A 57,671-nucleotide genomic window follows, 5' to 3' on the forward strand; every position below is an offset into this window, starting at 1 on the left:
ATAATGAAGGCTTTTTAAAGTTATTTTAAACAAATACTAGTTTACAGCATTTGCTAAATCAGATCCAGCTTTAAACTTAACAACGTTTTTAGCTTTGATTTTGATAGTCTTTCCTGTCTGTGGGTTTCTTCCGTCTCTTGCAGCTCTTTTAGATACTGACCAAGAACCAAATCCTACTAAAGAAACTCTATCACCTTTTTGTAAAGCTCCTTCAATTTCGATTAACGCACACTCTAAAGCTTTCTTTGAAGCTGCTTTAGTAATTCCTGCGTGTTCTGCCATAGCATCGATTAAATCTGTTTTGTTCATAATTTTAATTTTAATTATTAATAAATAAGTTGATTAACAGTTTTTGTTAAATCCTTTACAAATTTATACGGATTATGCTACTACGCAAGTAATAGCAAGGAAAACCCCTTGTTTTGTTGATAACTTATAGCATTTGTTAATAAAGAATGGTGTTTTTCACTAAATTATACCAATATCAGTCATACTAAGGGTTTAGCGAAGTTTTGCTTCACTATTAAAATTATAGCCATTTAAAAGCGATTTTGCATCCATAGTTCGTTTTCCTGGAAGCTTTAGTTCTAGTATTTTTATAAAACCCTCTTTTACAGCAACTTTAATTGAAGATTTATCACTAATAATTAAACCTATGTCAAAATCATGTATGTGATTTTCCTTCTCTGCTTTGTAAATTTTAATATCTAGTACCTCATTATTGTTGTGTAATTCGCACCAAGCTGCTGGATAAGGACTCAGTCCTCTTATTTTGTTATATATATTATCAATAGTATCTGTAAAATCTATTTTACAATTGTCTTTATTTAGTTTGTATGCAGTTTTTGAAATAGCATCCTCTGGTTGTGGTGTAGTTTTAACGTTCCCTTTTTCAATCAGTCTTATGGTGTCTATTACTAAGTGACTTCCAATATCCATAAGTTTATCGTGTAAACTTCCAGCATTTTCACTTGGATCTATGTCAATGTCTTGTTGTAGTATCATTGCTCCTGTATCAATTTTTTCATCAATAAAGAAAGTAGAGACACCTGTTTTAGTTTCACCATTTATAATTGCCCAATTAATTGGTGCAGCTCCACGATAATTGGGTAATAGTGAGGCGTGCAAATTAAAAGTTCCGTACTTAGGCATGTCCCAAACTACTTTTGGTAACATTCTAAAAGCTACTATTATTTGAAGATTAGCACGTAAAGCTTTTAATTCCTTTAAAAAATCTTCATTTTTTAAATTAGTGGGTTGTAGTATATTTAAACCTTTTTCTTTAGCAAAACCTTTTACAGCAGATTCGTGCAGCTTACGTCCACGTCCTGCAGGCTTATCTGGTGCTGTAATGACTCCAACAACATTATAATTATGTTCTAAAATAGTTTTTAAGGTCGCTACAGCAAAATCTGGAGTTCCCATAAATACAATTCTTAAGTCTTCATTCATATATGTTTTAATTTATAACGATTTGTTTTAGTTACCTCTATATTATCGTCTTCTAACAACATTTTTAGAGTGCTGTTTATTATGTCTTCATTATAAGGTAACAATTTATATAATTCTTTAGATGATTTTTCACCAAACTCTAAAGCTTCAATAATACTATTTTTTACTGCTTTAGTATTGATTTTTGATTTCGCTTTCGCTGAAATACATACTGAACAGATTCCACAGTCTTTAATATCTTGCTCACCAAAGTATGTTAGTAATTGTACACTTTTACATACGTCATTTTTATTTACGTAATCTAATACTGCTTGTATTTGACTTTGTTTTAGAGCATTTTGTTGTTCTATAGTTGCTGCAACTCTGTTTATGGTTTTATCGTCTTCACGAGGTTGAATAAAAGTAACCTGAGCATCAGTTTTATTGATTTTTAATGATATAACATTATCTTTTTCTAATTGTTCTAGCACATTAATTAGTTGTTCTTCCTGTACTCCGGTTTTATCAGAAATTAAACTACTATTAATTTTCGTACTATGCTCAAAAATTCCGCCATAGGTTCTTAATATAGATTTAATAACTATTTCAAAGCTTTTATGCGATTCTAAATATTTAAAAAGTTGACCACTTGACACTAAAAACTGGACTTCTATACGTTTATTAAACTGTTTACTTAAAGTAATAATACTAGTTTTGTCTAAAATCTGTAGTGCGTTAAAAGTAGTTACGGTATTGAATTTATAAGTCTTACAAAAATCGTTAAAATTAAAGTCAAAAGTTTGGTATACACCTTCACCATACGAGATTTGAAAATAATTTGATAGTTTTCTATATACAGTTTTTACAAAGTCTACGGTAGGTAAAACGTTTAAAAACTGATTGTTTAAAACGGTATCATCATTTTTACTTTTTAAAATTACAGCATAGGCTTTAGCTTGATTACGTCCTGCACGTCCAGCTTCTTGAAAATAGCTTTCGATACTATCTGGTAAATTAATATGTATTACTGTTTTTACATCAGACTTATCAATTCCCATTCCAAATGCATTGGTCGCTACAATCACTTGTTTTTTATTGTGCATCCAATCTTGTAAATGTTTATCTTTAACAGTGTTATTTAATCCACCATGGTAATAAGTGCTACTAATGTTTTTTTGTTCTAAATATTGACTAATTTCAAGGGTTAGTCTTCGGTTTCTTACATAAATAATGGAAGATTGAGGGTTTTTATTAAGTATGGCTTCCAACCTAAAGTATTTATCCTCTTCCTCAAAAACCATATAAGCTATATTGGGTCTGTAAAAGGATTGTTTAAAAACTTTAGGAGCTATAAAATCTAGCTCAGACATAATATCCTCTGTAACCTGTGGTGTTGCACTTGCAGTTAATGCTATAACGTTTACTGTTGGATGTAATTGACGTAATATAGAAATGTTTTTATAAGACGGTCTAAAATCATTTCCCCATTGACTGATGCAATGGGCTTCATCCACAGCAATAAGGTTAACATTCATCTGTTTAATTCTATCCTGAACCAACTCTTGTTGCAAGCGCTCTGGAGATAAATATAAAAACTTATAATTACCATAAATGCAATTATCTAGCAACGTATCTATTTCATTATTTGAAATTCCGCTAGTCAATGCAATTGCTTTAATACCTTTATTTTGCAACGCATTAACTTGATCTTTCATTAAAGCAACTAATGGCGAAATAACTATACAAATACCTTCTTTAGCCAACGCTGGGATTTGAAAACAAACACTTTTTCCGCCTCCAGTGGGTAATAAAGCAAAGGTGTCTTCACCTGCAATAGCAGCATTAATAATATCTTCTTGTAATGGTCTAAAAGAGGTAAACGTCCAATAACGCTCTAATATGTTAATTGGATGCGCCATTATAGGGCTTTTACGACGTCTAAAATGTGTTGTGCTCTAGTTTCGATACTACCAAATGGTACATCTTGTAGGTTATAATCGTATTTTTGATACGTGTCTAATAGGTGCTGATGAATTATTTTTGCTTGTTCAAAGCTTTCATAACGGACAACATCACTTTTATATATTTCTTGCCAAGGCGCTAAAATAAAAACGTAATCGTAAGTATTTATTCTACACGATTCTGTAAAATTTTCTGGATACTCTTCATTAACATAATCCATGTATGCCACAACGTCAGGTATACCTCTGTCTAAAAACACAAATTCGCTATCACTCTTTTTGGCATCTAGATATTGATTTTCTCTACCTTCAAGTAATAGTTTGCTAAATAGTAAAGGATCGGTTAAAAATAATTGTTCAATACCTTTTTCCCTGGCTTCAAGGGTTACTTGTCTAGATATTTCCTCGTAGCATGTGTAACCTCGTTTAGTTAATTCGTTTATAATTGCAGATTTACCAGTACTTGGACCTCCTGTAATAACTATTTTTTTTGCTTTCAAATGACATAATTTAACTGTAAAAATCCGAAATTAATTCATTAAAAAAAAATCTAAACAAATTGGTATATTTGTTGCTTATAATTTTAGTATGAAAAATACACCTAATCCAGAAGAGTTTTACTCAAAATTAAAAATACAATTACAGGACACAGCTTTGTGGCCTAATGAGTATTTATATAAATTTATTGTGCTTTCTAGTCAGACTAAAATTACACAAGTAGAAACTATTTTTGATAATATGGGAGCAGTTATAAAAACAAAAGAATCTAGTAACGGTAAGTATACTAGTGTTTCTGTAAATGTTAGAATGAAAAATCCTGATCATGTTATTGAAAAGTATTTAGAAGTTACAGAAAAAGTAGAAGGAGTCATTAGCCTTTAGTTTTTTTTTGTATTTTGCACAAGCATTATTAACTACGGTGCAACACATATAAATTCTACACTTTTTTTATTTTGATAGACGACATAGAGTACAACACAGAGCGTGAACATTTGATTATTCCAGAGTATGGACGCCATATTCAAAAAATGATTAACTACGCAAAAACACAAGAGCCAAAAGAAGAACGCAATAAATTAGCTAAGTCTATAATTGCAGTTATGGGAAATATGCAACCGCATTTACGTGATGTGCCAGATTTTCAGCATAAACTTTGGGATCAATTATTTATCATGTCTAATTTTGAATTAGATGCAGATTCGCCATTTGGAGTACCTTCTAAAGAAGAGTTATCTGAAAAGCCAGAACCTTTAAAATATCCACAAAACTTTCCTAAGTATCGTTTTTATGGTAACAATATTAAAACCATGATTGACGTTGCTAATACATGGGAAGAAGGAGAAATGAAAGAAGCTTTGGTTTACACCATTGCTAATCACATGAAAAAGTGCTTTTTAAATTGGAATAAAGACACGGTTGAAGACGATGTGATTTTTGACCATTTGTATGAGTTGTCTGGCGGAAAAATTAATTTAAAGAATTCTGAAGAAGACCTTACAGATGCTTCACGATTAATGAAAGCGTCAAGCGGAAAAAAATATTCTAGCAACAAAAAAGGGTCAAATAAAAAAAACAACCAAAACCGAAACCGAAAAAGATATTAAACGTATTTATGGGAACATTTAAAATTGAAGGTGGACACCAATTAAAAGGAAATATCCAACCTCAAGGCGCAAAAAACGAAGCATTACAAATACTATGTGCAGTTTTACTAACTCCAGAAAAAGTAACCATAAATAATATACCTGATATTATTGATATCAATAAGTTAATAGCTTTATTAGGTAATTTAGGTGTTAAGGTCAACAAATTATCTGAAGGTACTTACACGTTTCAAGCAGATGCTATAGATTTAGATTATATGCAAACTGCCGATTTTAAAAAAGAAGGAAGCGGTTTAAGAGGCTCTATTATGATGGTTGGACCTTTATTAGCGCGTTTTGGTAAAGGCTATATTCCAAAACCAGGAGGAGACAAAATTGGACGTCGTCGTTTAGATACACATTTTGAAGGATTTATAAACCTTGGTGCTAAGTTTAGATACAATCGAGAAGAGTATTTTTATGGTGTAGAAGCCGATAAACTTACAGGTACAGATATGTTGTTAGATGAAGCTTCTGTAACTGGTACTGCTAATATTGTGATGGCTGCAGTCCTTGCAGAAGGTACAACTACCATCTATAATGCAGCTTGCGAGCCTTATTTACAGCAATTGTGTAAAATGCTTAATAGAATGGGAGCTAAAATCTCTGGTGTAGGCTCAAATCTTTTAACCATTGAAGGTGTTGATAGCTTAGGTGGAACAGAGCATACCATGCTACCAGATATGATTGAAATTGGGAGTTGGATTGGTTTGGCTGCGATGACAAAGTCTGAGTTGACTATTAAAAATGTGAGTTGGGACGACTTAGGACAAATCCCTAACGTTTTCAGAAAACTAGGAATTACTGTCGAAAAGCAAGGAGACGATATACACATTCCTGCACATACTAATGGATACGAGATACAAAACTATATTGATGGTTCAATACTAACAATTGCAGATGCACCTTGGCCAGGATTTACGCCAGATTTGTTAAGTATTGTTTTAGTCGTTGCTACACAAGCTAGAGGAGAAGTACTAGTGCACCAAAAGATGTTTGAGAGTCGTTTGTTTTTTGTCGATAAATTAATTGATATGGGAGCAAAAATAATTCTTTGCGATCCACACAGAGCTACCGTTATGGGTCACGATTTTAAATCGCAACTAAAAGCCACGACTATGGTATCTCCAGATATTAGAGCAGGAATTAGTTTATTAATTGCAGCTTTATCTGCAAAAGGAACAAGTACCATACATAACATCGAGCAAATAGATAGAGGTTACCAAAAAATAGTTGAGCGTTTACAAGCTATTGGTGCTAAGATTGAACGTCTTGAAGGGAATTAAAAAACTTTAAATACAACATATAAAAAAAAGCTTCAATAATTTATTGAAGCTTTTTTATATTCAGCTAACAGCTAACAGCTAACAGCTAACAGCTAACAGCTAATTTATTCCATATTATAAAAATACTGCTCGCTAGCTATTTTACCATCTTTAACTTCGTACACACAAACTTCTTCCATTTGTTGTCTTCCTCTGTCTTTAAATGTACAATCAAAACTCATTTTTGCAGTAAAAAAATTATCAGCTACAAGAGGTTCACTAACTTCACCACTATGGTATTCTGCAACATTATCTAACCATTCTTTACTTTTATTCCAAACGTTTTGTTTGCCAGTAATAACTTCTCCTGGTACTCCTGGCATTTCTCTGGATACTACGTTATCTGCATATAATTCATTTATGCACTCTAGGTTTTTACCTTCTCTGCACATGCTTGCCCATTGTTGAGCGACTTCTTTTGTGTTCATAATGTATTGTTTTAGTTGTATTTACAAGATAATAAAAAATTAGGAGCTAATGTGTTTGTGTTGGTTAGTTGTGTGTTTATGCAACGACCCATGCAATTAATTATACATGTTGTTGGCATTTCGTTGTTTTTTTTCAGGTAACTTATTATTCAACTTTTTTCCTTTTTCCGATTATCCAGCGTTTGAGTGAATTCGGTCAGTGTTTTATTCCGCAAACTTTTTCAATTCCGATTGAGTGAGCAATTCCGCAACTTGCTATATTCCGCATTCAGTTCGGGTTTTGTATTTAATTTAGTTTATTTTTTATTCAATATTTCGTTATATTTCTTTGATTCAGGTTCATAAGTTATCAATTCTCCATTTTTTCCATCCACAAATAATTTTCCGCAATTAGTACATTCCCATAACGTTTTAAAAACATCTTGTTTTCTTAATTGCATACTAGCATTTTCTTTGTCTTTTTCTGTTTTTCCAGATTTTTCAATTGCAAAGTCTATAGAATCCCAAAAATCAAACCATTGAGTATCTGAAATTACATATCCTTTGTTTTTAAGATAATCAGTTTGGTCGACTATTATGTTCTGGCAAGTGCATTTAATTTTCATTGTTGAATTGAGTCATTTTTTATATAAGCTGTAATCAAAATCAATTTCTATTATTAGCTTCAGAGTGCGTTCACCCAATGAATGCCAACGGTCTCGGCTATGAGTAGTTGCGTGGGCTAGCACTTAACTTTGCAAGTACACACCAAACTGAAAATCCTCGCGGATTTTTAGAAGTAGGCGAGAACAAGCAATTACTTATAGCCATTGTTGTGCAACGTATTTTTTTATTCGTAATATTCAATTTGTCTTTCCCAAACCATTCCTAATTCTCCGTTAGAGCTTCTCCTTTTAGAAATCCAATTTCCATTTTCGTCATATACATATTCGAAAGAAGTTTGGTGTGTTTGTTCGTCTTGTTCGTTAAACCAATTTTGAACAATCAAATTATCCATATCATCATATTCGGATACGAATTTCATAAAACTTCCATCAGGATTGAATTTGAACTGTAAATTTTCATTTCCGTCTTTATCGTATGAGTATGTGCGTCTGTCTTTTAAACTTCCATCAGGTTTATATCTGAATTGTTCAATTTTTTTGTTGTCAAAATTGTATTTGTAAACATATTTACAACCATTTTCACTTTCTGGACTTTTGAGCAACATCCCGATATTATTGCCTTTTTCGTCATAGCTATTCGATTGAATATTTGTCAGATTATTATCCGAATCATAAGTTTTAACAGCAATCATATTGTCGTTAGAATCGTACTCATAAGTCCAATAGCTTTTCAATTCATCTGATGAATTTTTCTTCATAGCTTTTTGAGCAACTCCATCTTCATTTCTTTCGTAAATAGTTTTCTCATACAGTGAACCGTCATTTTCATATTGTCCGTTTTCTATTACTTTCTCATTTTTATCAAAAATCATATATGAGCTTATGTTTGAGTCAAATAGATTTTCTCGACTTTTTAACTCACCATTTTCTGGTTTATAAATGACTTCTTTAACCATTTTCATTTTTGGTTTGAGAGTGTCTGAAGTCGATTGAGCGATTAAATTAGATACAGGAAATGAAATCAGAATTCCGAGTAATAATATGTATTTCATAGCTTTGTTCATATGTTGCACAACGTATTTGTGTATGGCTAGTTGCGTGGTTAAGCGAGTAATTTAGCAAAAAAATCACAGATAGAATATTCCGCAGGAATGTTCGTAAGTCGGCAGTGAACCAAGCAATTAATTATACATGGTGTTGTGGCACGTTTTTATTTATCCGCTTTTTCTTGTTTTCAATTAATTCAGCTGGTAAACAATTAAATTTCGTTTTGCATTTGACATTACAAACAAGAATCAATTATTGTTTTCGTTCCGCTCATATTTAAGGTTTCATCCTGTTTAGGTTTTACATATACTGCTGTTATTTGCAATTAACAGATAGTTTTAATGTGTCTCCAACTTCAAATATATCGGAAGTATTTATAAATAATTTTCCTTTTCCTTTAGTTGGTTTTAGTCTATAAGTATAATTATACGCATTATATTTATGCTTCTTGTATACTACGAATTCATTTGAGTTATGACCAAGTTCCGAACAGGAACAAAAGCATATAACTAAAGCTACGAGGAAATATTGAACTAAGTTTTTCATGTATTTTTTTGTTTTCCCAACCTTTATTCCGCCACTTTTATATCTGTATTTTCAGTTCTATATAACCAAACTGAATTCAGGATTTCGTTGCTCAATTCGGCAATCTATTTTTAAAGGATTTCTGTATTATTTTAATCAAGTCTCAATGTTTTTTCAAATGTGCCACAACAAAGTTGTTATATCCCGATAATATCACTGGATAAAACAACTTTTACTGTGCTTTATCTACAGTAATTCTTGCATCACGATTGGCTAATTCCCAAGCGGTATAAAACACTAATCTTGCTCTGTTTTCTAATAAATCGTATTCTATTTTATCTGGTGTATCACTTGGTCTGTGGTAATCGTCATGCGTCCCATTAAAATAAAAAATAACTGGTATGTTGTTTTTTGCAAAGTTGTAATGGTCTGATCTGTAGTAAAAACGGTTTGGGTCATTCTCGTCATTATACGTATAATCCAGCTCTACATTAGCGTATTTGGTATTAACCATTTCTGAGATGTTATGTAACTCTGTACTTAATTTATCACTTCCAATAAGGTAAATGTAGTTACGGTCTCCTGTTTTACGTTTTGGGTCTGTACGACCAATCATGTCTATATTTAAATTAGCAACGGTATTGGCTAACGGGAAAATAGGATCGTTATCTGTGTAGTGTCTGCTTCCTAATAGTCCTTTTTCTTCTCCAGTTACATTTAAAAATACTACAGAGCGTTTTGGACCATGACCAGCTTGTTTAGCTTTTGCAAATGCTTCTGCTATTTCTAAAACAGCTACTGTACCAGAACCATCATCATCCGCACCATTATACACCTCTCCGTTTTTTACACCTTCGTGATCTAAATGTGCAGAAATTACAATATACTCATCTGGTTTTTCTGTACCTCTAACGATTGCTGCAACATTTTCTGAGGATAATGCTTTGGAGTTGTTTTTAAAATCTAAATTAAAGTTAGCAGCTACTACTTCGTTTTTAGTAGTTAATTCTTTGCTAACTATTGCATTGTAAGCACCATCGTTAATTAAAAAGTAGTACATGTTTTTATCGTTGCCTACTAAACTCATTCTACCACTTGACGTACCATAGCGTAGTGCTGCCATAGCAAATACGTCTGGGTGATAAAACAGTACTGCTTTGGCACCTTTGTCTTTTGCTATATCACGTTTTAAAGCAAATTGTTGTCTAAAATTAGACCATTTAGACGTTTCTTCTGTTCCAGATATTACGTAAGTACCATCATTATTTTTAGGTTCTCCGTGTTTAAATAATACTACCTTACCTGTAACATCTACACCATCATAGCTTGAGTAGTTATCATCTTCTATACCATATCCTAGATTAACAATTTCGGTTGCTTGTAGTTTGCTAGTTTCCATAGGGTTAATGGATACAAAATCTTCTAGGTTTTTTAATGACTTACCGTTAATAGTTAGTGTTACATCTGGTTTGGATTGTAACTCTAATGGCACATCTTGAAAGTAGTTACCGTCTGCTTTAGCTGCAGGAACGCCAAACTTCATATAATGTTCTTTTAAAAAGTTGACTGCTTTTTTTTGTCCTTCGGCACCAGTTTCTCGTCCTTCAAACTCGTCTGAAGCATATTGGTATAACGCTGTTTTTAAGTCGTCTTGGGTAATAGTTTGTGCATACACTGTTGGGTCTGCAACTTTATTACTGGTTTTGCTACCTTTTTGAGAGCTTCCACAAGCAATAAATAATAAGCTTAATGTGGTAATTGAAAGTATAGATTTCATTAAAAAAAGAGTTTAAATTGTTATACGTTCAAAAATACAAGAAAAAATAAGTTAAAACCACAATTTAATGCGATTTTAAAGACAGATAGTTGTGGATTAGATGTCTTCGTTTCTAATAAGTTGGTGATCCATATTAGCTATATACCAAGCTGTAGAAAAAATAAGTTGGGCACGCTTTTCTAGCAAAGGATAATTAATCTTATCTGCTGTGTCTGTAGGTTTGTGGTAATCTGGATGTTCTCCGTTAAAATAGAAAATAACAGGAATATCATGCTGCGCAAAGTTATAATGGTCTGATCTAGAATAGTAATGATTCGGGTCGTCTTCTGCATTGTATTTATAATCCAACTCTAAATTGGTATTGACACTATTTACTTTTTCCGAAATAAAATGTAACTCTTTACTAATACGATCTGCACCAATAATGTAAATATAATTTGGGTTGTTTTTATGTCTGTCATCCACACGACCAATCATATCAATATTTAAATTTGCAACTGTTTTATCTAAAGCAAATAATGGGTTTTTGGTATAATAGTAAGAGCCTTGCAAGCCTATTTCTTCTGCAGTTAAATGTAGAAATAGAATGTTGCGTTTGGGTGATACACCATTACGTTCTGCAGTTTTAAAGGCTTGTGCAATTTCCATAATTGCAACAGTACCAGAGCCATTATCGTCTGCTCCAAAGTAAAGTTCGGCATTTTCTACACCTAAGTGGTCAAAATGTCCAGAGATAATTAACGTCTCGTCTGGATAATCTGTCCCTTTGATATACGCTACAATATTTTCTGATGCCTCATATTGTTCTGGAAGAAAGTCCTTAGGAATTTTTTGCATGAATGTAGAATCACCTGCAGCAGGAAGTAAGCCTTCAGCTTTATAAAAATCGACTAAAAACTGTGATGCTTTTTTTTGCCCTTCAGTACCTACTTCGCGTCCTTTAAACTCGTTAGAAGCAAACTGATACAGATGTGCTTTTAAAGTTTCCGCTTGTATCGTTTCAGCGTAAGCTGTCATGGTTTTTGGCGTTTGGACAACAACACTAGCTTCTAAATTTTTAATTTTAGTACTATACTTGGTAGTTGCGCAAGAACCGACTAAAATTAATGCAGAAAGAACACAATAAAACTTCATTTAACTCAAAAAATTGAGCGTAAATATATAGAAAATCAGCATTTTGACCTAATCTTCTTACTTAATCTGTAATGATTAAATCCTCTAATTCTTCTTTTGCTTCTTCTTTGCGTTTTTGTTCTGTTTGCTCAAGTTCCTTGGTGTCACCAACTTCAGATACACTAAAAATAGCCTTGTAAGTTGCTAATGCTAAACTTATGATGGTTAATAAAAATATAACCTGAATTAAGTGTGTGGATTGTGTTTCTTTTTTTGCTTTTAAAAACGCAATTAGTCCAAAAACAAAAGCCAATGCAGCAGGAATAAAAGATAGTTTATACAAAGGTAAAACAGCCAAAATTACAGCTATAATTGCAAAAATTAATCCTAAAATAATACTTGCTTTTCTCATAATTGCCTAGTTTTTTAATCCAGTTGCCGATTTTAATTTTAACTCGCCACTACCTACAGCTATTTTAAACTTAGCATATACAGGTACTTTGTTTTCGTCTGCTGTTAACCATAACACATTGGCGTTATTACCTTTAAGTACATTGCTGCCAGCAACGCTAATAGATAGCTTGTAACATTCTTTTTTACCTAAAGCGGTATTTATAGTTTCTTTAGCTAAAAGTTTAAAGCTGAACTTAGTTTCTTTATTGTCAAATAGTACTGTAAACGTATCAGATGCTCCAATAGGTGCTTTTTTGATATCTAAGGTTCTAATTTTATAAATGGTCGCAACAATATCTCTTGTTCCGTAATTGATTTTTACATTTTTATTTTGATCCCAAAAACCAGAAGCGTTGTTTTTTGTTTTCTTTCTAATTAAGCTTTCTACCAAATTGGTTTTATGGTTGTATTTATACTTTACGTATTTATAATAACCACCTTCATTAATCTCTCTGTTGTATAAATAAGGTGTAATGGTTCTTGGGTTGACGTAGCTTTCATACAAATCTCTAATTTTAAAAAAGCTGTCAAAGTTAGTGTAAGTTGTCGCTGTACATTTTAAGTGCAGTAGAGTAGAAGAGCTTGTTTTTAATTCGCTAGTTTCCATTTTAACTTCCGCTAAATCTGTTAATATTCCAGACATATTATATGATGCGGTAAACGTTAATTTCTCACCAGCATTAAATGCTTTATTGTCTTGCCCAAAACTAAAAGTTAGGGCAACAAATGCTATTAATAGGGTTAGTTTATGTTTCATAAGTCTATTATTTAGTTGTCAAAGATATAACTAAACATTAATTGTGCCGAAATATTGTTTAAAATATTGAAACCTGTTAATGATTTGATAATTAGCCCTAAAAATGATAACATTTTTGTAATTTTGCAATGTGATAACATCTATTTTACATAAAGGTTTTGCGTCAATACTGGCACTTTTAGTGTTATTTTCAACGTTTTCTTTTACAGTTGAAAAACATTACTGTGGAGACCATTTGGTTGATACTGCAATTTTTACTAAAGTTAAAAATTGTGGAATGGAAGAATCAACAACTACCGAAGCTACTGTAACAAAAAAATCATGTTGTAAAGATGTAGTTGAAATCATTAAAGGTCAAGATGAGTTGAAACTTAATTTTGACGATTTAGATACCAATGCACAATTTGTCTTTACCGCTTTTGTGTATAGCTATGCTCAGTTATACCAGAGTTTACCAAAGCAAATTGTACCACATCAATATTATTCGCCTCCCAACTTGGTCATAGATTACCAAGTCCTTCATGATGTATTTATAATTTGATACTTTGTTTTTGTTTCCGCTTAAGCGGAATACCTTAAAACAATTCAATAATCAAATTACACATTACAATGACACATACATATACAGTTACAGGAATGACCTGTAATAATTGTAAAGCATCTGTAGAAAAAACTTTAGAAGCACTAGAAGATATTACTTCAGTAACGGTTGATTTAGAACAATCTGAAGCAACTATTAGCATGTCCAAACATCTTACTACGCAACAATTACAAGAGGCTTTACCAAACAAATACCAAATAACTGAAAAACCCAAAACACAAAATGTGTTTGCCTCTTCTAATGAAATAGAAGAGGAACCATCAGATTTAAAACGGTTATTTCCACTGTTTTTAATCTTTGGATATATTACGGTTGCAGCAATACTATTAAATTACAATCCATGGAATGGTTCTAGTTTTATGCTAGATTTTATGGGTTTATTTTATATTGTTTTCAGCTTTTTTAAGTTACTGGATTTAAAAGGGTTTCCAGAAAGTTTTAAAATGTACGATCCACTAGCAAAAGTAATTCCTGCCTATGGATGGATCTATCCTTTTTTAGAATTAGGTTTAGGTATTTTATTTTTAATGCGAATTCAAATTCCATTAGCACTAATAATTACAGTTATTATTCTAGGAATTACCACTGTTGGAGTTACTAAAACGTTACTAGATAAAAAAGCTATACAATGTGCTTGTTTGGGAACAGCTTTAAAATTACCTATGACTAAGGCGACGTTTATAGAAAACACCATTATGTTGATTATGGCTGTTTGGATGCTAATTAAAATCTATAGTTAATTATGAAAAAATTATTGATTTTACTTGGCTTTATGCCTTTAGTAATGACTGCACAAGAGACCTTAACAGGAACTATTTATGATGCCAGTCAGACAGATTCAGAACAACCTTTATTTGGAGCTAACTTAATTTGGTTAGACACAAGTGTGGGTACGTCTACAGATATTGATGGTAAATTTTCTTTACCATATAATGAAGAATATAGAAAACTAGTAATTAGCTATGTTGGTTATAAAACAGATACGTTAATTATCACATCTATTACACCAATTAAACATGCATTGAAACCTACAAACGATTTGGATGAAGTTGTGGTTGAAGCCAGAAAACAAGCGACTGCTAAATCTTATTTAAAAGCACAAAATACGCTATTGGTAAGTAGTGATGAGTTATTAAAAGCGGCTTGTTGTAATCTATCTGAAAGTTTTGAAACCAATCCGTCTATTGACGTTAATTTTAGCGATGCTGTTACTGGAACAAAGCAAATAAAAATGCTAGGATTATCAAGTCCTTATATCTTAATAGCTACAGAAAATATTCCCTCTATCAGAGGTGCTTCTCAAGCTTATGGATTAAGTTTTATTCCAGGGACTTGGGTAGAAAGTATTCAAATTACTAAAGGTGCTGGAAGCGTAGTGAATGGTTTTGAAAGTATAGCAGGACAAATTAATGCTGAGCTTGTGAAACCAACGACAGATAATAAACTATTTGTTAATGCTTATGCATCTGTAAATGGTAGATTGGAATTAAATACACATGTTAACACAAAAGTATCCGATAAATGGGATACTGGATTGTATATACATGGAAATTTAAGAGATCAGAAATTTGATAAAAACAACGATTCGTTTTTAGATGTACCTTTAAAAAAACAAATAAATGTGATGAATCGTTGGCAATACACCAATCCAGAAAAGGGTATTGTAAGTTTTATCAACTTTAGATATTTAACAGATAATAATCAATCTGGACAAATCAACTTTAATCCTGAAACAGATAAATTAACAACTAATGCTTGGGGAAGTGAAATTGATACTGAACGTTATGAGGTATCAGCAAAGTTGGGTTATGTTAATCCAGAAATCCCTTGGCAGAGTTTAGGTGTTCAATTTGCGTTTAGTAATCATGTTCAAGACTCTTATTTTGGATTAAATCAATATAATATTGATCATACAAGTATATATTCTAATGTGATATATAATTCTATAATAGACGATTCTAGACACAAAATAAAAACAGGTGTTAATTTTACCTATGATGCTTATGACGAGTTTGCAATTGCTCAACAATTTGGAAGAACAGAGCGATCGTTTGGTGGATTTTTTGAATATTCTTTTGATAATCTTGAAGCCTTAACACTAACTGCAGGATTACGTGTAGATACACATAATTTATTAGGCGAATTTATTACACCACGACTACACGTACGTTATTCACCTTGGGGAAAATCTGCTTTAAGAGCCTCTATAGGACGCGGAAAACGAAGTGCTAATATTTTTGCAGAAAACCAGAATTTATTTGCGTCTTCTCGCGACTTCTCCATTTTAAACTCCAATGGTAGTATTTATGGTTTAGACCCAGAAATCGCATGGAACTATGGTGTATCTTATTTACAAGGCTTTAATCTGTTTGGACGAGGTGCAGATATTACTTTAGATTTTTATCGTACCGATTTTCAAAATCAAGTGGTTGTAGATTTAGAAAACGCACAAGAAGTCAATTTTTATAATTTAGAAGGAGATAGCTATGCCAATAGTCTTCAGGTAGAATTTAATTATAATCCCTTTAATAATTTTGATATACGTACCGCTTACAAATATTACGACGTTAAAACACAATATAAATCTGGTAAATTAATTAAACCATTAACGCCTAGGCATCGTGTATTTGCAAATGCCTCCTATGAAACCGAAATAAAAAATAATAGTAATTGGAAATTTGATGTGACTTATAATTGGTTAAGTGAGCAACGTTTTGCGTCTACTTTAAATAATCCTATTCAATATAGATTAAATGACTATTCGCAATCTGTAGGGACGCTTAACGCACAGGTTACTAGAGTATTTTCTCCAAAATTTGAAGTATATTTGGGAGGAGAGAATGTTACCGATGTTAGACAAAATAATCCAATAGTTAGTGCAGACAATCCGTTTGGCTCAAGTTTTGATACTAACTTTGTATATGGTCCAATATTTGGAAGTATGTATTATGCAGGATTACGATATAAATTAAATTAAAACCTTATAACAATGAAAAATATAGTATTAGTATTATTAATGATGGTAACTACAGTAACCTTTGCTCAAGACAAAAATAAAAGAGCTAGCTTAGAAGTAGATGGTGTTTGTATGATGTGTAAATCTAGAATTGAAAAAGCATGTTTTAAAACCAAAGGTGTTAAAAGTGCTGTTTGGAATGTAGAAACGCATGAGCTAAAATTAATCTTTGACGAAAATAAAACGGACTTAAAAGCCATTGAAGCAAATATTGCAGCTGTTGGACATGACACTAAAGACATAAAAGCTTCTGATGAAGCCTATGACAGTGTTCATGCTTGCTGTAAATACAGAGATGAAGAGGTTAAAGATGACCACAAAAAAGAATAATACTCAAAAATTTTTACTTAAAAAGCCTGCTATTGCAGGCTTTTTTTATTTGTATTAAATGGTTTTGTTATTGATTGATCAATGCTAGTAATTCATGTTCAATAGTAAGGTCAAACATATTAGCTTTAGGATTGACAATTCTAGCATGTTTATCCAGTATAAAGACTTTATTTACTGGTTTTAATGATAAAAGTTCTATAGCTTCTTCTGCATTTTCAAAATGATACTCGTTGTTAAGATTTAGATGATTACGTTGTAAAACGTCTGCTTGTTCTCTACTACTAATAGAATTGATGCTTATAGCCAAAATATCAAATTCTGGATACTTCTTTTGTAGCTCTTTTGCACGATCATGCGACACCTTTAAATGGTATCTATCTTTAACATCCCAAAAATAAATAATAGTAGGTTTATTAATTAGTTGTCTTAGTTGGTATGTTTTTTCATTTTTATCTATCACCTTTAAATCTGGAATAACTTGTCCAGGTTTTAATCGTTTATAAGAATTAACTAATGTACTGGCTTTACTTTTATGTTCGGTATTAGTACTTTTTTCATTAAATGAAGTTAAAAGCGAATCGTAATCATCAACACTTTTTGAGGCATTTATAAACTTAATCATATTATAATATAACAGCCTGTTTTTAATAAACGTATCTGAAACTTTTTGATGTATTAGTGTTAATTTATCTAAGTTATAATCTAGCGATTGGTTATCGTAAGTACTGTCTTTAGAATGCTTAAAATGTTCTTGTAAAGCAATATTATTGAAATGAAATCTTAAAAAAGACACATACGGTCTGTAATCTTTTAAGGTTTCGTTATTGTAATCAATATCTTTTCTAAAATCAAAAAAGTCGTCTGGTAACCCATTAAAAATATCGTGTTCACTTTTACTGTAGTTTATAAATGGATAAGCTTCTTTACTATAATAGTAATTATAATCTATATTGGCTTTAGCAAACGTAGTAAACAGTTCTGAAGCATTATATTTAGAGGTAAACTGCTTTAGTTTTTCTAACTTTTGTTGCCTGATATTGGATAATTGTTCTTCAAATGCTTCAGGTTCTAATTGACTAATTTTTAAAACCTCCTGTTCTTGTCTTTCGGTTTCTAGAAAAAGATCAATAAGATAGGTGTTTTCCTTTTCTCCAATTCCGTTAAAGGTTAATGACTCATCAAACTCTACTGTGTTAACACGTATCATGATGCTATCATTGGGATGAATTAAAAACGATTGCGATTCTTTCCCATCGTAAAAATGATATAAACCAGAGTCAAAATTTGTAAATGTATACTTAAAACGGTTGTTAGCATCTAAATATACAGTGTCAATAATATCAGACGATTTGTAGATAATAATATAATTACTACTTGGATTGATAATTTCTCCACCAAAAAAAGCAGTCATCTCTTTAGAAGTACTGGTGTCTTTTTTGCAAGACAATAGTGTACTAAAACAAATTATAATATAAAATAAGGGTCTTAAAGACATAAATTAGTGTATAAGGGCAAATAGCATTATAAACAAAAATATGTTTTGCTTAATAGTTCTGGTGTTAAGGCGTTGTTAAAACTTATTAAAGACCAATGTATAGTTTCTGTTTCGTCTTTATTTTCTACTTTTGCACAAAATTAAAATATAAGATATGTTATCAGTATCAAATTTATCAGTTCAATTCGGTAAGCGTGTACTTTTTGATGAGGTAAGTACTACATTTAATAATGGTAATTGCTACGGAATTATTGGAGCCAATGGAGCTGGGAAATCAACATTTTTAAAAATAATTTCTGGTCAAATCGAACCTACGTCTGGACATGTGCATTTAGAACCAGGTAAACGTATGTCTGTTTTAACACAGGACCACAACAAGCATGATGAAGATACCGTTTTAGAAACTGTTTTAAAAGGCAATAAACCGTTATACGATATTAAGTCAGAAATCGATGCTTTGTATGCGGATTATACCGATGAAAATGCTGAGAAAATTGGAGAGCTACAAGTGCAGTTTGAAGAAATGAATGGTTGGAATGCAGATAGTGATGCTGCAGCAATGTTATCTAATTTAGGTATTAAAGAAGATTTACATTACACCTTAATGGGTGATTTAGATGGTAAACAAAAAGTCCGTGTGTTATTAGCACAAGCGCTTTTTGGAAATCCTGATGTACTTATCATGGATGAGCCTACCAACGACTTAGATTACGAAACTATTGCTTGGTTAGAAAACTTTTTAGCAAATTATGATAATTGTGTTATTGTCGTTTCCCATGATAGACACTTTTTAGATGCTGTTTGTACGCATATTAGCGATATTGACTTTGGAAAAATCAACCACTATTCTGGTAATTATACGTTTTGGTATGAGTCGTCTCAATTAGCAGCAAGACAACATGCGCAACAAAACAAAAAAGCAGAAGAGAAGAAGAAAGAATTGGAAGAGTTTATCCGTCGTTTTTCTGCTAACGTTGCAAAAAGTAAGCAGGCTACCAGTAGAAAAAAGATGATTGATAAGCTTAATATCGAAGATATTAGACGTACTAGTCGTCGTTATCCTGCAATTATTTTTGAACGCGATAGAGAAGCTGGTGACCAGATTTTAAATGTTGAAGGACTATCCGCTTCCTTAGATGGAGAGGTGTTGTTTAAAAATATAGATTTAAACCTTCAAAAAGGTGATAAAGTCGTTTTGTTTTCTAGAGACTCTAGAGCTACAACAGCGTTTTATGAAATTTTAAATAACAATCTAAAGGCAGATGCTGGAACTTTTTCTTGGGGAGTAACAACAACACAATCTTACTTACCGTTAGATAATAGTAAGTTTTTTGAAAGTAATGATATGACTCTTGTAGATTGGTTACGTCAATGGGCTCAAACAGAAGAAGAAAGAGAAGAAGTACATATTAGAGGGTTTTTAGGAAAAATGATTTTTAGTGGCGAAGAGGCACTAAAAAAATGTAATGTGCTATCTGGAGGAGAAAAAGTGCGATGTATGCTATCTAGAATGATGATGACTAGAGCAAATGTTTTGCAGCTAGACGAACCTACTAACCACTTAGACTTAGAGAGTATCACAGCATTTAATAATTCGCTTAAAAACTTTAAAGGCACTGTGTTGTTTACAACGCACGATCATGAGTTTGCGCAAACAGTTGCTAACAGAGTAGTAGAGTTAACACCAAACGGTGTTATAGATAGATACACTACATTTGACGAGTATATGCAAGATTCAAAGATTAAAGAATTAAGAGATAAAATGTATAGAGTAACTGCTTAGATATTACTAAAGAGTTACAGTTTGAAATATAGAAAAAAGGCTCTGAAAATTAATTTTTTCAGAACCTTTTTTTATTTATCTACACAAATGTATTTTTTAACTAGATATGCAAACAAATCATGATGCTTCAGTTTCTGCACGAACTTGATTAACAATTTGCATGGCTTTTTCAACCTCAGTTTCATGAACATAAACTTGAGGTACTCTTGGAATATCATGTACAAATCCACCCAAGCGTCCAGATTCGTTTTCATCTTTAATTACTGGATTAATACCTATATCTTCTAATCGTGTTTTTACTAGTTGAACAATAATAAAATTGCCTTCAAAAATTTTGATATAATTTGATTCCATAATATGCCTTTTTTTGGGTTTACTTAAAGATACAAAATAGTTTTCAAATTTTTTTATAAATGTTAAATACGTTAAATTTTACTTTTTGAAACGTCCGTAGCAATGATTTAAACGTTTATTAAGTAATTAATCTTTAAATATTTAAAACAATGAAAACTAAAAAAATGCCTAAAAACCTAATGTTACTAATCGTTTTATTTTTTGCTTCATTGTCGTTTTCACAATCTAAATTAAAAATGGAAAAGCCAACAGTTGTAGATGTTGTTAATACAGACATTTTTACTTATTTAACTAGTTCTGAAGATCACACTACATTAGTTACAGCATTACATGCAGCTGATTTAACTGAAACGCTCTCTGGATCTGGACCATTTACCCTTTTTGCTCCAACCAATTCCGCTTTTAAAGCCTTGCCAGAAGGTGTTTTAGAGAGTCTTTTAAAACCTGAAAACAAAGACAAGTTAAAAGCTATTTTAACTTATCATGTGTTGCCAGGTAATTTTGACGCTAGAACAATTGTTAATGCTATTAGCGCTAATGACGGAGAGGCTGATTTTAAAACTGTAAACGGAGCTTCAATTTCTGGCTATGTGGAAGGAGGAACAGTTATTTTGACTAATGCTACTGGTAATGATATTAAAATTACTAAAGCAGATATTTCACAAAGTAATGGAACTATTCATATTATTGATAGTGTAATATTACCTGAGTAAACCTAAAAGGTGTTTACTAAAAAAGCTCTGAAATTTTTAATTCCAGAGCTTTTTTATTGATTAAGTGCAATTCTTATTTACTATACTTACTGTTCCAAATTGCTGTATTGACATTTTTGCCTTGAGAAATGGCATAAAAAATAACTATACCAACTACAGACTTAAACATAAATAAAAATAGTAATAGCATTTTACTAATAAATTGCTCGTCTTGAGTCATGTTAAAATTGAATATATAGGTAATAACAGCACTTGTGATTAAAGCAAAAGTCAATAAATTTTCAAAGTTTTTAAAAGGTAACACTAACCATTTTCTAAATGGATTTAAATCGTTTCCCCATTTATGAATTAGATAATAATAACCATTTCCAATTGGTGCAAATAATAATGGATCATCAGGATTTTCTAATTTGAAGAGCTTAGAAGGTGCCATTATTTTAAACCCTTTTAAGTATGTATTATGTGTTTTTTCTAAATGTTTAATTTTAGAAATCGCCTCTTGAGGGAATTCATTTTTAAAATATTTGGTATCCAAAAATCGTAATCTGTAATCTATACAGGTTTTTTTTATACTGTCAATATGAAAAATACGATCTGTTTCTAGCTTATCAATGTCAAATAAGTTAGAGTTACCTTTCACTCCAGATTTTAATGTGGTTTCTATTCTATTTTCATGGTCATCATTTGCTTTTAAAATAGAGTAGACTTGGTCTAAAATTGTATGACTATCTAAATCACGTAATTGTTGTTTTCGTAATTTACTTTCAATGTTGGTAGGATTAAATATCATAATTTTTCTTTTTCTTCAATATAAAAATACGATATAGAGTGTTTAAAAACAAAGCTTTAACAGTCCTATTTGATTATTTAGCAATTTTGTTTAAGACATTAAAAACAGTTGGTGCACTGTAATTATCTGTAATCATTGAAGTTTGTTTTTTTTAGTAAAACGAACCCAAAACTTAAGGTTAAACAAAAAATAAAAAAGCCTTCAGTTATTTGAAGGCTTATATAGTTACTTATTGTTTTTAATCTTGACATATTGATACAAACTAAATAGTCCATAGAGTACAAAACCAATAGAGAGTACTAATCTGTAGGTTTTATAAACAACTACGCCTGAAAAATATTGATACAACCTATAGCTACCAAAAACGGTTAGAATTATTCCGGTAAATAAATTCCAAGTGTTATTTTTTCTTAATGGTTCCATAGTTATCTTAGTTCTGCTCCTAATTCGCGTTCAAAATTATTTTGAAGCTTATTCATTATTTTATCTACTGTCTTGTCTGTAAGAGTTTGACGATCGTCTAAAAACGTGAAACTTACCGCATAACTTTTTTTACCATTAGGTAAGTTTTTACCTTGATATACGTCAAAAAGGTTAACGTTTTTGAGTAATTGTTTTTCCGTTTTTTTAGCAATACTTTTAATAGAGTCAAAGGTAACAGCTTCATCTATTAACAATGCAAAATCACGTCTTACTTCTGGATATTTTGGGATAGCAGTAAACTTTATTGTATTACGTTTAGCAACTTCTATTATTGTATCCCAATTAAAATCTGCATAAAACACCTCTTGACTAATATCAAAATGTTTGGTAATTTTTGATTTTATAATTCCAAAATCTACCAAAATATCACGTCCAATGCTTAGCTGTAAACCTTCAGTAAACACATCATTTTTTGTTGTATTTTCTTGGTATCGATTTATGCCTAAGCGATCCAAAATACTGGCTATACTTCCTTTTAAAAAGAAAAAATCTGTTTTTGACTGAGGAGAATAAGACCAACTTTCTTCGGTTTTATGACCAGTCACAAATAAAGATAGACGTTTAAACTCCTCACATTTATCTCCATAATTATGATAGGTTTTTCCAAATTCAAAAAACTTTAAATTATGTTGTCTTCTATTAATATTATGGCTTACAGCTTCTAAACCAGAGAATAATAAACTTTGACGCATCACACCTAAATCCTGACTTAATGGATTAAGCATCTCTACATTATGTTCTGCTTTTAGTTGATCTGATAGAGCTAAGTAATTAGCGTTAGTTAACGAGTTAGCCATAATCTCAAACCAGCCTTGTGCTGCCAATTGATTACCAACAACGTTTTGCAGTTTGTAATCTTCAAATTTTGAAGCATTGGATATGGATGCGTTTAATTTAGAGCTGGTTTCTACATTATTATAACCGTAAACTCTTAATATTTCTTCAATAACATCTGCTTCTCTAGTAACATCGTTTCTAAATGCAGGAATAGTTAGACCTAAACCTGTTTCGGTAACGCTATTAACTTTAATGTCTAACGAAGTTAAAATGGATTTTATCGTCTCTTTAGGGATCTCTTGACCAATTAATTGAGTCACCTTATCAAAACTTAAACGAACTTGAAAATCTTCAATTTTATTAGGATAAATATCAACAATATCGCTAGTAATTTCTCCTCCTGCAATCTCTTGTATTAGTAATGCTGCACGTTTTAAAGCATATTCTGTAATATTTGGGTCTATACCACGTTCAAACCTAAAAGATGCATCTGTATTTAATCCGTGACGTTTTGCAGTTTTACGTACGCTAACAGGATTAAAATATGCACTTTCTAAAAATATACTGGTTGTGTTTTCTGTAACACCACTATCAATTCCTCCAAATACTCCAGCAATACACATTGGTTTGTCAGAGTTACATATCATTAAATCGTCCTCATGTAATTCACGTTGAATACCATCTAATGTGGTAAATTTAGTTCCAGAAGGTAATGTTTTGACTTCAACTTTATTACCAGAAACTTTATTAGCATCAAACGCGTGTAGCGGTTGCCCTAAGTCATGCAAGACATAGTTAGTGATATCTACAATATTATTAATAGGAGATAATCCAATTGCTTTTAATCTGTGTTGTAACCATTCTGGCGATTCTTCAACTTTTAAACCACTTATAGTTACACCACAATATCTAGGTGCTAAATCTTTGTTTATAACGTCAACATCAATTTTTAGTGTTCTATTTTCTATATGAAAAGCGCTAACACTAGGTGTGATTAACTCGACGTTAATCCCTTTTTGTTGTAACCCAGCTTTAAGGTCTCTTGCAGTACCAAAATGGCTCATAGCATCAGCACGATTGGGTGTTAAACCAATTTCAAATACTAAATCATTCTCCACATCAAATAAATCTGCACAGGGTGTTCCAACAATTGTATCCTCTGGTAACACTAGAATACCATCATGAGATTTTCCTAATCCTAGCTCGTCTTCCGCACATATCATTCCGTGACTTTCCTCACCTCTAATCTTACCTTTTTTAATAGTCCAAGCGTCTCCAGTGTCTGTATATAAAGTCGTACCAATTGTAGCAACAGGTACTTTTTGTCCAGCAGCAACATTTGGTGCACCACAAACAATTTGTAGTGGTTCTCCAGATCCAATATTAACAGTTGTTACTTTTAATTTATCAGCATTACTATGTTGATTACAAGTTAGTACTTCACCAACAACAACACCTTCTAATCCACCTTTTACGCTCTGGAATTTATCTAATCCTTCAACTTCAAGTCCTAAATCAGTTAGTAACTCACTAGTATGTTCTGCAGACCAATCTGTTTTTATAAATTGTTTTATCCAATTATAAGAAATCTTCATGTATAGAATAATTAAGAGGACAAATATAATAATACTTGATTGGTATATAAATCGAAAAAAGTGTTTTGTTTGAAAAATACTTATTAACATTTTCAATAAATAGAAAGATATAATAATTAGGCAATTACAAACAAGTTGTTATTAAGTTGAAAGCTTAGTCAATTTTATACAAAAAAGTCAAAGGTAATATCCATTATCTTTCTAAAGTTAATCTAAAATATCCCTTAAAATGAAAAACAAATTACTTTTGTTGTTATTGTTTATATCATCAATAACATATGCCCAAATCCCGTCTTATTACAACGATGTTAACCTCTCTTTAACTGGAACTGATTTAAAAGATGAATTAGCCATTAAAATTATTGGAACACACACCAATTTTTTAAGTTACACTCCAGGTGTTTGGAATGCTTTAGAAGAGGCAGATGCAGACCCAAATAACCCTAATGATGTATTATTAATCTATGGTTATAATGATAATGATGGAGAGGCTAAAACAGATAGAACAAGAGGTAAGTTTGATCATGGTGGTAACTTAGGAGAATGGAATCGAGAACATACTTATCCAAAATCTTTAGGAACTCCAAATTTAGGCACTACAGGTCCTGGTAGCGATGCACATCACTTGCGCGCTTGTGATGGACAAATGAACTCGACAAGAAATAACAGAAAATATGCTGACGGTTCTGGAAATGCAGGTATTACTGCTCAAGGCTATTTTTATCCTGGAGACGAATGGAAAGGTGATGTAGCTAGAATGATGTTATTTATGTACTTAAGATATGATGATAGATGTTTGCCTGTTAACGTAGGTATAGGAAATACAATTGCTGGCGATAATAATATGATTGATTTATTCTTGCAATGGAATGTGGAAGATCCTGTTAATGTTTTTGAAGATAATAGAAATGAAGTTATTGCTGGTATTCAAGGCAATAGAAATCCTTTTATAGATAATCCTGCATTTGCGACACAAATTTGGGGTGGTCCTCAAGCAGAAGATCGTTTTGGAATAGGAGGATCAGATACACAAGCACCTTCTGTCCCGGAAAATCTTGTAGCTAGTGGAATAACCTCTAGTGCAACTACTTTGAGTTGGGCTGCATCTACAGATAATGTTGGTGTAACTGGTTATAATGTTTATCAAAATGGAATGTTTTTAACTGTTGTTAGTACAACTAATTATAATGTATCAGGTCTAACACAAGATACCATGTATGATTTTTCAGTTTCAGCTTTAGATCAAGCAGGTAATGAATCGGTTGTTTCTACAATAGTTACCATAGTAACAAATGCTTCAGGAACTGGATCTGCTGCAACAGATTTATTTATTTCAGAATATATCGAAGGATCCTCAAATAATAAAGCATTGGAGATTGCTAATTTTACTGGTACTCCAATAGACTTATCAAACTATACTTTAAAGAAAGCAACCAATGGTAGTGGCTCATTCACAAGCACTGTAAGTTTAAGTGGAACTTTAGCTAATGGCGACGTGTTTGTTATTGCACACAGTAGTGCTACAGCAGTAATTTTAAATTCTGCAGACGCTACTAATGCAGGTGTTATGAGCTTTAATGGTAATGATGCTATTGGTTTATTTAAAAATAACGTACTTATTGATTTATTAGGTGATGCAAATAGTAGTGCTAATTATGCGCAGAATGTAACTTTACAGCGTAAGTCTAATATTGTTAGTCCAAATACAAATTATACGATTACAGAATGGGACAGTTTAACAACAGATACGTTTGATAATTTAGGTACACATACAATTGATGGTGGTGCACCACCTTTAGATACAGAAGCACCAACAAAACCAACTAATGTTATAGCGTCAAATGTTACTGAAACCTCTGTAGATTTATCATGGACTGCATCAACTGATAATACAGGTGTAACTGCATATGATGTTTTTCTTGATACCGTTTTAGTAGCATCTGTTACCTCTACTAATTATTCAGTTTCTGGATTAGCTCCTTCTAGTAGTTATGTCTTAGAAATTAGTGCAAAAGACGCAGCAGGAAATACGTCTATGTTAAGTAATCCATTGACTATTTTAACCAATACACCACCAGATACTGAAGCGCCTTCTATACCTAGTAATCTTGCAGCTTCTAATATTACACAAACATCAGTGGATTTAACATGGGTTGCGTCCTCAGATAATATGGGTGTTACTGGATATAATGTTATTCAAGACGGAGTGCTTATAGCTACAATCTCAACAACTAGTTATATTGTTAATAATCTAAATGCAGATACCGTTTATGATTTTACAGTTACTGCATATGATAGTGCTGGAAATACTTCAGTAGAAAGTAACCCTTTAACTATACTTACAGAAAGTGTCCCAGTAACCGGAACAACACTACTTTCAGAATCATACTTTGAATCTGGATGGGATAATTGGTCAGATGGTGGTGGCGATTGTGCGAGATATTCTGGATCTAGATCTTTTGAAGGTAACTATTCAATACGATTAAGAGATAACTCTGGAGCTAGATCTGCTATGACATCTCAATCCTACGATGTATCCTCTTACGATAGTGTCGAAATATCTTTCTATTTCTACTCATATAGTATGGAAAACAATGAAGATTTTTGGTTAAGATATAACGATGGTAACTCTTGGACAACTGTTGCTGCTTATGCAAGTGGTACAGATTTTCAAAACAACAATTTTTATCAAGCAACTGTAAGTCTTGATGCTAACAGTTATAATTTTACATCAAATGCTAGATTTAGATTCCAAGCAGACGCTTCTTCTAATGCAGACCAAATTTACATTGATCAAGTAGTAATATCTGGAGTGTCCAATAATGCAACTAGAAGCAGTGAAAGTATTGATGCTAATGCTGTGACATATATAAGTCATTTAAATACAGAAAGTTTAGAATTATTCGAAGATGACTTTAAATTGTATCCAAATCCAGTTTCTGGAAATGTAATTACAATACAATTTTCAGATCAATATTTTGGTGACATTAGCTACAGAATAATATCTGTTTTAGGACAAGTTGTAGCAAAAGGCAATTTAACCAAAAATCAAATCAACGTCAACCAATTAGACTCTGGAATGTACATTCTAGAAATTAATGATGGTGAAGAAATTATGACTAAAAAGTTTATTAAAAAGTAAATATTTACTTTTTAATTATCTAAACCCAATTATAACTTTTGATATAATTGGGTTTATTTGTTAATAATAAAATTGATGTTGTATTATATCGATATTATCAGTTTTTAATCTAAAATTGATGTGTTGTAGTTTAATAATCAAACTGTTATAACGGTTTCGTACGTACATTTAGAGTAGTAAACTAAAACGTATTTAAATGAAAGCAATAATTAAAACCATCTTGATCTTGGTTGTTTTTTTTCTCGTCTCTTGTAGAGAAACTAAAAATGAGGAGTCAATCAATACAGAAACTGAAACTATCGAAACTATTGAAGTAGAAACAGATAGTATTATTAATGACTTAGAAGAAGAAGCCAAGGATTTAGAAAAAGAATTAGAACAATTAGATAAAGAATAATAAAATGAAACATTTTAAGATAGTAATTATAAGTATTGGATTGTTAATAATGTCAAATCAACAATCGCTTTTAGCGCAAGAATTATCAAAGGATAAATTAGAAACTAAATCCAAGGGTAATAAGGCAGAAAGGAAGATGTTGAAAGAAGACAGAAAAGTAGATGTACAAGAAAGGAATGCAGAAATAAAAGCTAAACGTGAAGCGCTAAAAGCGGAAATGAAGGAAGAAAGAGAAGAAATGAAAGCAAAGCGTGAGAAAATGATAGAAGAAAAGCATCAGCTTAAAGAGGAAAAAGGTGACATAAAAGAACAGAAAAAAGAAATGAAAGAGCAGCTTGATAAAATGAAGGAAGAGTATCAAAACGCTACAGAAGAAGAAAGAGAACAAATTAAGGCAGAGATGAAAGCAAAACGTGAGGTTGCGAAGGAGAAGCGAGAAGTACTTAAAGCCAAACGTGAAGCATACAAAGGAGACAGAGAAGCTTATAAAAAAGAACGACTAGAAGCTGTTAAAAATAGATTAGATAACAGTAAAAATCGTCTTGAAAAAAGTGATAAATTAGTGGCTAATGGCAAAGATAGGTTAGCAAAAGCAAGAGAGCAATTTGAGAAACAAAAGGCAGAAGGAAAACTTACAAAAGATCAAATAGCTAAACGCGAAGCTACATTAAAGCGTGTGGAAGAAAAGTTAGCTAATCATGAAAATTCTGTAGAAAGAAGCAAAAGACAAATAGAAAAAAGAAAAGAAAAGTTATTAGAGCTAGAAGAGGTAGAAGATTAATAAGAAAATAATTTATATTACAATACACCAAAAAAAGGCATAGTTTTACTGTGTCTTTTTTTATTTGTAAGTAATTTGTTGTTATTTCGAATAAATATAAAAATCCTATAAATTATGCGTTATTTTCTCTTATTAATAGTTGCAATTACCTTAGTGTCTTGTGACAATAACAAGACCGAATTCTTGACTTATGGCACTTATCGTGCCGAACTGCAAGTCAATGACACGTTACAACTTCCTTTTATTTTTAAAGTGAAAGACGCTAACACATTGGAGATTTATAATGCAGAAGAAGTGATTGAAGTAGATGAAATTGATTATAAAAACGACTCAGTGTATATCAAACTTCCTGTTTTTGAAGGACTAATTGTCGCTAAAATCCATGATGAAACACTTGATGGACGATTTGTTGTAAAAGAAAAAAACAGAGAGCAATCCTTTAAAGCATCAAAAAATGATTCAAGATTTGCAGTAAGCGCAAGAACTGATACAAATATTTCTGGAGAATGGGAAACTATGTTTAGTCCAAATACAGAAGACAATTACGTTGCTAAAGGTGTTTTTAAACAAAATGATAATGTGGTAACTGGCACATTTTTAACCGAAACAGGTGATTATCGATTTTTAGAAGGAGTTATAAATGGTAATCATTTACAATTATCAACTTTTGATGGTGCGCATGCTTTTTTATTTACTGGTACAGTAACCGATTCGACAATAAATGGAATGTTTTATTCAGGAAACCATTGGAAAGAGCCATTTGCAGCAAAACGCAACAATAACTATCAACTTGCTAGCGCAAATGACTTAACTGTTTTAAAAGATGGGTATGAAGGCTTAGTATTTACATTTCCTGATGCTAATGGAGACCAAGTGTCATTATCCGATGACAGGTTTAAAAATAAAGTTGTTATAGTGCAAGTTATGGGTACTTGGTGTCCAAATTGTTTAGACGAAAGTAAGTACTACGCAGAGTACTACAAAAACAATAAAGATAGAGGAGTAGAAATTATTGCATTAGCATTTGAATACGCCAAAACCCAAGAAAAAGCGTTTAGTTTTATAAAACGTTTACAAGATAGAGTTGGTATTACGTATCCAATTTTATTAGCTCAAACAGGTACGACTAGTAAATCTAAAGCCAACGAAAAATTACCAATGCTTAATCATGTATTGAGCTATCCTACATCAATATTTATTGATAAGACAGGTAAAGTACGCAAAATACATACTGGTTTTAATGGTCCTGCAACTGGTGAAAAATTTACAGAGTTTAAAACAGAATTCACAGAGTTTGTAAATCAATTGCTAAATGAAAACACCAATAGTAACGCTCGCTAATTATAAGCGTTAATGGTATTGTACAATTAAATTTATTGGTCTTTTAGAACATTCATCACACTATAAAAGTGATAACCATTAACAATCTTATTGGTTTTATAGCTTTTAACTGCTATAATTTCACTCATATATTTTTTTATCTCAGTCGAATCCATTGTTGTAATACTCTCGTAAATTGTGGATTTTTTATCGCTTACATTGTAAGTATTTTTAAAAGTGTATGTGTCTCCAAAGTATTTAAAACCTTCATGACTTGTTGGTTTAGCAAAATAGGTTTTAAAATCTATAATATCAAATGTATTATTGTTGTATTCAAAGAGTTTAAATCCTGGATTATTACCGTGACCAATAGTTATTCCTGGTGTAGAAATACTAATACCTATAAGTGCGTTATCATCAGCTTTAGTACTATTGTATATACGTCTAATACCATCAAAGTGCGTGTGGCTGGTTAGCATTCCTTTAATTTGAGACGAGTTTTGATCAACTAAATCTAAGAATGCATTTTGAAAATATAACGAATCTCCTTTTTTGTTAACTATTTTATCCCAATTATTCCACATGAGTCCACTATGACTATAATTATCTACTCCTGGTGGAATATGCATCATCATTAAAATAGGAGTTGAAGAATTTAAATTACTTAAAGTATTTTCTAACCATGAAAATTGCTTTTGTGCTGCTTCTTTTTGCGTTACACCATCATCACTTTGATAATAACTATTAGTAAAAATAACTGTGTTTAAAGCTATTATTTTTAATGTGTCCTTATCTATAGTTAAGTCTGTAGAGTAAAATCCAAATTGCTTATTAAAATCCATATTAGATATTTTGGCTTTACCAGTAGTATCATGTAAAACAGGCCAAGAATCGTTAATGTTTGGATTTACAGAAAAAGGGTTTTTACCTTCAGAATCTTGAAAAGAGTTGTAGTCACCACCAAGCGCATCGTTGTTACCTGGTAAATATAGTAGAGGTATATCTATATCTAAACGTCTTAAGTGCTCAAGCATTAAAGTAACATTTTTTACTCGTGTTGCATCTTCATGATGAGGTAAGTCACCCAAATACACCATAAATTTTGGCTTTTGTGTTTTTATTACTTTTTCTAATTCAGTTTTTGTTCTAGCCCATAGTGAGTCTCCAGTATCGTTATGTCTTCCAAATTTTGTATAACCTCTATTGCTATCTAAATGTACATCAGATAAGGATAAAAAATAACTGGTAGAGCTATCTGTAGCTATAACTACATTATTAGTAGTAGTATTTTTGGTATTAGTAAAATTGCTTACTAAATTATCTTGTGGATTGTTTTTGCAGCTACTATTTATTAGCCAAAGAAAACAAATGATAATAACAGGTCTAAATTTCATGTCAAAACAAGGTGTTGATTATTATGGTATAAAAATAAAACGCACACTATTAAAATTTAAGCGTGTAAATACCTGATTTTAAAATGATTTAATTTGAAACTGTTTGTTGTTTAAAAAGAGTTTTTAGTTAGTCTATAGACATATCTTAACACAAAAAACAGCGTAATTAATGCTATAATCAGCCAAGTTATACCAACTAAAACACTTGGTATTCCTGTTAATTCTGCAATTTTATCTGCATCACTACCAATATTGGAGTTGTCAATCAAATCACCTTTAATATCTAAAATAACGTATGCACAACAGATAATACCAATAAACTTTAACCACAAATCATGAAATAAAGGACCAAAAAACCGAAAGGCAACTAACATAAAAGCACCTAATCCAATAGTCATAAAGGTGCCAAACCAGACGCCAGATTGTAATACAAAGTAGGAGAGGATTAACAATAAAACTCCAATTGCTAAAGTAATGTATTTGTCTTTTTCTAATTTAACTGCAAGTATTAGTATCAAAGAACCCCAAAATAAACTTCCTAAATAACCTGCACTACTGGTCATAAAACTTCCCCAAAAGCTTGGTCTCATGGTATACATGCAATAACCACCAATACGTCTATCTATATGGATTTCTATAATATCTCCACCAAACAACATAGCCATCAATCCATGACTCATTTCATGTAGCATGACTACAAATAATTTGATTGGGTAAATAAGTAAAGTATTCCAAAAGAGAATTGTTGTAGTCAATAGTATAACTAAGTATAGTATTTGTTGTTTTCCTGCGGTTAGTTTCATACTTAAAGATTTATCATAATCGTTTGTATTTCAATGCTAACCATGAATTCCTTCGCTTTTACCATAGCTTTTAATGAGCTCACCTTCAAACTCTACTAATTCCTTCCAACGTTTATCTACATCTACATCTTGTCCGTATTTGCGAGCAAAGGTGATAAATGTGGTGTAATGTCCAGCTTCGCTAACCATTAAATCATAATAAAATTTAGAAAGTTCTTTGTCTTTAATGCGCTCTGAAAGTAATTTAAAACGCTCACAGCTACGTGCTTCAATCATTGCAGAAAACAGTAATCTGTCCACCATAGATTGCACACGATTTCCACCTTTATTCATAAACTTATACAGTTGGTTGACGTAATGGTCTTTACGCTCGCGACCCAAAGTGTAACCACGTGCTTTTATAATATTATGTACCATTTGGAAGTGTTCTAGTTCTTCCTTAGCTAATTCTAGTAGTTCTGTTACTAAATCTTCTTTTTCAGAATTTAAAGTGATAATGGTTATGGCATTTGTAGCAGCTTTTTGCTCGCACCAGGCATGATCTGTTAAGATTTCTTCAAGATTAGATTCTGCAATAGTAACCCAACGTGGATCGGTTTCTAGTTTTAGGTGAAGCATAATTTAGTAGCTAGTAATTAGTGGTTAGTAATAAGTACTAGTTAAAGGTAAAGATAAACTATGATTTTAATGTTATTTTACTTAATAACTCTAACTAATATAATTCCAGATATTCTTGTACTTGCTCATTTGCCTGTAAGTATCTAAAATAACAGCGTTTTCTGGATGACCTAAACTTGGGTCTTTATCTAAAATTTGTTTTGCCCAATAACGTGCATGCTGCAGGATATGGTTGTCTTTAACAATATCTGCAATACGTAAATTTAATATTCCACTTTGCTGAGTTCCCATAATATCACCAGGACCACGTAAGCGTAAATCGACCTCTGCAATTTCAAAACCATCATTGGTTCTAACCATGGTGTCTATTCTAGTTTTGCTGTTTTCAGATAATTTATGACTAGTCATAAGGATACAATAACTTTGTTCTGCACCACGACCTACACGACCTCTAAGTTGGTGGAGTTGTGCTAATCCAAAACGCTCTGCACTTTCTATGACCATGACTGAGGCGTTTGGTACATTAACACCAACTTCAATAACAGTAGTTGCCACCATAATATTAGTTTCTCCTTTTACAAATCGTTGCATTTCAAACTCCTTATCTGCTGGTTTCATTTTACCATGAACAATAGAAATTTGATAATTTGGCATCGGGAATTCTCTGGACAAACTTTCGTAGCCATCCATTAAATCTTTGTAGTCCATTTGAGCACTTTCTTGTATCAAAGGATAGACAATATAAACTTGTCTTCCTTTAGCAATTTCGTCACGTAAAAATCGAAACACTTTTAATCGATTAGAGTCATATCTATGAACCGTTTTTATAGCTTTTCTACCAGGTGGTAATTCGTCAATTATTGAGATGTCTAAATCACCATAAACAGACATAGCTAATGTTCTTGGAATTGGAGTTGCAGTCATCACTAAAACGTGAGGAGGGAAGGTGTTCTTTTTCCATAATTTTGCACGTTGCTTAACTCCAAATCGGTGTTGCTCGTCAATAATTGCGAGTCCCAAATTTTTAAATTTTACCTTATCTTCAAGTAGCGCATGCGTACCAATTAAGAGGTTTAATTCGCCATTTTCGAGCTGTTCGTGGATTTTTTTACGTTCTGAAGTTTTACTTGAACCTGTTAGTAATTTAATACTGATATTCAGTTTATTACATAGTTCAACTAATCTGTTATAGTGTTGTACTGACAAAATTTCAGTCGGAGCCATTAGACACGCTTGAAAATCGTTGTCAAGTGCTATTAATATTGACATTAGCGCTACAATGGTTTTCCCAGAACCCACATCACCTTGCAATAATCGATTCATTTGTGCATTACTTCCTAAATCGTGACGAATTTCTTTAATCACTCGTTTTTGAGCGTTGGTTAATTCAAACGGTAAATGGTGTTTAAAAAACTGATTGAAGTGCTCGCCAACTTTTTCAAAAGGAAATCCTTTTATCTTTGTTTTGTGAATTAAATTTTTCAGAATTAATTGCAATTGTATGTAAAATAATTCTTCAAATTTCAACCTAAATTGTGCTTTAGAAAGTGCCTCTTGATTTTGTGGAAAATGGATGTTAAAAAGAGCTTCAGATTTTGAAATTAATTTGTTTTCTGAGAGTAGTTTTTCAGACAAGGTTTCGGCAAATTTTCCATTGGTTTCTAAAAACAAATTTTGCATGATTTTGGTCATCACCCGATTGCTAATTCCTTTGTTAGATAATTTCTCTGTCGAAGGGTAAATGGCTTGCATCGCACTACGCAAATTAGCTTGATGCTCGGTAAGTAATTCAATTTCTGGATGAGGCATACTAAACTTGCCATTAAACCAATTTGTTTTCCCGAAGATGACGTAAGGCGTATTTAATTTTAAGCTCTCTCTAATCCATTTTTGACCTCTAAACCACACCAATTCCATGGTGCCTGTATCGTCTTTAAACGTAGCAACTAGACGTTTTCCACGTTTTTGAGAAACTTCTTCAAATTTGGTGATTTTACCAATCACTTGTATTTCGGCAGCATTGCGTAGTAACTGATTGATTTTATAATACTGTGTTCGATCTAAATAACGATTAGGAAACAGGTTAATCAAATCCTGATAGGTATGAATACCCAACTCCTTACGAAGCAAATCGGCACGATTTGGTCCGACACCTTTAAGGTAATCTATTGAAGTTTGTAAATTGGTACTCATATGCAACGAAGATAATTTATAAACTTGAAAGATGAAACTTGAAATTTTGCGTATTTTGGTCTAATCCTTGTTTATAACTACTTATGAGATACTTTTTTTTACTCTTTTTTACTTTTCTAGGCTTTACTATAAACGCACAACAGACTGATGTTGTAAATTTTATAACTGCTAAAGCCCATTTAAGAGTAAATCCATTAGATAAAGGTATTGGTGGTCACGTAGTTTATTCTTTTGATGTTTTGAAGAATACAGATTCAATCTACATAGACGCTGTAAATTTTGAACGTATTGGTGTAGAATTGGACGGTAAAATAATTGAACATTATTATGAGGGTAAGCATATAGTTATTAAGCAAAAGTTTAAAAAAGGAAAAAGTCACAACCTAACAATTGGATATTATGCGCATCCAAAACAAACCTTATATTTTATAGGATGGCAAGATGAAAATGAAAATAATCAAGTTTGGTCTCAAGGTCAAGGGAAATACACAAGTCATTGGTTACCAAGTTTTGATGATGTGAATGAAAAAGTGATTTTTAAAATAATTTTTAATGTCGATGAAGACTATGATGTAATTTCTAATGGTAAAAGAAGTATTACTAATGCTGGAGTTGGGAGAAAAGATCATTTGTTTATTATGCAAAAACCCATGTCTAGCTACTTAGTTGCACTAGCAATTGGAAAATATGACAAGACAATAATTACCTCTAGAAGTGGTGTGCCAATAGAGTTATACTATTACCCTGAAGACTCAGCTAAAGTCGAGCCAACGTATCGTTACACCAAACAGATGTTTGACTTTTTAGAAGAAGAAATTGGTGTGGCTTATCCTTGGCAAAACTACAAACAAGTCCCAGTACAAGACTTTTTGTATTCTGGAATGGAAAATACCAGTTGTACAATTTTTAGTGACGATTTTATGATTGACAATACTAGTTTTATAGACAAAAACTACGTTAATGTTAATGCACATGAGTTGGCACATCAATGGTTTGGCGATTTTGTAACAGCTATAAGCGGAGAACATCACTGGTTACAAGAAGGGTTTGCAACGTATTATGCCTTGTTAGCAGAGCGTGATATTTTTGGTGAAGATTACTATTATAATACACTGTATGATTATTATCAAGAATTAGTTGCACAAGACGATGCAGGACAAAGTACTGCGTTATTAAATCCCAAATCAAGCAGCACGACGTTTTATAAAAAAGGCGCTTGGGTATTGCATATGTTGAGAGAAAAAGTAGGAGTTGAGGCATTTAAAACAGCAGTTAAAAACTATTTAAAAAACCATGCTTATAAAAATGTAGAAACTAACGATTTTATAAGTGAAGTCGAAACAACTTCAGGTCAGGATTTGACTAATTTTGTAGATAAATGGTTAGCATCTGATATTTTATTAGAGAATGAGATGATTGCAGCATTGGAAACCAATGAAACGACTTCATTTTTACTAACCATGACAACTAATCCGTATTTAAGATTTAGAAAAGATAGTACTGATAATTATATTCCATCAAGTTTGGTGACTCAATTTCCGGAAGGTTATTATCCAATACAAGTAGCAGTTTTAGAAGAAGTGTTTACAAAACCAGACTATCCTACGTTTAACGATTTAATTAAGGAAGCCTTTCAGTCAGATAATATTAAGCTTAGACAGGCTTTAGCTGCAAATATGGCAAAGATTCCTTCAGAATTTAAATCAGATTATGAAACCTTATTAGATGATGCATCTTATGTGACAAAAGAAATAGCGTTATTTAATCTTTGGGCAAACGTTCCGCAACAGCGTAATAATTATCTAGAAAAGACAAAATCTATTTATGGGTTTAATAATTATAATGTACGATTGTTATGGTTGGCTTTGGCTATAGCAACTCCAGATTATCAAGCTGATAAAACTCAAGAGTTTTATGATGAAATAGTTGATTACACTGATTCACATCATCCATTTCAAAGACGTCAAAATGCGTTTTCTTATTTAAACGAATTAGGATTATTTAATAATATTGCATTAGAAAATTTGGTACAAGCGTCACAACACCACAATTGGCGTTTTAAGAGTTTTGCAAAAGAATTATTGCAATCGCTTTCAGAAAATGAAAATTATAAATCGATAATTAGTAATTTGCAGAACAATCAAAAAGAATAATGATTCCTTACTTCAAAGGAATTCAAAAAAAATATGAAAGCATTAGTTATATCAGGTGGAGGAAGTAAAGGTGCATTTGCAGGAGGCGTTGCTCAATATTTAATAGAGCAAGAAGGTAAGGTGTATGATATGTTTTTAGGCACATCTACTGGAAGCTTACTTATACCGCATTTAGCTGTTGGTAATGTTGGAAAATTGTATGATATTTTTACACATGTTAATCAAAACTCAATTTTTAGTATCAATCCTTTTGTAGTTAAAAAGAAAGGTGATAGAGAGTATGTATCTATAAATTATTTTAATACAGCATTACAGTTTATTAAGCGTAAACGAACATTTGGTGAAAGTAAAAACCTAAAACAAAATATTAAGAAAAACTTTACTAAAGCAGAATATGATGCCATATTAGCCACCAAAGAAGATGTGGTTGTTACGGTTACAAATTTGTCTAAAAATAGAGTAGAATACAAGTCTATTAAAGACTATAGTTATGAAGAGTTTTGTGAGTGGATTTGGATATCTTGTAACTATATTCCGTTTATGTCTTTGGCAACAAAAGATGGATTTGAATATGCAGATGGTGGTTTAGGTTGTGTGATACCTATTAGAGAAGCTATCTTAAGAGGCGCAACAGAAGTTGATGCTATAGTTTTAGAAAGCGAAAATTTAGAATACAATAAGGTGTTAGGTAAAAATCCATTTTCATTAATGATTAATTTATTTGGTCACTTATTAGATCAGGTTGAAAAAGGAGATATTGCTATTGGTAAACTAGCTGCAAAACATAGAAATGTCAAGCTTAATTTGTACTATACTCCAACTAAGCTAACAGAAAACTCTTTAATTTTTAATAAGCAATTGATGGAAGATTGGTGGCTTGAAGGTTATTTATATGCGCAAAGCAAACATGGTGATGCAGATGAATTTAGCTCTACAGTTCCAATCAGATAGAATTTAATTTATGTAAAAACCCCTTATCTATTTGATAAGGCTTTTGTTTTTTAATTACCAGATTTCTCCAACTTCTTGTTTGATGTAATGTAAGCCAGCATTACTAGGTGCTGGTTTATCTAACATCTCATTTAAAATAGCTTCTCTTAATTTGTTAGCAGAGTCTATTTTGTCGCTTACACCAACTTTGCGTATTAATTGAATCGTTGCACTTTTAGACGCATTAACCACACTCCAACAATTATCACTCAAATAAATTTGTTGTGCTAAATTATGCTCAAATTCTTGCTCTATATTTTTAATTAATAAATCTTCATACGCTTGTTTGTCAGAAGATAAAGGTGCGACACGTAACAACAGTTTGTTAGGTGAGATACGCTCCAAAAACAACGCTAAACGCTCATAAGCTTGAAGTCTTACTGGTAGTGACTCCTTACTTAAAGATTTCATAATATTAAACTTACGACGTTCATCTTCATTTTGCATATGCTCTCTAAAGAACAGATAAGCAACAGATCCAGTTACTAGTGACGGTATCGTATACATTAATAGGTTTAAAAGCTGTTGTTCCATATTAGTTTTAGTTTATATAACAAACTTAATGTGTTTTAAATTATTGTACAAGTCTATTTTGTTCCGCCTAAATATTGACAATCTTTTAAACTTTGCATTCCGTTAAATGTAACAGGAGTTTTCTCGTAACCATAGGTTCTGTTAAGTTCCTTAGACAAGTTGTGGTCATCTACGTTAACCTCTACATCACTCATTTTAAATTGACATGGATGCTCATAACCTGCTGCATGTGTAACTTCTAAAAATTCTTTTGTAAATGTCTTAAAATATTGTGCTAAACGTTGCGATTTTAGAGGAACATCAATACCACGTTGCAACCATTTGCTTTGCGTAGCTACTCCACTTGGACAGCGATTGGTATGACATACTTTAGCTTGTATACAACCAATACTCATCATGGCCTCTCTAGCTACATTAATAACATCAACACCCATTGAAAATGCCATAGCAGCTTTACCAGGAAACCCTAATTTACCGCTACCGATAAAAACAACTTGTTTTTCTAGTCCTTTTTTCTGGAATAATTTATAGAGGTCGCCAAAACCATACACCCAAGGTAATGATACGTGGTCTGCAAAGCTTGGAGGCGCAGCACCAGTTCCACCTTCACCACCATCAACAGTTATAAAATCTGGACCTTTACCAGTTTTTTTCATGATATCTGTTAACTCTTCCCATTGTTCTAGTTTTCCAATAGCTGCTTTAATACCAACAGGTAAACCTGTTTCTTCTGCAATAGCTTCAATAAAATCAACCATTTCTGGTATTGTTTTAAAGGCTTTGTGGGTAGGTGGAGATAACACATCTTCTCCAGCTTTTACACCACGTATTTCTGCTATTTCTTTACTTATTTTAGAGCCTGGTAGCACACCACCTTTTCCTGGTTTAGCACCTTGGGATAGTTTAAGTTCGATAGCACGAATAAAAGGATTGTCTTCTACTAATTTTTTCATTTTTTCCATGGAAAAATTTCCGTCGTCAGATCTGACACCAAAATAACCAGTTCCAAAATGAAAGACGACGTCACTACCATTGCTATGGTAAGGTGATAAGCCACCTTCACCAGTATTATGGTACGCTCCTGCGATTTTACAACCTTTGTTTAACGAGTCTATTGCACGTGCAGACAAAGAACCGTAGCTCATAGCAGACACATTAATTATTGAAGCTGGACGATATGGTCTACGACGATTATTGTGAGCTCCTATAACTTTAGCACAGGGTAAAAAATAATTATCTTTTGCACTAACGTGATCATCTTCAACTCGAAACGGAATCATAGCATTATTAATAAAAATATGCTGGTGAGAGTAAATGTCGCGATCGGTTCCAAAACCCTCATAATTGTTTTCATTTTTTGAAGACGCATATACCCAACCTCTTTCTATACGGTTAAAGGGTAGCTCTTCTCTGTTATTAGCTACTAGATATTGGCGTAATTCTGGACCAATACTTTCTAGCATATATCTAAAATGACCTAAAACCGGATAATTTCTACTAATTGTGTGTTTACGCTGAAAAATGTCTCTAATTGCTATAATAACCAAAGCGACAATTATCCACATCCACCATGATATTGAAGACAGGAAGTTTAGAATGGTTTCCATATTTTTGAAAAGTGTTTTTTCAAAAATAAAAAATAAAAAGGGTAATACTTTATTATAAAGTAAAAACCATTCTTAAATACATAAAAATGGTTTTTACAGGTTATAATAGATTGATTAATAGCTTGAACAATATATAATAGTTTTAAGAATTAAAAAATACGTAATTGTGTCAAAAATTACGTAGGGGTACGTATTGACTTAGTTTTTGTAAATATCTGTATTTGTGTTATTTGCATATTTTTTTGCATATTCAACTTAAATATTAAATATGTTAAAGATGCTAAAATTAATTTTTAAAGTCAAAAATTTGACTAAATGGTTAATAATAATTCTTTGTTATTATTAGCCCAAATAGATAGTGCATCTGTCGAGGATTCTAAGTCTAATTTATTTAAAATATTTGCACGATGCTTTTGAACGGTTCTTAAGGATATCAATAACATTTCTGAAATGTCTTTAGAGTTTTTACCTTGTGATATTAATCTAACAATAGTTCGTTCTGATGGTGATAATAGTTTGATTTTTTCTAATTCTGGAGAGATTTTAGTATCAAACAATTGGCTAAAAGTTTGACTAAAATAATTTTTACCTGTTATAACGGTATTGATACATTTTTGAATTTCTTCAAAAGGTTCGTCTTTTAATAAATACCCAGAAATATTAAGATTATTTGCTTTATATATATAGCGACTTTCTTTATGAGAAGTTAATACTATAAATTTAGTTTTTAAGTTCTCATTTTCACATTTTTTAATGACTTCAAAACCAGTTAGTAAAGGCATCTCAATATCTAAAATAGCGATGTCTGGATTTCTAGCTATTATTAATTCTAATGCTAATGCTCCATTTTCAGCAGTATCTATAACTTTATAATTATTAGATATAAGTTCTTCTGTTAATCCTTTTAGTAGCATTGGATGGTCATCTGCTACAATTATTTCTATGTTTTTAGACATATTTAATAGGTATTATTACATGTATTAAAGTTCCGGAGTTGGACTTGCTATCAATGGTTATTTCTCCTTTTAAAATTCGAATGCGCTCATATATAGTTTTTAGACCTAAGCTGTTCTTTTTTTGAGCATTAGCAATATCAAATCCTTTTCCGTTATCTGTTATTTTTATTGAAATTTTGTCTTTTTGTTTATTTATTACCACTGATAATGCTTTTGCATTAGCATGTTTTAAAATATTATTGACGCATTCTTGTACAAATCGATAACAGTTTAGCGTTTGATTCTCGTTAAAGTAGTCATCAATATTATCAATATCACTAGTTACAAATAGCTCGGTTTGTTCGTCAATGTCTAAAATTAACTGTTCAATACTTTCTGTTAATCCTAATTGCTTTAATAATGGCGGATACAAGCCTCTTGAGATAGCTCTAACTTCTTCTAAGGTATTGTGTGTTAGTACTGTTATTTCCTCTTGCTTTGTATTTTGTGCTTTCTTTTTTATTAGAGTTAATTGCTGGCTTATACTGTCATGAAGTTCTTTAGCAATACGTTTGCGTTCATTTTCTTGAGATATAATTAAGCCTTGAGAAAATTGCTCTTGCAATTGCTTTCTGTCTTTAGCTTGTTTTAACAACCAAAGTAAAAAGCCTATTATGGATGTAGATACAATTAAGAAGAACCACCATTTTTTATAGAAAAACTCTGTACTATGAATATCCAACAGTAGTGAGCTTGCAATTTTATTTCCTGAAAAATCTAAAGCTTCTATCTCTAATAAATAATCACCTGCTGCTAAATTTGCAAATTGTAATGTATTTTGTTGTTTTAAATCTACCCAATCTTCATCGTTTAGTCTATACCTATAATTATATCCTTTGTCTACTGCATTTATATTTTTAAGTGCAAAATCTAATTCTAACCTCCTATTTTCTGATGGTAAAGTAATACTGTTGTTTTGGTCAAAAACAGATCTATTATAATGACTTTTTAAAACTTTGTCTGTTTTATCATATAAATTAACTTTTAAAAGGGCTAATGCAGCAGCATCGTTTATAGCTTTTAAATCTGAGGGGTTAAAATAATTGAGACCTTTAAGTGTCCCAACAAATAAACCATTTTTAGTTTTTAAAGCACTATATCTGTTGGCCTCATGATGAGTAAATCCGTCTTTTTCAGAAAAACGCGTTTTACTTTTTGTTTTTATATTATAAGCTATAATTCCGTTAAAAGAATTGATCCACCATGTATCATTATCAAATAAAACAGTAGCTATTCCAGCTTTTAAATCGTCTTTATATAGAGTCGTTACAGTTTTACTTTCTGGATTAAAAGCGTAGATAATTCCAGATCTGGATCCTAATAAATAACCATAATCTTTATGGTAGTCTACCATCAATAAATAGTTGTCTTCAAAATCTTTTTTAAGATTATAAAATGTATTTTTTTTGCTTTTCAAGTCATAAGTCAATAAGCCTTTGTTAGTTGCTGCAACAACCAAATTTTGATGCTTCAATATGTGAATATCTAAAATATCAAGAGAGTCAGTTTTTAGTAGAGATTTGTGTATTTTATTCTTGATATTAAATTGCATTAAATGATAACCATTAGTACCATAAATTATAAGACTATCATTAGGTTTTTCTAAACAAGTAATTGGGTAGTGATTATAGCTATTTAAAATTTTGGTTTTGGTATCTAGTCTTAATATTCCTGTACGACCATTAGTCCAAATAATTGAATCTTCTATAATAAAATTTCTAGAAGCAGCACTAATTGTTTCATTATCTAATGTAATGTTGTAAGGTGTTACGCTAGCCTTTACTGTATTAATCTTAAACCAACCATTTTGTTCTGTAGCAACCAAGTAATTAGAAGTATCAAGTGGTTTTATATCTCTAAATTCATAATTAGGCAAGAAATTTTTAACAACTTTATTAGGTAATTTAAAATAGTGTAACTGTCCATTAGTAGCAAGCCAAACTTCAGAATTTAAATTTTTTGATGCTATTTTAAGACCATCTGTAGCGTTTAGATTTAATTGATAGGTTTTGGAAATTTTTTGGTTTTTAAAACCGTTAATAGTTACTTGTCCATCATATGAAGCAATAAGAAGTGTGTTATCAAATTGGTCATTAAACGTATTTAAATGCACGTTAGGTAGTCTATTGTCTTCAACTAAAGTAAAGTCCTTGTTAACTTCATCTATTAAAAATAGGTTAGGATTGTTAAATAAAAATGCGTAGTATTTATTATTGGCTTTAAACACTTCATCTACAACAACTTTATTTTTATTATCTGCACCATTAACTTGGTCGATAATTTTAATTAACTCACCATTCCAATTAAAAGTTTTAACTGGAAAATTATCATCCGTAATAAAAACAAAGTCATCAAATGGAATAATCCTACTAGAACCTTCCATTATATATTTATTTTCAGTACTTGTAAAATTAAATACTTCTTTAGAGGTTAAATCAGACGCTATAGCTCTTAACGATATTGTTCTATCTTTTTGTATTAAGAGATAGTCTGTATTATTGTAAGAATAAATTTTTGATAATCCTGTCAGGTCTTGGTCGTATCCATCAAAAGTTACAGGCTTAAAAGTCGATTGGTAAGGGTCAAAAAGTAGCAACTTATAACCATCAGATAATTCGGTCTCCACATAGAACAAGCCATCATTTCTTTTATAAATTTGTTGAACTTTCTCAATTGGGTTATCAAAAACTGGTAACGGAATTGAATGAAAAGAGTGACCATTAAAGCGTTGTAATGCTAGTTTGCGGTCACTTAATATTATAGATCTATTATCTAAATTACTACCACCAAGCCATAAGAAACCGTCATTATCATAACATAATGCATATATATTGTCAATATCAATACCGTCTTGTTTGGTAAATGTTTTTTGATATAATTCAGTGGATTGTGATAATACACTAACAGTCAAGAAGAATAGTAAGTACAGAATACTTTTATTCATTAAAAATAATAGTTAGATAAAATTAATAGCCTTGTAAAGATATTTAAAAAATTGAAACAGATTATTACATCTACAATTGTTTATAATTATTAATAAAACTAAAGACTTAAAAGATTAACAATGGTTATTTTTATACCTTAAAAAGGAACGACAATTTGGAGACATATTTAAGTCAATTAAACGACGCACAACTAGAACCTACATTACAAAAAGATGGACCAATGATTATTATTGCTGGTGCAGGTTCTGGTAAAACAAGAGTACTAACCTACCGTATAGCTTATTTGATGAGTCAAGGTGTTGATGCCTTTAGTATTTTAGCGCTAACCTTTACTAACAAAGCAGCTCGCGAAATGAAAGAGCGTATTGCACAAATTGTTGGTGCTAGTGAAGCTAAAAACTTATGGATGGGAACGTTCCACTCTGTGTTTGCCAAAATATTACGTTTTGAAGGTCATCACTTAGGATTTCCAAGTAACTTTACTATTTACGATACGCAAGACTCGCAAAAATTATTGGGTTCAATAATAAAAGAAATGGGTCTTGACAAGGATTTGTATAAAACTAAGCAAGTCTACAGTAGGATATCATCATATAAAAATAGCCTTATAACAGTCAAAGCTTATTTTAACAATCCAGAGTTAATGGAAGCAGATGCTATGGCTAGACGACCAAGAATGGGTGAGATCTACCAAGCTTATGTAGATAGATGTTTTAAAGCTGGAGCAATGGATTTTGACGATTTATTACTGCGTACCAACGAATTGTTAACACGCTTTCCTTCAGTTTTAGCACAATATCAAGATAAGTTTAGATATATTTTAGTAGACGAGTACCAAGATACTAACCACAGTCAATACTTAATTGTTCGTGCATTGGCAGATCGTTTTCAAAACATTTGTGTAGTTGGTGACGATGCTCAAAGTATCTATGCGTTTAGAGGTGCTAACATCAATAATATTTTAAATTTCCAGAAAGATTATGATGATGTTAAATTGTATCGATTAGAACAAAATTACCGATCTACAAAAAACATTGTAGGTGCTGCTAACTCTGTGATAGAACACAATAAAACCAAACTAGAAAAAGTGGTTTGGACCGCAAATGAAGAAGGTCCAAAGGTAAAGGTACATCGCAGTTTAACAGATGGTGATGAAGGACGTTACGTAGCTAGTACCATATGGGAAACCAAAATGAACGAGCATTTACCAAATAGCGATTTTGCTATTTTATATCGTACCAATGCACAGTCGCGAGCAATGGAAGACGCACTTAGAAAGCGCGATATTCCTTACAGAATTTATGGAGGTTTGTCATTTTACCAACGTAAAGAAATTAAAGACGTTACTGCATACTTACGACTGGTCCTAAATACTGCAGATGAAGAAGCTTTAAAACGTATCATCAACTATCCAGCAAGAGGTATTGGTCAAACCACCATTGACCGATTAGTGGTTGCTGCTAATAATTTAAATAAAACCATTTTTCAGGTGTTGAAAGACATAGATACGCTTGATATTAATATTAACAACGGAACCAAAAATAAACTTCGTGACTTTGTGACGCTAATTGAAAGTTATCAGGTCATGAATCAAACTGCTAATGCATTTGATTTAGCAGAGCATATTGCAAAAACCAGTGGATTAATTAAAGAAGTCAATAAAGACGGAACTCCAGAAGGCGTCACCAGATTAGAAAATGTAGAAGAGCTTTTAAATGGTATCAAGGATTTTGTGGAAGGTCAATTAGAAATAGCCGATTCTAAAGGCGATTTAGCTGAATTTTTAGAAGATATTGCTTTAGCAACAGATTTAGATGGTGATAAAGGTGATCCTAATCATGTCGCATTAATGACCATTCACTTAGCTAAAGGGTTAGAGTTTAATCATGTGTTTGTAGTAGGTTTAGAAGAAGATTTATTTCCAAGTGCTATGAGCATGAATACACGTGCAGAACTTGAGGAAGAACGACGTTTATTTTATGTTGCATTAACCAGAGCCGAAAAACAAGCCTATCTCACATATGCATTATCTAGATACCGTTGGGGAAAATTAGTAGATTCTGAACCAAGCAGATTTATTGAAGAAATAGACGACCAGTTTATAGAAAATATTACTCCAAAAGAAGAACGACGTATCAATCCTATGCTATCTGCAGATATTTTTGGAGATGTACCACCAAATAAAATCCGGTTTAAAAAACCTGTGCAGCCAAAATTTAAAAAGAAAGACAAAGCTAAGCCTGCAAATTTTGAAATTAGCGCACCAAAAAAATTAAAAAAAGCATCAGAAATACAAGCACCAATGGATGCGAGTTTATTTGGAGCAGATTTGGTGGTTGGCAATCGCGTAAAGCATTTAAAGTTTGGTAGAGGAGAAGTGCTTAATATAGAGGGAAAAGGCACAGATGTTAAAGCTGAAATTAATTTTGAGTTTGGTGGTAAAAAGAAATTATTACTACGTTTTGCTAAGCTAGAAATTATAGGGTAGCTTAGTATTTTTCAGATTGCAAATTAATGATGCAACTCTACAAAAGCCTTTAGTTTTGTCCAAGTATCTAATAGATTGGCTCCAACCCAACCATGACCTTCGTTTGGATAAAACGTAAACTGATGGGTCACTCCAAGAGTGGTTAATTTGGCATCCATATCTATACCTTGAGAATTTGGTATTAATGGATCCATACCACCATAAAATAGAATAGTAGGAGCAGAAGTTGCTGTAACTTGATGATACGGACTATACGTTTCTAAAAATTGTGTACTAGGTGTAACGCCAAAAAATAGCATAAGTTGGTTAATAGGTAGTTGAGGATTATTGGTGTAAGCAGGATCGCCTAAGTTTGTAGGTCCTACAATGCTTGCTACCATGTTTACGTCATCAAAAGTGTCATAAGCATAAGTCCAAAGCATAGATAAATGTGCACCAGCACTTGTACCTATAAAACCATAGTTATTAGATAAAACATAAGCTTCTTGATTGGTTTTTAAATGCTCTATCACAGCTGTTATATCGTTTAATTGCATAGGAAAAGGAGATACGCCTTGAGAAGCTAATCTGTAATTTATATTAACTACTGCATAATCTGGTAAATCTTGTCTTGCAATATTTTTAATATCATTCATATCTAATTTATCACCAGAAGTCCATCCACCACCATGAACAAGAATAAGGACTTTAGTGTCTAGTGTTCTATTTTCAGGTAAGTAAATATCATAAACTTGACTGGAATCATTACCATAGGATACATTTAATAATTCTTCATATGCTAATGGCTCATTATTAATATTAGAGTCGTTAGTAGTATCGTTATCACTACAATTAGTAGTAAAAAATGTTATAAACAATAGTGATAATAACTGAAGAGATATCTTTTTCATATAAAAATTAATATTTAATTTGTAAACGATATTGGTAATATACTTATTATGGCAGACTTTATAAAAATTTACGAAGAAAATCCCAACCCAAAAGCTATTAAAAAGGTTGTTGAGGTTCTTAAAAAAGGAGGACTTATAATTTACCCAACAGATACGGTCTATGGTTTAGGTTGTGATATTACCAATACTAAAGCTTTAGAGCGAATCGCACGTATTAAAGGGGTAAAATTAGATAAAGCTAATTTTTCTTTTATCTGTCATGATTTAAGCAATTTGTCTGATTATGTGAAGCAAATTGATAGCACGACTTTTAAAATTTTAAAACGTGCATTGCCTGGACCTTATACTTTTATTTTACCTGGTTCAAAAACATTACCAGCAGCTTTTAAAAAGAAAAAAGAAGTAGGTATACGTGTACCTAATAACAATATCGCATTAGAAATAGTTAAAGCATTGGGTAACCCAATTGTCTCTACGTCTATACATGATGAAGATGAAATTTTAGAATATACCACAGATCCAGAATTAATTCTTGAAAAATGGGATAAACTAGTAGATTTAGTTATAGATGGAGGCTATGGAGACAATCAGGCATCTACAATAATTGATTTATCTGGTGATGAACCACTAATTGTAAGAGAAGGAAAAGGAAGCTTAGAAATTTTTTAATTTAAGGATAGATATTGCGAGGATGTATGACTAAGTAGTCTTTAAAAATACAGTCAAAAAAAAATGAAACCAATCAACAACCATATAAATTACATAGAGTTTATAACACATGATTTAGAAGCGACTAAAACCTTCTATAACCAAGCATTTGGCTGGGAATTTACAGACTATGGAGATAATTATGTAGCTTTTGAGTCCAGTGGAGTTGCAGGTGGTTTTGAAAAAGTTGACAAACCAATTGTTAATGGTGTTTTGGTGGTTTTGTATCATGACAATCTTGATGATGCAAAATCTAAAATTTTAGATTTGGGTGGTCGATTATCTGTAGACACATTTTCTTTTCCTGGTGGACGTCGGTTTCAGTTTTTGGATCCTTCTGGTAATGAATTAGCTGTTTGGTGCCATGACCAATAAAAAAAGCCCAATCTTTAGATTGAGCTTTTTATTATATATTTTAAAGTATACTAGTTTTCTTGAGATAAATTTTGCATTTCCGTTTCAATCATTTCGTAAAACTGATCAATTTTTGGAAGGATATATATTTTAGTTCTTCTATTTATAGCTCTGTTTTCTGGAGTATCGTTAGAGACTAGTGGTAAATGATCTCCACGTCCTGCAGCTATTAATTGTTCTGGTTTAACACCTAAGTTTTGTAAAGCTCTAACAATAGCTGTACTACGCTTCACACTTAAATCCCAGTTATCAATTAAAACACCTTTGCTATACGGTACATTATCTGTATGTCCTTCTACCATTGCTTCAAAGTTTGGCTTACCATTAATAACAGTAGCTACCTTACCTAAGATTTCGTTAGCTCTAGATGTAATATTGTAACTTCCGCTTTGGAATAGTAATTTGTCAGATAACGAGATAAAAACAACGCTTTTTTCTACATTAATTTCAATATCCTCATCATTTAATCCAACTTCTTTCTTTAAGCTAGTCACTAAAGCTAGCGTCACACTATCTTTTTTAGTTAACGCATCTTGTAATCTTGAAATTTTTAATTCTTTTTCTTTAATACTCTCCAAAGACTTTTCAAGATTTTTAGCACCTTGAGTTGTTAAAACCGTCATGTCTTTAGTACTTTCAATTAAAGCTTGGTTATTAGCTTTCATATCAGCTATACGCTCTTGTAACTCTTTGATACGTGCTGTAGCAGCAGCTTCGTCTGCTAAACAAGCATTTAATTTTACAGTTGCTGTATTAAGTAAATCCTGTGTTTCTTGTTGTTTTGCTTCTAGCGCAGCAAACTCCTTTTTAGATACACAAGAGCTTAATAATAACAGTACACTTGCACTTAATAATAGGATTTTTTTCATAATTAGTATATGGATAAATTTAATTTATACATATCAAAAATATAAATAATTAAAATGTTAAAATGCGCTTTAACAAAACTTTTGCTAAAAGATTTATAATTGACTGTAATGACGCTTTTTTTCAGCTAAATAAGACCATACTATAGATGTTGTAGAATAGTATCCAGATTTTTGAGTGTGTTGTTTTCGTACTTTTAAAAGTGACGATAAATGACCGTAAAACGAAATATGCGCCTTAAGTATAGCAATAAGGTGATTAAACTTGAATTGAAATAAGAATTTTAATCCAGCAATGCCATCTAAGATTAGTCTAACCAGTAGTAATAGAAATATATTTCCCTTTGCATTTTTAGTTAACGTAAATAAACTATTCCTAAAATTTAAATAGGTCTTTTTAGGATGACTTGCATCAAGTGTGGCGCCTCCAACATGATACACAGTAGAGTTGTTGATATATTTGGCTTTATAGCCTGTATTAAATGCTCTCCAGCACAAGTCTATTTCTTCCATGTGCGCAAAAAAACTTTCATCAAATCCGTTTAGCGCATGAAATGTTTTTTTTCTTATAAAAAAACAAGCACCAGAAGCCCAAAAAATGGAAGCATCTTGATATTGGTTGGTATCTGCTTCAATGGTATTAAAAATGCGTCCTCTACAATACGGATAGCCATATTTATCAACAAAACCACCTGCAGCTCCTGCATACTCAAATGTAGTCTTGTTGTTGTAATCTAATATTTTAGGCTGAATGATTGCAGTATCAGGTTCAGTTTTAAAAGTGTCTATGATAGGATCTAACCAATTTGGTGTGACTTCAATATCACTATTTAGTAAGCAGTAAATATCTTCTTCTACATGCTTTAAAGCATCGTTATAGCCTTTAGCATAACCACCATTTTCTGAGTTTTTAATGATTTTAACCTCTGGATAATTAGCTTTTACAAAAGCAACAGATTGATCTGTAGACGCGTTGTCAGCCACATAAATGGTTGCTTCTTTAGAATATGAAGTCACAGATAATAAAAATTGCTCAAGCAATGCTTTTCCATTCCAGTTTAATATGATTATCGCTATATTCAAGTTTTATAATAAATTATATATAATTATAGGAGAAGCAACTATAAACACTCCTAAAATACTATTCATATCAAGATTTTCTTTTCTAATTTCTTTAAATGCTTTTTTTGATTTCCATGTTCTAGAAATCAACCATATAAATCCAGCTCCTGGATATGAAAATCCAGGTATTAATATTATTTCAAATATAAACTCAAACATTATTTTAATTAATAATCAGGTATATCTTTTAAAAACTGATAGCGTTCAGCTTCAAAATCCATACTACAATAATAATGATTAATTCCGTTAGTTACCATTAAATAAGTAGCGCTAAGCGCCAAGTTATATCGTGCAATTTGGTCAAATGTATTTTGTTTTATTTCAATTTTTGGTGCTTTACATTCTACAATTAAATGGATACTTCCATCTGTATTGAAAACAACAATATCATAGCGTTTTTTTAAATCGTTGATTGTTAGTTCTTTTTCAACATTTATTAAGGATAGAGGATATTTTTTAACCTCAATTAAATAGTGTACACAATGTTGTCTTACCCATTCCTCAGGTTGTAAAACCACAAATTTTTTACGAACAACATCAAAAATAGATACTTTATTTTCGCTATTTTTGAAACGAAACGAATATGTAGGAAAATTTAATTTTTGCACTACACAAATTTGAGGATTTTTTTTTAATGGACGAAGTCAAACAGTTAGTAACTGATATAAAAAACAAACAACTTAAACCAATTTACCTGTTAATGGGTGAAGAGGCGTATTATATAGATAAAATTTCGGATTTTATTGAAGATACTGTGTTGACCGAAGAAGAGCGTGGTTTTAACCAAATGGTATTGTATGGTCGCGATGTATCTATAGAAGATATTGTAAGTAATGCCAAGCGTTTCCCAATGATGGCAGAACGACAAGTGGTGATTGTTAAAGAAGCACAAGATTTAGCTAGAACCATTGACCAGTTAGCAGATTATGCTAAGAATCCGCAACCCTCAACAGTTTTGGTGTTGTGTTACAAATACAAGTCTATAGACAAGCGTAAAGCTGTATATAAAACTATTAAAAAAACGGGTTACGTTTACGAAAGTAAAAAACTGTACGATAACCAAGTACCAGATTGGATAAGACGTGTGTTGTCACCAAAAGGATACTCTATAACTCCAAAAGCAGCGCAAATGTTAGTCGAGTTTTTAGGGACCGATTTAAGCAAGATTAACAACGAGCTTGAAAAGCTACAAATTGTTTTGCCTAAAGACACACAAATTACTCCAGACCACATCGAAGAAAATATAGGAATAAGTAAAGACTACAACAACTTTGAGTTACGTAAAGCTATAGGAACTAAAAATACTGCTCAAGCCTTTAAAATTGTACATTATTTTGCAGACAATCCAAAGGATAACCCAATGGTTGTAACGGTGTCGTTATTGTTTAATTTTTTCTCTCAGTTATTGCATTTACACGGAATGTCTGATAAAAACCCAAGAAACGTCGCATCTGCACTGCGTGTAAATCCTTATTTTGTTAACGAGTATTTAGAAGCTGCAAGACATTATCCTATGCGTAAAGTCAGTCAGGTTATTGCAACCTTACGTGAGTTTGATGTAAAAAGTAAAGGTGTTAATAGTAATGCTGTACCGCAAGGCGATTTATTGAAAGAATTATTGGTTAAGATTATGAATTAAATTGGTATTGATATGAAAAATAGAATGCTAGTTGCCTTACTTATTGAATACAAAAGAGCAATGTTACCTTTAAAAAGTATTCTATCTGATCTATCTGAAAGTCAATTTTTAGAAATCAGAGATTTTAAAACTACAGATCCAGATTGTAAATCGATTGCAACAGTTATAAATCATTGTGTGCATTCTGGATATTTATATGCTAGTTATCTGGATACAATTACTAAAGATAGCACTTGGATAGAATATGAAAAGACTATTAATAATCCAATTGAAGCTATAAAAGAGCTTGATAAAATGGTCGATTATACTGAAGCTATTCTAAAAAAGATAAGTCATTTAACGGATAAGGAATTAAATACGCATCAATTAAAAGCAAGATGGGGAGTTACTTTTGATGTTGAACAACTGTTAGAGCATGCAATAGTACACATCTTAAGACATCGTTTACAAATAGAGAATTTTCTTAAAGCTTAAATACTAATGATGAAAAACTTTTTATTTGTTTTAATATTGGTTTTAGTGTCCTGTAAACCTACACAAACCCTTCCAGATCCTTTAGAAGCAGGATGGAACGGTAGAAAAGTGTGTAAAGTCCTTAGCGAAACCAAGCAACAACGCATTTTAAAATGCACGTTTCCGCCTAATGTTGGTCACCAAAAACATTACCACAAACCTCATTTTGGGTACACCTTAGCTGGAAGTACATTTAGGATTACAGATTATAAAGGTACTAGAGACGTGCCAGTCGCTACAGGAGTCAATTGGTCAAATACTAAGTTAAGTGAGCATGAAGTACTTAATATTGGAGATAGTACTGCAGTCTTTTTAATTGTGGAGCCTAAATAGTTAATTGAGAAAGAAAGTTATATACTTTTCAATATAATTGTCATGAATATTATTTAGTTTTATCATTAATTCACGACCATTTCCTTGATAATTAGTTACCAGCTTATTTTTAATAACATTAAGGTTTTCAGTTATTATTACACTTCTATTATTTAATCTATTTTCAAACCTTAGATTACATTCATTTTTAAAATAATTTATTTCTATTTCCATAATTAATAATTATATAAAACAAATATAGTATAAATTTATACTATAATAGATTTTAACTATTAAAGTTATTCAAAGAATAGTAAACACTAATAGTCTTTTAATCACTATTTGTAGGTATTTTAAGGTGAATATTTTGTTTATAGTTCTTAATTTTTTTAACGTTATATCCAGCTTTTAACATTACAGCTATATCCTTTAACACATCCTATTAAATCCAAGTTAAACCTGGTTTAAAATTCGTGAAACCCTAGTATTTACGGTATCTTAGTGATGAATCGAATTATTAACAATTAAAACCAAAACATAAACTATGAAAAATTTAAACGGAAAGAAAGTTGCCATTTTAGCAACCAATGGATTTGAAGAAAGCGAATTAAAAGAACCAATGAATGCGTTTCAAGAGGCTGGAGCCGAAGTACACATTGTGTCTGAAAATTCTGGAACCATTAAAGGATGGAAAGACGGAAATTGGAGCAACGACTACAATGTAGATAAAACAATACATGAGGTATCACAAACAGACTATAATGCATTAGTATTACCAGGAGGAGTGATTAATCCAGATACCTTAAGACGTAATGATGATGCCGTACGATTTGTAAAATCGTTTTTTGCTAGCAAAAAACCAGTAGCAGCAATTTGCCACGCACCATGGTTATTGGCAGAAGCAGATGTCTTACAAGGACGTAAAGTAACCTCTTACAACTCTATAAAAAGAGATTTAGTCAATGCAGGCGCAAAATGGGAAGACAGTGAAGTAGTGGTAGACGAAGGCTTAGTAACCAGTCGTAATCCAAACGATTTACCAGCATTTAACGCCAAACTAATAGAAGAAGTCTACGAAGGAAAACACGAGATGCAAACTGCATAATTAATACATAGATTGAATTTGAAAAGCCAACCGTAAGGTTGGCTTTTTTTGTTGACAACTGTTAATAAGTCAGTAATTTAAACGGTTGGTTTTGAGATGTTAATGATTTAACTTGCATTACGTTTAAGTGTGGAGGGTATTAAAAACACTCAAAATATATAAGTACTAAATTTAAAAATGGAAAATATGATATGTCCCCATTGTTCTACAGCTGTTAAAAATGATTGGTATTCATCATTTGCATTCGAAATTGATGAAATAAAAAGAATTGGGAAAGGAATAAAATATGGCGCCTGCACTAATTGTGAAAAGCTTGTTATATACCTACAAAAAGGTAGGTTGGATTTTTATCCGGGATCAGGTGAGCATAAGGTCAATCCCGTTAGATCTGAAAAACTCATTTATCCTAGGAAAAGTAGTTTTGATAACTCAAATGATATTCCAAAAGAATACATAGAAGATTACCAAGAGGCTATCAAAGTACTTTCAGCAAGTCCTAAAGCATCTGCTGCTTTAAGTAGAAGACTTTTGCAAAGTATTCTTAGGGACAAATTCAAAATTAAAGAAAATAATTTAGCTCTAGAAATCAAAAAATTTATAACGTTAGATGGAATTCCTTCACATTTAACTGATGCAGTTGATGCAATTAGAAATATTGGAAACCTAGCAGCCCATCCAACAAAAAATAAGAATACTGGTGAAATTGTACCTGTAGAAATGGGAGAAGCAGAATGGCTAATTGAAGTTATAGAAGCACTTTTCGATTTTATTTTTATTCAACCATTAAAACTAAAAAGGAGAAGAGATGAACTTAATATAAAATTAGAGAAAATAGGAAAACCTCCAATGAAAATAAAAAAATAATGCTATACTATTATAATTAATTATGTAATCTAATTATTTTAGCACAAGCTAACGCTCGTTTGTAACGCGTGCTAATAACTACATCTCCTCCAACTCCAAAGTATAATCGTACTGTAAATCTTCATGCAAAGCCAATATTTTTTTAGTAATGGCTTCAATATTTCTGTTGTATAAATTGGTTAGTGTCGTGTTTCTAGAAATAGAAGGTTTCATAGCTTTTAGCTTTTTACAAAAGTAGAGAAGCAGTTCGACTTCAGTTTCTTTATTAAGCGAGTATCTAATGTACTTTTTGGTGTTTCGTAATATCTTACGCACACTTTTTTTAATGTAAAAAAAGCTGTCTGTGTTAATCTGTTCAAATTGTTCGTCAATTTCTGCTTTAACGGTCTCTATATAACCAGCTTCACTGTCGGCTTCAAATAGTAAATAGGTGAGTAGTTCTTTGTTTTCTTTTTTAAATCTAGATAAGCGTAAGCACAGTTGTGCTAACTCCTCGTTAGACTTGTGTTTTAACTCTTTACGTATGGTGACTACAGATACTGCTTTCATTGAAAAACTCTTTTTTCATTTCCGCGTAGGCGGAACTTTTTTTGTTTGACATTCCTGCGAAAGCAGGAATTAGTAATGTTTTTTAATAGTACGTTTTACTATAAACAACCTAAAAACACCAATGACTAAAATTATTGGTGCAATTATAATTAATACAATACCAAAGGTTTTGAGGTCTTCAAAAAGTTCTATTTTTAATATGGTTATTCCTGTACCTAAAATGACTAAAAAGGTTCTAAAATAGGCTAAAAAAGTCCGTTCGTTTGCTAGTTTGGTGCGCTCTATAGCTAGCCAATCTCTGGTAGTTAAATCGTTTTGTTCTGGCATAATAATATTATAGAACTTAAAGGTATAAAAAAAGCACTTATTTCTAAGTGCTTCATAGTATTGTTATTTTATTATAAACTAGTTTGTTTATGGTCTGGATTGTTGAATGTGGCTTCGTAAACTATATGTTCTGGTTTGTATTGAAGTTTTAAGAATCTATTTTTTTGATCTTGTAACTCGTAAACAGAATCTTGGTTTACAAATTTAAACGCAAAACCAGATTGTGCAGCTTCTCTTGTAATAGTTCCTTCATAAATACTATCGTTATCATCATCTTTTAAATAGTAGGTTGTTTTCCAAGACGGTGTTGTAAACTGTCCTCTAACACCAACGTTTGTAACGTTGTCTATTCCACGCATATTCACTTTAAAGGTCATAGTTTTTAGGTGTTTTTCTTGTACACAGCTTGTACTAATTACTATAATTGCAATTAGGCTGATTATATATTTTATAGTTTTCATTAGTTTACAGTTTAGTATATGTGTATTTGTTTCTTATCAGTTTTTCTTTGGTATCCTCAAAGGTGACTTCTTTTGTTACAGAAAAATGATTGCCATCAAACAAGTATGTTTTGCTAATTGTTGCATCTCTATTATCATCTTTACCTTGATAAACAGTAACTAACTTAATGGTACCATCTTCTAAAGTTGTTTTTTCTATTATTTTCTCATTACCCAAATATGTGCCTTTTTTCTTAAGCTTAATGGTACTTTTAGTATTTGCTTCAGGCTCGTTATTATATTGAGTACTCATCATTATTTTATCTCCTTTAATAGTAATTCTAAGAGTCGTCTTTAATACAACTTCTTTTCCATCTCTATAATTAACATACATTAATTGGCCTTCCCAATTGGTATCATGTAGTATTTCAAAGTCAGACATAGAGACTTTTGTTTGTGCTACACTTGTTGCAGAAAACGTGATGGTGCTAATTATTAATGCTAAGATTGTTTTTGTAAGTGTCATAATATTTAAGATTTAAAAGTTTTACTAATTAAGT

At 31.7% G+C, this 57,671-nt stretch carries 57 protein-coding genes (1 of these 57 cut by a window edge); 23 read left to right on the forward strand and 34 right to left on the reverse strand.

From position 1 onward, the window contains the following. Nucleotides 1-36 precede the first annotated feature (36 nt). The 4 genes from Ollyesu_RS10325 to Ollyesu_RS10340 form a co-directional block, all read right to left on the reverse strand. Nucleotides 37-309 (reverse strand): HU family DNA-binding protein, encoded by a 273-nt coding sequence (locus tag Ollyesu_RS10325; RefSeq protein ID WP_013870774.1) that lies wholly within the window; start codon nucleotides 307-309, stop codon nucleotides 37-39. A 192-nt stretch (nucleotides 310-501) separates the two neighbouring features. After that, entirely contained in the window at nucleotides 502-1,452 is a 951-nt protein-coding gene (fmt, locus tag Ollyesu_RS10330) for a methionyl-tRNA formyltransferase (protein ID WP_279301139.1), read from the reverse strand. Further along, nucleotides 1,449-3,350, reverse strand: coding sequence for a RecQ family ATP-dependent DNA helicase (locus Ollyesu_RS10335; protein WP_279301140.1), 1,902 nt, complete (start codon nucleotides 3,348-3,350; stop codon nucleotides 1,449-1,451). Before Ollyesu_RS10335 ends, fmt begins: the two co-directional genes overlap by 4 nt. Continuing rightward, nucleotides 3,350-3,892, reverse strand: coding sequence for an ATP-binding protein (locus tag Ollyesu_RS10340; RefSeq protein ID WP_279301141.1), 543 nt, complete (start codon nucleotides 3,890-3,892; stop codon nucleotides 3,350-3,352). Before Ollyesu_RS10340 ends, Ollyesu_RS10335 begins: the two co-directional genes overlap by 1 nt. Before the next feature lie 88 nt (nucleotides 3,893-3,980). Here Ollyesu_RS10340 and Ollyesu_RS10345 point away from each other — a divergent pair, with 88 nt between their 5' ends. The 3 genes from Ollyesu_RS10345 to murA all read left to right on the forward strand — a co-directional run bounded on the left by Ollyesu_RS10345 (nucleotide 3,981) and on the right by murA (nucleotide 6,321). Then, nucleotides 3,981-4,274, forward strand: a complete 294-nt coding sequence (locus Ollyesu_RS10345; RefSeq protein ID WP_279301142.1) for a DUF493 family protein — start codon at nucleotides 3,981-3,983, stop codon at nucleotides 4,272-4,274. Between the two features lie 71 nt (nucleotides 4,275-4,345). Then, nucleotides 4,346-4,996 (forward strand): DUF4290 domain-containing protein, encoded by a 651-nt coding sequence (locus Ollyesu_RS10350; protein WP_279301143.1) that lies wholly within the window; start codon nucleotides 4,346-4,348, stop codon nucleotides 4,994-4,996. 8 nt (nucleotides 4,997-5,004) lie between these two features. Beyond that, entirely contained in the window at nucleotides 5,005-6,321 is a 1,317-nt protein-coding gene (gene murA, locus Ollyesu_RS10355; protein WP_279301144.1) for a UDP-N-acetylglucosamine 1-carboxyvinyltransferase, read from the forward strand. A gap of 104 nt (nucleotides 6,322-6,425) precedes the next feature. Here the strand turns inward: murA and Ollyesu_RS10360 are convergent, their stop codons facing one another. The 7 genes from Ollyesu_RS10360 to Ollyesu_RS10390 form a co-directional block, all read right to left on the reverse strand. Next, the gene (locus Ollyesu_RS10360; protein WP_279301145.1) at nucleotides 6,426-6,788 is read right to left on the reverse strand and encodes a SnoaL-like domain-containing protein; all 363 of its coding nucleotides are present in this window, start codon (nucleotides 6,786-6,788) and stop codon (nucleotides 6,426-6,428) included. Nucleotides 6,789-7,084: 296 nt separating this feature from the next. Continuing rightward, on the reverse strand, nucleotides 7,085-7,393 hold the full coding sequence (locus Ollyesu_RS10365) for a hypothetical protein (RefSeq protein ID WP_279301146.1): 309 nt from the start codon (nucleotides 7,391-7,393) through the stop codon (nucleotides 7,085-7,087). Nucleotides 7,394-7,617: 224 nt separating this feature from the next. Continuing rightward, a complete protein-coding gene (locus Ollyesu_RS10370) occupies nucleotides 7,618-8,466 on the reverse strand; it encodes a hypothetical protein (protein WP_279301147.1) in 849 nt (282 codons plus the stop codon). Between the two features lie 731 nt (nucleotides 8,467-9,197). Continuing rightward, a complete protein-coding gene (locus tag Ollyesu_RS10375; protein WP_279301148.1) occupies nucleotides 9,198-10,742 on the reverse strand; it encodes a M28 family peptidase in 1,545 nt (514 codons plus the stop codon). 96 nt (nucleotides 10,743-10,838) lie between these two features. Continuing rightward, a complete protein-coding gene (locus Ollyesu_RS10380) occupies nucleotides 10,839-11,876 on the reverse strand; it encodes a M28 family peptidase (protein WP_279301149.1) in 1,038 nt (345 codons plus the stop codon). 61 nt (nucleotides 11,877-11,937) lie between these two features. Further along, the gene (locus tag Ollyesu_RS10385; protein ID WP_279301150.1) at nucleotides 11,938-12,267 is read right to left on the reverse strand and encodes an FUSC family protein; all 330 of its coding nucleotides are present in this window, start codon (nucleotides 12,265-12,267) and stop codon (nucleotides 11,938-11,940) included. A gap of 6 nt (nucleotides 12,268-12,273) precedes the next feature. Continuing rightward, nucleotides 12,274-13,065 carry a DUF3108 domain-containing protein gene (locus Ollyesu_RS10390; protein WP_279301151.1) on the reverse strand — a complete coding sequence of 264 codons (792 nt, stop codon included), beginning with the start codon at nucleotides 13,063-13,065 and terminating at the stop codon, nucleotides 12,274-12,276. 130 nt (nucleotides 13,066-13,195) lie between these two features. On the opposite strand from Ollyesu_RS10390, the gene Ollyesu_RS10395 reads away from it, so the two are divergent. The 4 genes from Ollyesu_RS10395 to Ollyesu_RS10410 all read left to right on the forward strand — a co-directional run bounded on the left by Ollyesu_RS10395 (nucleotide 13,196) and on the right by Ollyesu_RS10410 (nucleotide 17,012). Then, nucleotides 13,196-13,606: a hypothetical protein gene (locus Ollyesu_RS10395; protein WP_279301152.1), complete on the forward strand. Its 411-nt coding sequence runs from the start codon at nucleotides 13,196-13,198 to the stop codon at nucleotides 13,604-13,606. Nucleotides 13,607-13,674: 68 nt separating this feature from the next. Further along, nucleotides 13,675-14,406 (forward strand): heavy metal-associated domain-containing protein, encoded by a 732-nt coding sequence (locus Ollyesu_RS10400; RefSeq protein ID WP_279301153.1) that lies wholly within the window; start codon nucleotides 13,675-13,677, stop codon nucleotides 14,404-14,406. A gap of 2 nt (nucleotides 14,407-14,408) precedes the next feature. Beyond that, nucleotides 14,409-16,643, forward strand: a complete 2,235-nt coding sequence (locus tag Ollyesu_RS10405; protein ID WP_279301154.1) for a TonB-dependent receptor — start codon at nucleotides 14,409-14,411, stop codon at nucleotides 16,641-16,643. 12 nt (nucleotides 16,644-16,655) lie between these two features. Further along, nucleotides 16,656-17,012 carry a cation transporter gene (locus tag Ollyesu_RS10410; protein ID WP_279301155.1) on the forward strand — a complete coding sequence of 119 codons (357 nt, stop codon included), beginning with the start codon at nucleotides 16,656-16,658 and terminating at the stop codon, nucleotides 17,010-17,012. A gap of 67 nt (nucleotides 17,013-17,079) precedes the next feature. Here the strand turns inward: Ollyesu_RS10410 and Ollyesu_RS10415 are convergent, their stop codons facing one another. After that, a complete protein-coding gene (locus tag Ollyesu_RS10415) occupies nucleotides 17,080-18,459 on the reverse strand; it encodes a hypothetical protein (protein WP_279301156.1) in 1,380 nt (459 codons plus the stop codon). A 202-nt stretch (nucleotides 18,460-18,661) separates the two neighbouring features. Here Ollyesu_RS10415 and Ollyesu_RS10420 point away from each other — a divergent pair, with 202 nt between their 5' ends. Continuing rightward, nucleotides 18,662-20,290 (forward strand): ATP-binding cassette domain-containing protein, encoded by a 1,629-nt coding sequence (locus Ollyesu_RS10420; protein WP_279301157.1) that lies wholly within the window; start codon nucleotides 18,662-18,664, stop codon nucleotides 20,288-20,290. Nucleotides 20,291-20,407: 117 nt separating this feature from the next. Here the strand turns inward: Ollyesu_RS10420 and Ollyesu_RS10425 are convergent, their stop codons facing one another. Further along, entirely contained in the window at nucleotides 20,408-20,644 is a 237-nt protein-coding gene (locus tag Ollyesu_RS10425; RefSeq protein WP_279301158.1) for a DUF2007 domain-containing protein, read from the reverse strand. 149 nt (nucleotides 20,645-20,793) lie between these two features. On the opposite strand from Ollyesu_RS10425, the gene Ollyesu_RS10430 reads away from it, so the two are divergent. After that, on the forward strand, nucleotides 20,794-21,357 hold the full coding sequence (locus tag Ollyesu_RS10430) for a fasciclin domain-containing protein (protein WP_279301159.1): 564 nt from the start codon (nucleotides 20,794-20,796) through the stop codon (nucleotides 21,355-21,357). Nucleotides 21,358-21,430: 73 nt separating this feature from the next. Here Ollyesu_RS10430 and Ollyesu_RS10435 read toward each other — a convergent pair whose 3' ends face one another. From Ollyesu_RS10435 to pheT, 3 genes are all read right to left on the reverse strand, one after another. Further along, nucleotides 21,431-22,147, reverse strand: coding sequence for a hypothetical protein (locus tag Ollyesu_RS10435; RefSeq protein ID WP_279301160.1), 717 nt, complete (start codon nucleotides 22,145-22,147; stop codon nucleotides 21,431-21,433). A gap of 225 nt (nucleotides 22,148-22,372) precedes the next feature. After that, nucleotides 22,373-22,570: a hypothetical protein gene (locus Ollyesu_RS10440; protein WP_279301161.1), complete on the reverse strand. Its 198-nt coding sequence runs from the start codon at nucleotides 22,568-22,570 to the stop codon at nucleotides 22,373-22,375. 2 nt (nucleotides 22,571-22,572) lie between these two features. After that, the gene (pheT, locus tag Ollyesu_RS10445) at nucleotides 22,573-25,002 is read right to left on the reverse strand and encodes a phenylalanine--tRNA ligase subunit beta (RefSeq protein WP_279301162.1); all 2,430 of its coding nucleotides are present in this window, start codon (nucleotides 25,000-25,002) and stop codon (nucleotides 22,573-22,575) included. Between the two features lie 229 nt (nucleotides 25,003-25,231). Between pheT and Ollyesu_RS10450 the strand changes: the two genes are divergently transcribed. The 4 genes from Ollyesu_RS10450 to Ollyesu_RS10465 all read left to right on the forward strand — a co-directional run bounded on the left by Ollyesu_RS10450 (nucleotide 25,232) and on the right by Ollyesu_RS10465 (nucleotide 30,663). Further along, entirely contained in the window at nucleotides 25,232-28,144 is a 2,913-nt protein-coding gene (locus tag Ollyesu_RS10450) for an endonuclease (protein WP_279301163.1), read from the forward strand. A 196-nt stretch (nucleotides 28,145-28,340) separates the two neighbouring features. Beyond that, complete coding sequence (locus Ollyesu_RS10455; protein WP_279301164.1) at nucleotides 28,341-28,541, forward strand: hypothetical protein; 201 nt, start codon at nucleotides 28,341-28,343, stop codon at nucleotides 28,539-28,541. Between the two features lie 4 nt (nucleotides 28,542-28,545). Beyond that, nucleotides 28,546-29,322, forward strand: coding sequence for a hypothetical protein (locus Ollyesu_RS10460; protein WP_279301165.1), 777 nt, complete (start codon nucleotides 28,546-28,548; stop codon nucleotides 29,320-29,322). Between the two features lie 114 nt (nucleotides 29,323-29,436). After that, nucleotides 29,437-30,663 (forward strand): TlpA disulfide reductase family protein, encoded by a 1,227-nt coding sequence (locus Ollyesu_RS10465; RefSeq protein WP_279301166.1) that lies wholly within the window; start codon nucleotides 29,437-29,439, stop codon nucleotides 30,661-30,663. Nucleotides 30,664-30,695: 32 nt separating this feature from the next. Here Ollyesu_RS10465 and Ollyesu_RS10470 read toward each other — a convergent pair whose 3' ends face one another. The 4 genes from Ollyesu_RS10470 to recG all read right to left on the reverse strand — a co-directional run bounded on the left by Ollyesu_RS10470 (nucleotide 30,696) and on the right by recG (nucleotide 35,650). Beyond that, the gene (locus Ollyesu_RS10470; RefSeq protein ID WP_279301167.1) at nucleotides 30,696-32,036 is read right to left on the reverse strand and encodes a metallophosphoesterase; all 1,341 of its coding nucleotides are present in this window, start codon (nucleotides 32,034-32,036) and stop codon (nucleotides 30,696-30,698) included. Nucleotides 32,037-32,146: 110 nt separating this feature from the next. Then, nucleotides 32,147-32,839 carry a M50 family metallopeptidase gene (locus Ollyesu_RS10475; RefSeq protein WP_279301168.1) on the reverse strand — a complete coding sequence of 231 codons (693 nt, stop codon included), beginning with the start codon at nucleotides 32,837-32,839 and terminating at the stop codon, nucleotides 32,147-32,149. A gap of 36 nt (nucleotides 32,840-32,875) precedes the next feature. After that, entirely contained in the window at nucleotides 32,876-33,457 is a 582-nt protein-coding gene (locus tag Ollyesu_RS10480) for a tRNA-(ms[2]io[6]A)-hydroxylase (protein ID WP_279301169.1), read from the reverse strand. A gap of 90 nt (nucleotides 33,458-33,547) precedes the next feature. Then, nucleotides 33,548-35,650: an ATP-dependent DNA helicase RecG gene (gene recG, locus Ollyesu_RS10485; protein ID WP_279301170.1), complete on the reverse strand. Its 2,103-nt coding sequence runs from the start codon at nucleotides 35,648-35,650 to the stop codon at nucleotides 33,548-33,550. Between the two features lie 83 nt (nucleotides 35,651-35,733). Here recG and Ollyesu_RS10490 point away from each other — a divergent pair, with 83 nt between their 5' ends. Beyond that, nucleotides 35,734-37,803, forward strand: a complete 2,070-nt coding sequence (locus Ollyesu_RS10490) for a M1 family metallopeptidase (protein WP_279301171.1) — start codon at nucleotides 35,734-35,736, stop codon at nucleotides 37,801-37,803. 33 nt (nucleotides 37,804-37,836) lie between these two features. After that, the gene (locus Ollyesu_RS10495; RefSeq protein WP_279301172.1) at nucleotides 37,837-38,754 is read left to right on the forward strand and encodes a patatin-like phospholipase family protein; all 918 of its coding nucleotides are present in this window, start codon (nucleotides 37,837-37,839) and stop codon (nucleotides 38,752-38,754) included. A 54-nt stretch (nucleotides 38,755-38,808) separates the two neighbouring features. On the opposite strand, the gene Ollyesu_RS10500 is transcribed toward Ollyesu_RS10495, so the two are convergent. The 4 genes from Ollyesu_RS10500 to Ollyesu_RS10515 form a co-directional block, all read right to left on the reverse strand. Continuing rightward, entirely contained in the window at nucleotides 38,809-39,327 is a 519-nt protein-coding gene (locus Ollyesu_RS10500) for a hypothetical protein (protein ID WP_279301173.1), read from the reverse strand. A gap of 53 nt (nucleotides 39,328-39,380) precedes the next feature. Further along, on the reverse strand, nucleotides 39,381-40,934 hold the full coding sequence (locus Ollyesu_RS10505) for an FMN-binding glutamate synthase family protein (protein WP_279301174.1): 1,554 nt from the start codon (nucleotides 40,932-40,934) through the stop codon (nucleotides 39,381-39,383). 311 nt (nucleotides 40,935-41,245) lie between these two features. Beyond that, a complete protein-coding gene (locus Ollyesu_RS10510) occupies nucleotides 41,246-41,890 on the reverse strand; it encodes a response regulator transcription factor (RefSeq protein ID WP_279301175.1) in 645 nt (214 codons plus the stop codon). Continuing rightward, nucleotides 41,883-44,873: a sensor histidine kinase gene (locus Ollyesu_RS10515; protein WP_279301176.1), complete on the reverse strand. Its 2,991-nt coding sequence runs from the start codon at nucleotides 44,871-44,873 to the stop codon at nucleotides 41,883-41,885. Before Ollyesu_RS10515 ends, Ollyesu_RS10510 begins: the two co-directional genes overlap by 8 nt. 155 nt (nucleotides 44,874-45,028) lie before the next feature. On the opposite strand from Ollyesu_RS10515, the gene Ollyesu_RS10520 reads away from it, so the two are divergent. Continuing rightward, nucleotides 45,029-47,362 carry a UvrD-helicase domain-containing protein gene (locus Ollyesu_RS10520; RefSeq protein WP_279301177.1) on the forward strand — a complete coding sequence of 778 codons (2,334 nt, stop codon included), beginning with the start codon at nucleotides 45,029-45,031 and terminating at the stop codon, nucleotides 47,360-47,362. Nucleotides 47,363-47,385: 23 nt separating this feature from the next. Here Ollyesu_RS10520 and Ollyesu_RS10525 read toward each other — a convergent pair whose 3' ends face one another. Further along, nucleotides 47,386-48,252 carry an alpha/beta hydrolase gene (locus tag Ollyesu_RS10525; protein ID WP_279301178.1) on the reverse strand — a complete coding sequence of 289 codons (867 nt, stop codon included), beginning with the start codon at nucleotides 48,250-48,252 and terminating at the stop codon, nucleotides 47,386-47,388. Nucleotides 48,253-48,300: 48 nt separating this feature from the next. Here Ollyesu_RS10525 and Ollyesu_RS10530 point away from each other — a divergent pair, with 48 nt between their 5' ends. Then, nucleotides 48,301-48,921, forward strand: a complete 621-nt coding sequence (locus Ollyesu_RS10530) for an L-threonylcarbamoyladenylate synthase (RefSeq protein ID WP_279301179.1) — start codon at nucleotides 48,301-48,303, stop codon at nucleotides 48,919-48,921. Between the two features lie 63 nt (nucleotides 48,922-48,984). Further along, nucleotides 48,985-49,335 carry a VOC family protein gene (locus Ollyesu_RS10535; RefSeq protein WP_279301180.1) on the forward strand — a complete coding sequence of 117 codons (351 nt, stop codon included), beginning with the start codon at nucleotides 48,985-48,987 and terminating at the stop codon, nucleotides 49,333-49,335. 50 nt (nucleotides 49,336-49,385) lie between these two features. Here the strand turns inward: Ollyesu_RS10535 and Ollyesu_RS10540 are convergent, their stop codons facing one another. The 4 genes from Ollyesu_RS10540 to Ollyesu_RS10555 all read right to left on the reverse strand — a co-directional run bounded on the left by Ollyesu_RS10540 (nucleotide 49,386) and on the right by Ollyesu_RS10555 (nucleotide 51,970). Further along, nucleotides 49,386-50,243, reverse strand: a complete 858-nt coding sequence (locus tag Ollyesu_RS10540) for an OmpA family protein (RefSeq protein ID WP_279301181.1) — start codon at nucleotides 50,241-50,243, stop codon at nucleotides 49,386-49,388. 93 nt (nucleotides 50,244-50,336) lie between these two features. Further along, entirely contained in the window at nucleotides 50,337-51,323 is a 987-nt protein-coding gene (locus tag Ollyesu_RS10545; protein WP_279301182.1) for a glycosyltransferase family 2 protein, read from the reverse strand. A 3-nt stretch (nucleotides 51,324-51,326) separates the two neighbouring features. After that, nucleotides 51,327-51,521, reverse strand: a complete 195-nt coding sequence (locus tag Ollyesu_RS10550) for a hypothetical protein (RefSeq protein ID WP_279301183.1) — start codon at nucleotides 51,519-51,521, stop codon at nucleotides 51,327-51,329. 8 nt (nucleotides 51,522-51,529) lie between these two features. Next, entirely contained in the window at nucleotides 51,530-51,970 is a 441-nt protein-coding gene (locus Ollyesu_RS10555) for a type I restriction enzyme HsdR N-terminal domain-containing protein (protein ID WP_279301184.1), read from the reverse strand. A gap of 26 nt (nucleotides 51,971-51,996) precedes the next feature. Here Ollyesu_RS10555 and holA point away from each other — a divergent pair, with 26 nt between their 5' ends. From holA to Ollyesu_RS10580, 5 genes are all read left to right on the forward strand, one after another. Next, entirely contained in the window at nucleotides 51,997-53,001 is a 1,005-nt protein-coding gene (holA, locus tag Ollyesu_RS10560) for a DNA polymerase III subunit delta (RefSeq protein ID WP_279301185.1), read from the forward strand. Nucleotides 53,002-53,013: 12 nt separating this feature from the next. Then, complete coding sequence (locus Ollyesu_RS10565) at nucleotides 53,014-53,475, forward strand: DinB family protein (RefSeq protein ID WP_279301186.1); 462 nt, start codon at nucleotides 53,014-53,016, stop codon at nucleotides 53,473-53,475. A 9-nt stretch (nucleotides 53,476-53,484) separates the two neighbouring features. Then, nucleotides 53,485-53,847: a cupin domain-containing protein gene (locus Ollyesu_RS10570; RefSeq protein ID WP_279301187.1), complete on the forward strand. Its 363-nt coding sequence runs from the start codon at nucleotides 53,485-53,487 to the stop codon at nucleotides 53,845-53,847. A gap of 523 nt (nucleotides 53,848-54,370) precedes the next feature. Continuing rightward, on the forward strand, nucleotides 54,371-54,931 hold the full coding sequence (locus Ollyesu_RS10575) for a type 1 glutamine amidotransferase (protein ID WP_279301188.1): 561 nt from the start codon (nucleotides 54,371-54,373) through the stop codon (nucleotides 54,929-54,931). Between the two features lie 177 nt (nucleotides 54,932-55,108). Next, a complete protein-coding gene (locus tag Ollyesu_RS10580) occupies nucleotides 55,109-55,795 on the forward strand; it encodes a DUF4145 domain-containing protein (RefSeq protein ID WP_279301189.1) in 687 nt (228 codons plus the stop codon). A gap of 78 nt (nucleotides 55,796-55,873) precedes the next feature. Here the strand turns inward: Ollyesu_RS10580 and Ollyesu_RS10585 are convergent, their stop codons facing one another. From Ollyesu_RS10585 to Ollyesu_RS10605, 5 genes are all read right to left on the reverse strand, one after another. Further along, nucleotides 55,874-56,344 carry a hypothetical protein gene (locus tag Ollyesu_RS10585; protein WP_279301190.1) on the reverse strand — a complete coding sequence of 157 codons (471 nt, stop codon included), beginning with the start codon at nucleotides 56,342-56,344 and terminating at the stop codon, nucleotides 55,874-55,876. 69 nt (nucleotides 56,345-56,413) lie between these two features. Beyond that, nucleotides 56,414-56,671 carry a DUF202 domain-containing protein gene (locus Ollyesu_RS10590; RefSeq protein WP_279301191.1) on the reverse strand — a complete coding sequence of 86 codons (258 nt, stop codon included), beginning with the start codon at nucleotides 56,669-56,671 and terminating at the stop codon, nucleotides 56,414-56,416. A gap of 71 nt (nucleotides 56,672-56,742) precedes the next feature. Further along, entirely contained in the window at nucleotides 56,743-57,132 is a 390-nt protein-coding gene (locus Ollyesu_RS10595; protein WP_279301192.1) for a hypothetical protein, read from the reverse strand. 4 nt (nucleotides 57,133-57,136) lie between these two features. Then, complete coding sequence (locus tag Ollyesu_RS10600; RefSeq protein ID WP_279301193.1) at nucleotides 57,137-57,637, reverse strand: hypothetical protein; 501 nt, start codon at nucleotides 57,635-57,637, stop codon at nucleotides 57,137-57,139. A gap of 5 nt (nucleotides 57,638-57,642) precedes the next feature. After that, nucleotides 57,643-57,671: the 3' portion of a DoxX family protein gene (locus Ollyesu_RS10605; RefSeq protein WP_279301194.1), read on the reverse strand. It continues 460 nt past the right edge of the window; the window shows 29 of its 489 coding nt (coding positions 461-489); the start codon falls outside the window, past its right edge; its stop codon occupies nucleotides 57,643-57,645.

Origin of the sequence: Olleya sp. YS (genome assembly GCF_029760915.1) — a bacterium.
GTDB lineage: Bacteria > Bacteroidota > Bacteroidia > Flavobacteriales > Flavobacteriaceae > Olleya.

Excerpts from the sequence above, each read along its gene's own strand:
- Ollyesu_RS10365 (WP_279301146.1), bottom strand. The coding sequence starts at position 7,393 with ATGAAAATTAAATGCACTTGCCAGAACATAATAGTCGACCAAACTGAT.
- fmt (WP_279301139.1), bottom strand. The coding sequence starts at position 1,452 with ATGAATGAAGACTTAAGAATTGTATTTATGGGAACTCCAGATTTTGCT.
- Ollyesu_RS10360 (WP_279301145.1), bottom strand. The coding sequence starts at position 6,788 with ATGAACACAAAAGAAGTCGCTCAACAATGGGCAAGCATGTGCAGAGAA.
- Ollyesu_RS10495 (WP_279301172.1), top strand. The coding sequence starts at position 37,837 with ATGAAAGCATTAGTTATATCAGGTGGAGGAAGTAAAGGTGCATTTGCA.
- Ollyesu_RS10490 (WP_279301171.1), top strand. The coding sequence starts at position 35,734 with ATGAGATACTTTTTTTTACTCTTTTTTACTTTTCTAGGCTTTACTATA.
- holA (WP_279301185.1), top strand. The coding sequence starts at position 51,997 with ATGGACGAAGTCAAACAGTTAGTAACTGATATAAAAAACAAACAACTT.
- Ollyesu_RS10435 (WP_279301160.1), bottom strand. The coding sequence starts at position 22,147 with ATGATATTTAATCCTACCAACATTGAAAGTAAATTACGAAAACAACAA.
- Ollyesu_RS10510 (WP_279301175.1), bottom strand. The coding sequence starts at position 41,890 with ATGTCTAAAAACATAGAAATAATTGTAGCAGATGACCATCCAATGCTA.
- Ollyesu_RS10530 (WP_279301179.1), top strand. The coding sequence starts at position 48,301 with ATGGCAGACTTTATAAAAATTTACGAAGAAAATCCCAACCCAAAAGCT.
- pheT (WP_279301162.1), bottom strand. The coding sequence starts at position 25,002 with ATGAAGATTTCTTATAATTGGATAAAACAATTTATAAAAACAGATTGG.
- Ollyesu_RS10425 (WP_279301158.1), bottom strand. The coding sequence starts at position 20,644 with ATGGAATCAAATTATATCAAAATTTTTGAAGGCAATTTTATTATTGTT.
- Ollyesu_RS10380 (WP_279301149.1), bottom strand. The coding sequence starts at position 11,876 with ATGAAGTTTTATTGTGTTCTTTCTGCATTAATTTTAGTCGGTTCTTGC.
- Ollyesu_RS10600 (WP_279301193.1), bottom strand. The coding sequence starts at position 57,637 with ATGACACTTACAAAAACAATCTTAGCATTAATAATTAGCACCATCACG.
- Ollyesu_RS10505 (WP_279301174.1), bottom strand. The coding sequence starts at position 40,934 with ATGGAAACCATTCTAAACTTCCTGTCTTCAATATCATGGTGGATGTGG.
- Ollyesu_RS10325 (WP_013870774.1), bottom strand. The coding sequence starts at position 309 with ATGAACAAAACAGATTTAATCGATGCTATGGCAGAACACGCAGGAATT.
- Ollyesu_RS10405 (WP_279301154.1), top strand. The coding sequence starts at position 14,409 with ATGAAAAAATTATTGATTTTACTTGGCTTTATGCCTTTAGTAATGACT.
- Ollyesu_RS10385 (WP_279301150.1), bottom strand. The coding sequence starts at position 12,267 with ATGAGAAAAGCAAGTATTATTTTAGGATTAATTTTTGCAATTATAGCT.
- Ollyesu_RS10595 (WP_279301192.1), bottom strand. The coding sequence starts at position 57,132 with ATGAAAACTATAAAATATATAATCAGCCTAATTGCAATTATAGTAATT.
- Ollyesu_RS10570 (WP_279301187.1), top strand. The coding sequence starts at position 53,485 with ATGAAAAACTTTTTATTTGTTTTAATATTGGTTTTAGTGTCCTGTAAA.
- Ollyesu_RS10535 (WP_279301180.1), top strand. The coding sequence starts at position 48,985 with ATGAAACCAATCAACAACCATATAAATTACATAGAGTTTATAACACAT.
- Ollyesu_RS10575 (WP_279301188.1), top strand. The coding sequence starts at position 54,371 with ATGAAAAATTTAAACGGAAAGAAAGTTGCCATTTTAGCAACCAATGGA.
- Ollyesu_RS10450 (WP_279301163.1), top strand. The coding sequence starts at position 25,232 with ATGAAAAACAAATTACTTTTGTTGTTATTGTTTATATCATCAATAACA.
- Ollyesu_RS10585 (WP_279301190.1), bottom strand. The coding sequence starts at position 56,344 with ATGAAAGCAGTATCTGTAGTCACCATACGTAAAGAGTTAAAACACAAG.
- Ollyesu_RS10390 (WP_279301151.1), bottom strand. The coding sequence starts at position 13,065 with ATGAAACATAAACTAACCCTATTAATAGCATTTGTTGCCCTAACTTTT.
- Ollyesu_RS10430 (WP_279301159.1), top strand. The coding sequence starts at position 20,794 with ATGAAAACTAAAAAAATGCCTAAAAACCTAATGTTACTAATCGTTTTA.
- Ollyesu_RS10400 (WP_279301153.1), top strand. The coding sequence starts at position 13,675 with ATGACACATACATATACAGTTACAGGAATGACCTGTAATAATTGTAAA.
- Ollyesu_RS10475 (WP_279301168.1), bottom strand. The coding sequence starts at position 32,839 with ATGAAACTAACCGCAGGAAAACAACAAATACTATACTTAGTTATACTA.
- Ollyesu_RS10515 (WP_279301176.1), bottom strand. The coding sequence starts at position 44,873 with ATGAATAAAAGTATTCTGTACTTACTATTCTTCTTGACTGTTAGTGTA.
- Ollyesu_RS10565 (WP_279301186.1), top strand. The coding sequence starts at position 53,014 with ATGAAAAATAGAATGCTAGTTGCCTTACTTATTGAATACAAAAGAGCA.
- Ollyesu_RS10500 (WP_279301173.1), bottom strand. The coding sequence starts at position 39,327 with ATGGAACAACAGCTTTTAAACCTATTAATGTATACGATACCGTCACTA.
- Ollyesu_RS10410 (WP_279301155.1), top strand. The coding sequence starts at position 16,656 with ATGAAAAATATAGTATTAGTATTATTAATGATGGTAACTACAGTAACC.
- Ollyesu_RS10460 (WP_279301165.1), top strand. The coding sequence starts at position 28,546 with ATGAAACATTTTAAGATAGTAATTATAAGTATTGGATTGTTAATAATG.
- Ollyesu_RS10550 (WP_279301183.1), bottom strand. The coding sequence starts at position 51,521 with ATGTTTGAGTTTATATTTGAAATAATATTAATACCTGGATTTTCATAT.
- Ollyesu_RS10470 (WP_279301167.1), bottom strand. The coding sequence starts at position 32,036 with ATGAAATTTAGACCTGTTATTATCATTTGTTTTCTTTGGCTAATAAAT.
- Ollyesu_RS10525 (WP_279301178.1), bottom strand. The coding sequence starts at position 48,252 with ATGAAAAAGATATCTCTTCAGTTATTATCACTATTGTTTATAACATTT.
- Ollyesu_RS10335 (WP_279301140.1), bottom strand. The coding sequence starts at position 3,350 with ATGGCGCATCCAATTAACATATTAGAGCGTTATTGGACGTTTACCTCT.
- Ollyesu_RS10345 (WP_279301142.1), top strand. The coding sequence starts at position 3,981 with ATGAAAAATACACCTAATCCAGAAGAGTTTTACTCAAAATTAAAAATA.
- murA (WP_279301144.1), top strand. The coding sequence starts at position 5,005 with ATGGGAACATTTAAAATTGAAGGTGGACACCAATTAAAAGGAAATATC.
- Ollyesu_RS10580 (WP_279301189.1), top strand. The coding sequence starts at position 55,109 with ATGGAAAATATGATATGTCCCCATTGTTCTACAGCTGTTAAAAATGAT.
- Ollyesu_RS10590 (WP_279301191.1), bottom strand. The coding sequence starts at position 56,671 with ATGCCAGAACAAAACGATTTAACTACCAGAGATTGGCTAGCTATAGAG.
- Ollyesu_RS10455 (WP_279301164.1), top strand. The coding sequence starts at position 28,341 with ATGAAAGCAATAATTAAAACCATCTTGATCTTGGTTGTTTTTTTTCTC.
- Ollyesu_RS10375 (WP_279301148.1), bottom strand. The coding sequence starts at position 10,742 with ATGAAATCTATACTTTCAATTACCACATTAAGCTTATTATTTATTGCT.
- recG (WP_279301170.1), bottom strand. The coding sequence starts at position 35,650 with ATGAGTACCAATTTACAAACTTCAATAGATTACCTTAAAGGTGTCGGA.
- Ollyesu_RS10420 (WP_279301157.1), top strand. The coding sequence starts at position 18,662 with ATGTTATCAGTATCAAATTTATCAGTTCAATTCGGTAAGCGTGTACTT.
- Ollyesu_RS10465 (WP_279301166.1), top strand. The coding sequence starts at position 29,437 with ATGCGTTATTTTCTCTTATTAATAGTTGCAATTACCTTAGTGTCTTGT.
- Ollyesu_RS10480 (WP_279301169.1), bottom strand. The coding sequence starts at position 33,457 with ATGCTTCACCTAAAACTAGAAACCGATCCACGTTGGGTTACTATTGCA.
- Ollyesu_RS10440 (WP_279301161.1), bottom strand. The coding sequence starts at position 22,570 with ATGGAACCATTAAGAAAAAATAACACTTGGAATTTATTTACCGGAATA.
- Ollyesu_RS10540 (WP_279301181.1), bottom strand. The coding sequence starts at position 50,243 with ATGAAAAAAATCCTATTATTAAGTGCAAGTGTACTGTTATTATTAAGC.